Raw genomic sequence first — 57,671 nt, 5'->3', positions numbered from 1 at the left:
TGCGGAAATCGTCCCAGTGGCGGGGCGCTATCACATGGATGATGAAGATGGGTTAGTCTTGACGACGGAATATGAAACCATGAGTTCTATTGAGAGATTCTGGTTTGTTAGTCCTAGCATTCGGATGCGAACCAGTACTGTAAAACGATTTGGTGGTTTTAGCACCGCCACCTTCTGTACCGAATTCCGGGTTGCAGACGCTGCAGAAGTTACCTCTAACCCAGATGGGGCTGACCTCTCAAATGTTACCCCTGAACAGATTAAAAATGCGGTTGAACCCACAAAATATTTGTCCTTCTTTGGTTGGTAAATTAATCATCACCACCAGCACCGATCCATTTACGCGAGGTTTAGACTACCTGTATGGACTTCGCGGTCTAGCTCTCGACTCAGAAATGATCGATGTGGTTTATGATATGGATAACCGTATTCCTCTGTGTACTTGGATCGGTGAGCATATTGATGGGGTGAACAGACAACTGGAAAACTATCTTCAGGCTTGTCATGATTGTTTTCACCCCTGGGAGCAACCTGATATTCAAATTTTTGCTGCTCCTTTGGCTCAGTGCTTTGAAATTTATGCCCTGTGCAATCTTGATACCAATCCAATCACCATCCTGATTGACGTGGGACGAGTGGTGCCAGAAGACTGGCTACTATTAGTTGTCCATGAATATGCCCATGCCCATGCGGGTTATCCAGGACACCACGAACAATTTGGGCGATCGCTAACTCACCTCTGCTTGGGATTGGGAATTGCAGCTCGCCCTTGGCAATCCGATATGGAATTCTACCTACGATTCTATCCTGATTGTCGTCCAACTCAGAACCCCTTAGCGTTTTGGCTAGGAAAATAGTAGCATTACGCCAAGCGCAAATAAGGACATTTTTGCAAGAAACCAGAGGCCTTATTATGGGCATCTGGGTTATTTGTATGTACAGGGGTAGGGCGGATAATCCCAGCAAATAGGTCATCCAATCCATAGGGGGTGAAAAATTGCCATTCCCCTTGTGTGTCTAAGCGCACTCCTACAGTCGTGGCAGTGTGTAGCCATTCTGTGATAGCATCCTCAGTACTAGTGTATGGTCTTAGCCCAAAGCGCCAACGACCAAAACTGGCTTGATTTTTCACATCAAACAGATCATCAGGAAACTGTGTTGTGAGGGTGGCTTTTGCTGCTAGTTCCTGGGTACGGTCTCCCTGTTCATCAAAAAATGCAATATCAAAATCCTTGATAACTAAGCCGCAGTCCTTGCCAAAAATGGAATGCCAAACTGTATTTCGCACTGCACCCCCTGCCAACCACCAATTCGGTAGATTAAGCTGTGCTATTGCAGGTAATACATTACCAACAGGTGTATCTGCGAGGAGCATGTGTAAGTGATTGTTGCTATTCATACTAAAGTCCTGGTAAATACTTCAACTAGACAGAGGACTGGATTAAAAAGCGGTGCTAAAAATAATGAATATGCAACAGGTTAAGGACATGGTAAAAAATGGATTTCTACTAGTTGAGGAAAACTATAAATAAGCAATTTATCTAGATTAATAGAATATTGATAATTTTCTATAATAATTATCAGCCTAATTGGCAACAAACATAGAACTAAATCGGTGAATATTTAAATGTAGCAAAATAGTACAGACTTGTCCTGATTTATATGAGACCATAATGAATAAAAAATTTGGCATAGCAGCTTGTAGGCGAAATTCAGGATAAATAAAGGTTTCAGCAACACACCAATCTATGTATTGATGAGCTTAACTTAATATTGATAATTATAGGTACAAGACTCTACACTAAATTTATGATTTTATTAAAGGTATATATTAGATCATGTTAAATTGTGATTAGTCCAGTATACTAGAAAACATCTAATTAGTGACAATAAGGTTATTTAGTAAATGTCTAAAGAAAGCTATAATGCAAATGTTGACCATATTTTCACGGATATTACGGTGAAAAAGTTACCGATGTTGGCAAATATACTTAAGTTCGGGCGTCTTAGCCTGATGGAATCCGTACCCTTTTTGATTGCTTGTGCAGTATTTTTAAGTGTTATCAGCCTCAAAAGTCCTATTCTGCTTTTTTGTTTGCTAATTGGTAGTTTAATTGCAATAGTCATACAGCAAATCGGGTTACAGGTAGATTTACCCAAGCGATCGCGCATCATCTTGCAAATTTTAGCAGCAGCTGTCATTTTGAGTTTATTTTGGTTAGACTATTTTGCAGCCCCCGCACAAGCACAATTTTTTAGCAAAGCCGAAAATTTCTTTAAAAATACTTTTACTCAGGGTTCAAGCACCAACAACAACAACACCCAGTCAACAGTGAGTTTAATTTTTAACGTGTTGCGGGCATTTTATTTAATGTACATTTTGTTATCCTTGGTTAACGTAATTAATGCCGTGCGTAAAGATGAAGATTGGCAAAGTCTCGCCAGAACTCCCTTATTAGTAGTTGTGGCTGTGACTATCGCCGATGTGCTTACAGGCTTTGTCATTGGTGACACGAGTAAATAATTTTTGTGGCTCCTCTGGGTGAGATTTTTATACTTTTATTCAGCAACGCCAAACATTAGCCATGTCGGGAGATCAAGACAAAGAATTTCGTCCAGTAAATCAAATCCTCGGAAGCCAACCTTCATTAGGTCCAATTCCTGCGGATCAAGTATTTCCTTGGGTAGTAATTGCCCTAGCATCCTACTTTATCATCAATGGAATTTTTGGGGGAATTTTCGCCAGTGATTTCCAAAAATGGCTATGGACGATATTAATTACAATTTGGGGAATAGCAACTTGGTGGATATTAACTGGTGGTAGGAGTTGGCGCTTTCTAAGCAAATTTATTGGTGTCCCCACTTGGACTAGAGGCTTTGCTCGTTATCGAAGCATCCTAGAAGTTAACAATGAAAGAAAAAATCGGAAAAAAAAGCGTCGGTATCGCAGGTAATGAAACTAGATTAACGCCATTTGAAGATTCTTTACACTTGGGAACAATGCTGCGCGTCGCACTTAATGGACGTGATTTGGGTGCTTATGTATTGACGAAAGGAACCCAAAGAGATGCATTTTGCTTTGTGTTTGGTTTTGAGTGTCGAGGGATTCACAGTACTTTACGGACAGAACAAATTGAGCCGATTCTGAATAATATTGAAGCGGGGTTAAAAGATATCCCTAGCGATGAAAGAATGACATTGCATTTGGGGTCTTTTAGTTCAGATAAACAGCGACAGAAGGAACTAGAAAAACTAATAAAACGGACACCATCACGTAATATCAAATATTTGTTGATGGCGGAAAGAGCCAGGATTAAAGAACTCAGTAATGCGGGAATTCGCAAACCAAAATTTCTGCGGATTTATGTAACTTATACTCTGGAACCAAATTCCAGCAATGCGGATGATTGGATCGAAAAACTGTTAAACCAAGCGGAATCATGGTGGTTGAAATTCAAAGGTGATCTTGCAGAAGTAGAAAACCAGCGCTTAGAAGCCATTATCACCAATGCTTACAAACAAGGTTTTTCCCGTTGGGAACAAATTTTATCTAACAAAATGGGTTTGGATATCAAGCCTTTAACTGCTGAGGAACTTTGGGGAGAAGCCTGGAGAAGATTTAATGATACACCACCAATAGATATTCCCCAATTAATGACTTTAGACGAAGAGGGACTGCACGAACAAGTTTATTCAGATTTATCTAGTAGCAAACTACTGATAGAAAATCTCCACAGTACAACTTTGCTAATGGAATCTGGTGTACCTGCTGCAGATCGTCGCTGGGTTAATGTTAATAATCGCTATATTGGCGCTTTGACATTTATGGAAAAACCTGGAGGCTGGAAGAATAAATCTGCTCAACTCCGGTATTTATGGGAACTTTTGGCAAGAGAAAATGTGGTAGATACGGAGATTTTTTGTCAATTGACTGCAGCCAATCCCGCATTGGTGAAAACTACTTTGCAAAGAGTGTTAAAACAGTCAAATATGACAGCACTTATGGCGCAAGAAAAGAGTAAAACTATTGATGTTAACGCTCAATTAAAGTTAAAGAAATCAGTAGCAGCACAAGAGCAATTATATGAAGGTGCAGTACCTATATATACAGGAATAGCTATTTTTGTCCATCGTCGCACTGTTGAGCAATTAGATGAAGCCACAAGATATATTGAAAACTGTTTTCAACGTCCAGCAAAGGTAATTAGAGAAACAGAATATACTTGGAAGATTTGGCTGCAATCTTTACCGATAGTTTGGGAGGGTTTGTTAGTCAGACCTTTTAATCGTCGCCAACTATATTTAACTAGTGAAGTTCCCGGATTAATGCCTTTAGTAATCACTAAAAAAGGGGACAATCAAGGCTTTGAGTTGATTGCTGAAGAAGGAGGAACACCAGTACATTTAGATTTGTTTACCCAACACAAAAATTTAGCACTATTTGCCACAACTCGTGCAGGAAAATCGGTGTTGGTGTCTGGGATTTTAACACAGGCTTTGGCTTATGGTATTCCTGTTGTAGCGTTAGATTTCCCCAAACCAGATGGTACTTCTACCTTCACAGATTACACAGAATTTATGGAGGCTAATGGCGCATATTTTGATATTTCTAAACAATCTAATAACTTATTTGAACAACCAGATTTGCGTTCACTCGACCCAGAACAACAGCGCGATCGCCTGCTCGATTATACTGTATTTTTAGAATCAGCCCTAATGACAATGGTTTTAGGGTCATCCACCGAAAATCAGCTACTATCGCAAACTGTCAGGTCAATTCTTAATTTAGCTTTAGGAGCCTTCTTTGCTGATAATGGGATACAGCAGAGATATCGAGAGGCGATGTTAGGCGGATTTGGTTCTCAGGCTTGGCAAAAAACTCCTACATTAAGAGATTTTCTTTATTTTTGCTCACCAGAACATCTGGAGATAGAATCTATCAGTGGTAGGGTTGAAGATGCTCTGAGTCAAATTCAGTTACGCCTAAAATTTTGGCTTTCTAGTCGTGTGGGACAAGCTATTTCTGCACCATCTAGCTTTCCCACCGATGCTCAACTTTTGGTATTTGCGCTGAGAAATCTTTCAGATAGTGAAGATGCAGCAGTGCTATCTTTGAGTGCTTATTCAGCAGCATTGCGACGTGCATTAAGCAGTCCAGCCTCCATATTCTTTATCGACGAAGCCCCAATTCTCTTTGAATTTGAGCAGATTTCTGACTTAGTTGGCAGAATTTGTGCTAACGGTGCCAAAGCAGGTATTAGAGTTATTTTATCAGCACAAGATCCAGACACCATTGCTAAATCTAAAGCTGCATCGAAAATTTTACAAAACCTCACAACCAGATTAATCGGTCGAATTCAGCCAGTTGCAGTTGATAGTTTCGTCAACATTTTAAAATATCCCCGCGAAATTATTGCTCGCAACGCCACAGAAAGTTTTTTCCCTCGCAAAGAAGATATTTATAGCCAATGGCTGTTAGATGATAATGGTCTTTATACCTTCTGTCGTTACTATCCAGGTTACGAGCAATTAGCCGTAGTCGCAAACAATCCCCATGAACAGACCGCACGCCAAAAAGCAATGCAAAATTACAGCGATAAATATGAAGCAATTTCTGTTTTTGCTCGTCAGTTAGTCAATTTATTGCGTGGAAGTTAATTTGTCATTTGTCATTGGTCATTGGTCATTGGTCATTTGTCATTTGTTTTTCTTCTCAATCACCAATCACCAATCCCCAATCACCAATCCCCAGTCCCCAGTCACCATGAATAATATGTATAAAACTACCCTTTTGACTTTTTCACTAGCATTTCTGGCAATGCTACCCGCAATGGCTCAATTAGGAAGAGTATGGACTGATTTTCAGTCATACTCTGTAGATTTACAAAACTACCTCAAGACTAATATTCAAGAAAACTTAAAGTCTGTAGAACCGCAGGCTCAAACTGCAATATATAATGCCACAGGACAAGTAAATATACCAAATCCTATTACTGCCGGCAAGAGATTTCGCGAACAAAATGAAAATATGCTCACTTCTACCTCAGATAAATTTGAAAATAATTCGGCTGTGCGTTCCGCTTTAGTTAGTAATGAAATCAATCGTTCAATTACCCGTGGAGCAGTTGAAGGCGTTCTGGGTTCAGGTGGACAAAATCGTTCAAAAAATAAGTTATTAAATACTGAGCAAATTATAAAAAATCTGGAAAAATTAACTGATCAATCCAATAAAGATTCCAACAATATTCTCAACCAAATTAACTCTCTTGCTAATGCAACAGGAGCAGGAGGTGGAATTAATCTTACTGGATCTGGCTTGTCTTATTTATCACAGCTGATAAATAGCAACCAACAACAAACCCTAAAAATTCAACAAGAGCAAACAAAAATTGTCGCGGAAACCTTTGCTCAGACAATACAAACAAATCAGTCTTTGCAATACTCTAATTTAAATTTAGCAAATATTTCTCAGCAGATGGACGAAGCAAATCGCGCTCGCCGAGTTGATACATCTGCTGAAGGTGCAAGACTTTTGCGAACTACTTCTCAACTAGATTTATTTGGCAGAAAACCAGAAAATTAAGATCAAGACTTACACGAATGATACATTAATAGGGTGCGTCAGATTTCAGAAACATCTTGAGAGTCACCATATTTATTAAACCTGAAGCACTCTATCAAATACTAGTAAAATATTCACTAAAATGCAGCTTGATACTTTACATATTTTGGCTCAAATTGGTATTGATGAAGTTCTAGGTAATGGTGCAACAACTGCTAAAAGCATTGCCGAAAGTTGGGATAAGCAATGGTTAGATTTATTACAAAATAACAGCAGTAATAACTTGTATAGATCATTGACTAATCTAGGTGTATTTTTTGCTGTCGGCACCCTACTATTTTTTATGCTACAATGGCTTAAAGATGTTATCAACTATGAATACTCACGTCCCATATCTTCTTTGATTTGGCCTTTTTTAGTGGTGATTCTATTAAACATTTCCGACAATGGAAGTATACTTTCTAACTTAACCTTAGAAGTACGCAATTATATCAATGTTGTGAATCAGCAAGTAGTAGCAACAGCGGACGCCAATAAAATTTACCAGCAAGCAATAAATATGAGTATTTCTGAAGAAATTGCCGGTTCTTTACTGCGTCCTTGTCAGTCGCTTACTGGCGAACAACAAAGTCAATGTTTTGCAAGAGCTGCGGAAAAAATAGAACCTCTATGGCAAGAATATAGAAATTTATATGGGAGGAGAGAGTGGATATATAGATTAGAAAGAAAGGTAAATGACATTAAATTTGGTACATCTACTATATCAGAAAACGCCTTTAATTCTTTATTGGGTTCTACAGTCCAAACTAGTATCAAAAACTTTTTAATTTCCCTACAATATGCTTTCCAAAATCTGATAGAAGCTACCATGCTACTCATAGCAGCCTTGGGACCAATAGCTGTAGGTAGTTCTTTGCTACCTGTGGCTGGTAAACCGATTTTTGCCTGGCTAATTGGATTTTTATCGTTGGGAATTGCTAAAATGTCATTTAATATTATTGCCATTTTAACTGCCACAGTTATTGTTAATGGTCCGGGAGAAAATGCGAACGCAGACCCAGACTTAATGTGGTTCATAATTTTTATGGGGATATTAGCACCAATTTTATCTTTATTGGTAGCTGCGGCTGGGGGATTTGCAGTCTTTAATGCTATCAACAATACCACTTCGTGGGTAAAGGAAAGAATCTAAATTTTCAGCAAATATGGCTTGTGTTGAGGGGAATAAGTAAATGGTACGGTTAGCGAAAAAGAAACAACGCACATTTAGTATTTTGACTATCTTTGCGATCGCAGCTTTTGGTTTGCATATATTTGTTTTATTTTTATTCATCTTACAAGGGTTAAATATTCGCCAACTCAGTCAGCGAAAACCACCCAACTTTGTACAACTTATAGATGGTAAACCCATACCTCTTACCGATGATTTGGAAAGAGAACCAGAAGCAATTCGCCAATTCATCAATAAAACGATGACATCAATATTTAACTGGTCGGGAACACTACCACCACAAAGTATGGAAGAAGTCGCAAAACCCAAACCAGATCCAGGAATGCTCATTAAAACACCACAAGGTGGTAGTCAAAAAATTAGCACCAGAAGTTGGATAGCTGGTTTTGCTTTATCAGAAGATTTTCGTAAAGGCTTCTTAAGCAAAATTGCCGAATTAACACCGCCAGAAATATTTTCTAATAATCCCAGCCAAGCTATGTCAGTAGAGTTAGTTATCAAGCGGGTTTATCCACCGCAAAAAATTGCACCAGGGAAATGGCGAGTGGGTATGGTAGCTGACTTAATTCAAAAAAAGCAAGCCGATAATCGCAAAATTATCACTCCTTTTAATAAAGATTTATTAGTGCGAGCAGTAGATTATTTTGCTACTCCATTGACTGAGGATACCAGCGACTTACAAAAGGCTATTTCTAGTATCCGCGCCGACAAATTAGAAATTTATGAAATCCGGAGTTTCTGTTTATTAGACGAACAAAATAATCGAAGTATAACCCAGGAATGTATAAATAAACCAACGTCTGATTTTTTGAAGAGATAAATTATTTATAATTTTATAAAATTTATAATAAATGCAGAAATTTAAGCCAGAAACCAAAAATAGCCTCTTACCACTTTTTGCAGTAGGAACATTTGGATTGAATATTTTCGGCTTGCTATTACTTTTGTTCCACGGGTCTATGTTGCAAGATTTAGAAAAGCAATTAACACCTCAAAGTTTAGTGCAACTTGTTGATGGTCGTACCATAACAGTAGACCCGAAACCTAATTTAGAACGCCATCCAGAAACGATTCGCCGTTTTGTTGGTGAAACCATGAGCTTTTTGCTTACTTGGTCTCCAAAAAAACCACCCAAAACAATTTGGAATAGTAGTTCTGGATTAATAGCTGATGATTTAAAACAAAAATTTCAGTCAGAAGTCATAAATTTAGATCCAGCTAACCAATTTGACAATGTAAATAGAGTAGCTGAAACTGTATTGGTTATAGTCAAAATTTCTCAACCCAAAAAAATAGCTGATGGTGAATGGAAATTGCAGATAAATGCCAATCAATTAATCTTTAATAATTCTGATAATCTGGGTAAGTCTATTGCCTTTAATAAACAAATTTTAGTCCGAGCAATAGATGAACAAGCAACGGTCATACCAAATGCACCATTGCCATTACACCGAGAAGCTTATCGCCTTGGCCAAGCTAGACTAGAAATTTATAATGTCTGTGAGATCAACGGTAAAGATTGTTCTTCAAATCACAAATAAACTATATTATGACACAAGTATCAATTTCTGCGGCGACTCATCCAGAAAATGTAATTGATTTAAGCACCGACAATTACCCACTAGAACTAGAAGCTTCAGATTGGGAAGCGCGGATGGCTAGATTAGTGGGATTTATCGAAGAATCGGACAATCTTGAAGAGGAATTTTCCGCTGTTGATGGCGAAGCACTAGAAGATTTAGCCAGCATACAATCGGCCCTGTCCCCATCACCTGAAATTCCCACTGAGCAACCCTTGTCATCTAACCCTTTTGCGAAATTAGGTTTGGTGGGTACTGGGACATTAGCTATAGTTTTGTTAGCTGGCACCTTTTTGTCACAGATGATGAGTGGGAGCAATCAAAAGCCCAGCAATAATGATATTGTTTCACCAGATCCGCGATCGCAATCAGAAGATGAATCTCCATCCCCAGCCTTAGAAGCACAAATAGAAACCCTCAAAACAAAATTAGCCCTGACTGAACAAGCAGAAGATGTCAAAGCCGCACAACAACAGCTTAGAACTGCAAAACTCATACCGTCAGCTCAATTGGTCACCCAAACACAAATAACACCGTCTGTTACTACCAAAGATCCAAAGGAAGTGCTACCAGATAGAATACCAACACCCCCACAACCACTTGTCCAGCCTCGTCCTCTGACAGTTGCGCGGACTGTGACACCACCCTCTAAGCCAGCTTCACCACGTCCACTACCAAGTCCAAAGCCAGAAACCGACGAACCATCGGTGATGTTGACACCACGACCCACACCAAATCCCACACCAAATCCCCTTGATGAATGGACAAGGTTAGCAAAATTAGGAAGCTACGGTCAGGTGTTAGCAACAGAAAGACCTAATAACAATCAAAATTCTGCTCCACCTGTACGAAATACTGACATCCAGCAAGCAGACTCCAACCCCGCAAGTAACCTAACACCACCAGCACCTCTAATTAGCCAAGCAAAACAGCAGAGTCCAAAATCTCTAGCCGTTGGGACTAGCGCTAAAGCTGTGTTAGCGACAGCGGTATTTGGCGAAACGACTAGATCAAGAAATAATAATGATGATGATAAATCCGAAAATAAAAACTTATTTGTGGTGCGATTGAAAGAACCATTAAAAGCTGTGGATGGTACGATCGCCATACCCGCAAACACCGAGTTATTAACTGAAATTAATTCTCTTTCTGAACAAGGGTTAGTACAGTTGAATGTCGTCAAACTGATAACGCAAAATAACGGCAAGCTAACAGAACGAAACTTACCACCAAATGCCCTCGTAATTCGTGGTTCCCAAGGTAAACCTCTCATCGCCAATCAATTCCCTAATCAAGGGTCCTCCATAGCCGGAATGGATCTAGGACTATTCGCCTTGGGAGGTCTTGGTAAAGCAGCCGAATTACTTAATCGTACTGACTCCCAAATTATCATAAGTGGCGGTAGCACTACAACTACCTCCGGCAACTCCCAACGCAATATCTTGGCAGGTGTTTTTGAAGGTGGTATAAATACTGTAGTTCCCCTGATATCACAACGCAATCAACAGGCAATATCGCAAATGATGCAACGAACCAATATTTGGTTTATGCCTGCAGGAACACAAGTTGAAATATATGTCAATCAATTAATGCAGCTTTAGTCAGCTTTTATATCTATCCATCTCCTCATTTGCAGCCATGAAAAACAATCTCAAATTCCCAGGAAATACCCCAAACAATTCTGATTTTTTACCTTTAATTTTACCCTTTTTCTCGGCTGCAATGTTATTGATGGCAGGACAGGCTGTGGCTAATAATGCCGTTCTCCGTTCCATCTTTTCCTGTCAAGCACAGGGTTTAGGTGGAGTAATACCTACTATCGACATCTCCTATCAGCAAGGTACAAATTTAAGCTTCATCCCCTCTGGAGAAACAATTAAGAAAGTTTGGTTAAATGACCCATCACAAGTAACTATCGATTTTGATGGTCAAATGTGTACACAGTTAGGACTAGACCGCAATAGTACTTTAGGAGATTGTAAGAACTCAGCCGCAAGTGTCATCCAACTCAGGCGCATTGAAAAATTGAAAATTCCCGGACTACCTAACACTGATAAGACACTTTTAACCGTGGTAACAGAACGGCAAGGCAGAAATAAATTGTATACCTTTCAAGTAATCTATGGAAAAGGAAATCCTGAATATCACACCTTAGCAATTTACGCCGATCCCCCTTCTAATAGAGAAGCGCCCTGTGTACAAGTTAAACAGTAAGAGGATGTTTGAAAAGTCTGAGAGCGTGTGTTTCACAACCCTGGCTACTGAGAACCCACTACGAGAGAATCGGAGTTTTGGGATTTGATCTCGTGCCCCTGAGTCGCACTTGAGCCTCAAGACACTTTGATATTTACAGCAGATTGCAGGTAAATGAGGTACAGATATTACAATTATTTTCAGGTAAATAGGGCTTGCTGAATAAGTCTCTAAACAGTTATTTTTTTGCTAGCGAAACATACTACTTACTGAGCTATCTTCATGAATTCGCCAGATTGTTTCCCCTAGTACGTTAGCTACTGACAGCAGTACTAATTGTGGAAAGCGACTGCTATCTGGGATAGGAATCGTATTGGTGACAATAACTTCTTCAAATACGCCACTGGACAACCGCTCAATTGCAGGTGGGGAAAAGACTGCATGAGTGGCGCAGGCGTATACCTGACGTGCCCCTTCTTCACGCAGTAGCTTGGCGCCTGCAGTAATTGTGCCGCCAGTGTCAATCATATCGTCCACCAACACTGCTGTTTTGCCCTTAACATCGCCGATGACATTCATCACTTCCGCTATATTGTGAGCCTGACGACGTTTGTCAATAATTGCTAAGGGAGCATCATTAAGCTTTTTGGCAAATGCTCTAGCCCTTGCTACACCGCCGACATCGGGAGAAACAACCACCAGATCAGCTAGTTGTTTGCTCGCCAAATAATCCAGCAATATCGGCGAACCGTAAACATGGTCTAAGGGGATATCGAAATAGCCCTGAATTTGCGCCGAATGCAAATCCATTGCTAGAACACGGTTAGCACCTGCTTGAGTAATTAAGTTAGCAACCAATTTGGCAGTTATGGACTCACGTCCTGCAGTTTTGCGGTCAGCGCGAGCATAACCATAATAAGGAATTACTGCTGTCACCTGTCGAGCTGAAGCTCGACGACAGGCGTCAATCATAATCAGTAATTCCATTAAGTGATCATTGACAGGTTGACAAGATGGCTGGATTAGATAAACATCGCCACCCCGAATTGATTCTTGGATTTGAACGTAAAGTTCGCCGTCCGCAAATTTTTTGCAAATCATTGGACCCAAGTCCATCCCCAGATAGCGAGCGACTTCTTGAGACAGTTGTAAATTAGCAGAACCAGAAAACAGCTGCAGACGACGATTTTCAGTCAGTCTTGTTGCATCTGGCTTTACTTTTAAAGTTCCAGAACTGAACACTGTAGATTCTCGATGTGCATTCATAGTATAATTTGTAATATTTAGGTAAACCGCTTAAACCCGTTTTCATCCCTTGTCTAAAGCACAGATATAGCTTTCCGCCACGCTACAGGCTACATCTTCAAGGGCTTTCAACGCGGCTTGTTGTAATTAGTTAAAAATTAAAAATTTCTTATCCCCCCATATCTCCATTGTTAACAGATGGAAACTTTCGGTAATAGGGGTAATTAGACACAGCCAGCAGTTCTTTGTCTCCTCGACTGTCTCCATAAGCATAAATACTGTACTTATTCAACTCCCCCAAAACTGCTCCCAGCCGCGCAACCTTTTCAGGTCCATAACAATTTTTCCCCAAAATCCGACCTGTTAAACGGTTATCCTCAACTTCTAATTGAGTTCCTATAACTTGGTCAAACCCCATTTTCTGTGCCCAGGGTAGTAAATAGGCTTCCAAAGAAGCACTGACTAAAACAATTTGATGTCCTTGTGCTTGATGCCATTGTAGACGCTGCAAAGCCTCAGGGCGAAGTAAGTTTGGTATCTTTTCCAGTGCAAATTCCTGTGCAATTTTATAGATTTTTGTTTGTTCTTTACCGGATAAGAAATAACTCAGCACAGCTTCCTTAGCCCGCCAGTTGGGAATCAATTTCAGGGCTAAGGCTGCGAGTATAGGACTCATTACCACTAATCCCCACCAAAAAGACCATCGTCCTACAGCCATCAACAGAAACGGTAGCAATGTATCTCGTTTAGTTAAGGTGCCATCGAAATCAAAAGCTGCTACGACGGATGATTTAGATGAGTTTACAACAGGATTCATAGTTTTAACTTCTGTCCCATTCTTGTGAGCCTTTAATAAATAGGGGTTGCTTAATAAAGGTGTAATGCAGTCCAGGTAAGGAATTCCAGCCGGTTTTCACCAAACAAATGCAAGGTTATAACATCTAGAGTCTCAAAACCCTTGCACTTTCGTTAGCGAGCGCTGAGTAAATTTGGAAACTGAGCAATCAAACAACCATTTTGCAACCTGTGTGGCTTCTAGGTTCGCTTTAGAGACTTATTCAGCAAGCCCTAAATAAGAAATTAACTTCCAACTTTTCTGGTAAAACGATATATCTTGAAATATGCAAAATTATGTCGAGAATCCAGGTTATACAAATCATTCATCTCTCTTTCAATTAATCCTTTGGAAAAATAATGCTCACGATTAATAACAAGGAAAACTTCATTTACATTATTTGTTATTTTTTCAACTGTTTGGGCAAATTTTCCATCAAGACTTCCCTCCCTTAACTGCGTTCCTAATTTATTTCCATCCAGTGTTGCAGTATCACCGTAGTATTTTAGTAATCTTGGATTGCCCCATAATAATATAGATTGTGTAGAAGAGGAACGATGTTTTATCAGGTACTGTACAGCAGAGCGGTAGTCATCTTTGTGATAGTCATAATTGAAGTAGTAGTTAAAAAGAGAATAAATATTCAGAACCATCAGAAATATGACAGCGATTTGAGCAACCTGAGAGACTCCATAGCGTTTTGAGCTAAGATTGGATCTCTGACTCAAAGCTGATGGGATAAGTATGGCAAATGGTAAGTACAGATAAAAAGAATGACGCGATACCCAATTCATTTTTGTGACTATAGCTAAGAGCAATCCGAGCAAAAATCCCATAACCAGAACAGAAGCAAAAAAGTAATCAGGATGTTGCTCTATACCCTTTTTATGGTGTCTTAATAAAACTCGCACTAAAACCAGAAAAATTACAAGACTGACAATCAATAAGGAGAGTATGTGAGGCCAGTAACTAAGCACAACCAGCACTTTATCATCGCCGCGCAACTGCTCCATTGAAGGTCCATAGGTTGTGCCCACTAAAAGTCCATATAAGACGAAAAGAATATTTTGAATTATGGGGAATCCGGTACGACTAATTGCAATGCTATCCGGAGCAGTTGCTCCAGGTAAAGTAAGGATATACAGAATTGACGGTAAACATAAAAACGCAGCAGTAAGCCACCATTGCAACCATTGTTTTACATTTCTATATATCGCAATATGAGATAGACATAGAGATATAGTGAAAAATAACATATTAATATTAGCGAAAATTCCTAAGGCAGTCAAAATTCCGAACAGCAATTTTGAAATACCTTGATTATCTTGAGTTTTCACTAATATATTGCTAAAAAAATATAGTTGAAGTGATGCAATAAACATTACTAACGAATAATGTCTGGTCTCTTGGCTGTAGTAAACACAGAAAGAACTCAATGTCATGATTAGTAGAGACCAGAAGGCGTGCTTTTTACCGTATATCCGCAAAGCAGTAAAAAATACAACGACAGTTGAGCCAATGCCTAAAATAGCAGAGAGTGCATGAAGGGCAAATTCAGTGTCACCAAATACATGACGCCACAAAAACAGAACTATAAAGTACAGTGGTTGAAATCTATCACTATTTGCTATTTGTCTAACTGTCGAAATGCTCTCTTGAAGTGTCGAGACATCAGAGTTAATTAAACTCAAACCCTCATCAAACCAAAGACTCTGGTTCGTCAGCATAAAGAAGCGGAGGAAGGCGCCGAAAATCACCACTAGTAAAATAAGTAAATAATAACTCGACCATTTTTGACTCATGGTTTTAATCATGATTATCTCCCGTTTGTATAACAGAATGTCAAGAACTTGCTTGATTTCAAGGTTTAGCTAAAGTTATCGCCCAAATGCCACTTAATAGTAACCCCACTCCTAACCATTGGGAAATTAAAACTTTTTCCCTTAAAATAATAGCGCCAGATATCATTGTGACTACAATCGTTAATCCTATTACTACTGGATAGGCAACAGATAAATTCAATTTCCCTAAAACTAATACGTAAAAAATCGTACTCAAGCCGTAGCTACAGATTCCTCCCAATAAATAGATATTTAAAGGATTTTGACCTGCACCTAGTTTTAGGAGAGTTTGAGCCACTGTATTTAACCCCACTGTAATTAAAATCAGTAAGCTAAAAACCAACTGGTTGCTCATGATGAATATTCACTCACTTGATAGCTGGATGTTTTTTTATAAAAAATACCAATCTATAAGACACTTTCATAGGCAATATCAATAATTGAGTAGCAGAGTGTGTAAGCAGTGTTTTGGAAGCTCAAACCCATCATCTTTTGCAGTTTAACTGGCAATAGTTTCTCAAGAGAGATTAAATAACTAATTATTGCCTAATTTTATTCAATAAATGTAACTTTATTTATTGAATATTTTTTCCAAATTATTGAATAACTGCATTATGTTTCAGCAACAATATCATAAATACCGTCAAAATCCAACTAATAACAGTTAATAAAATTGGTCTATCTGTCAACAAAACTTCTTCTGGACGTTCAGTATATTGTCCATGTCCATTATTTTCTGTTTCATCAATAATATCCTTTGGATCACTCAGCATCTGATAACGGAAAATGCCATACAACACAAAAGGAATTGTCAGCATCATCCAAGGAGTTGTCGCCCCGCGTACTATAGGACCAGCACTCCAAAGGGTATAGCTCATAAATGCACCAGTGGTGACTGTACTCTCCATTCGGATTAAAAGTGGTAACGAGTAACGTTTAAGAACGGCGCGAGTTTTTCCACCTTTGATTTCAGATAACCTTAGTTCAGCTTTACGCTTCTCAATTGCTAAAAACAGAGCCAACATCGCAGTGCATATTAAAAACCATGCAGATAGGTAAATCCCAGTTGCTGCAAAACCAGCATAGGCTCGGAGTACAAAACCTGCAGCGATCGCCACGACGTCAAAAATAGGAGTGCGCTTCAGCTTTAAGTTATAGGCAATTTGTAAGCACATATAACTGGTGAGAGCGATTCCTAAAGCAGGCGATCGCAGCCAACTGACACTCAGCGCTGTCCCCAACAGCACCACTGACATGGCGATCGCCACCGGAATACTCACCAATCCTGCAGCGATTGGGCGTTTGCATTTGGTCGGATGTTGCCGATCCGATTCTACATCCGCAATGTCATTGATCAAATAGAAGCCACTGGAAGCACAGCAGAATAAAACAAACGCTAATAAACATCCAAGAATTGATTGTAAAGTCAGATTAAAAGCAAACAAGGGAGCGGCAAAAACCACCAAGTTCTTAGTCCACTGGCGAGGCCTGAGCGCAGTTAAGTAAAAGAATCGTGTACTGCTAATTTCTTCTCTTTTAACTTCAGCTTGTTCCGGTGCGGATTTTGAACGAACCATAATTTCTAATCTGCTCCTAGGAATAGTGTAAACAATGGAACACAATTGTAGTACGTATATTTACGCCGCATGGTACTAGTGCGTAAGTACTCATTTGATTTCTCTTACAAGCTCAGTCCCTTTAGGGCTGGGTTGCTGACACTATTAATATGTCTTTAAAAAATAAAGTAGCTGATTTATGGTTAAATCAAACACCGAACTTAAGTAACTTTATCAAATACTTAATTATCTGATGAGAGAATTTTGTGCGCATAAAAGCGTATGCTTTTGCTTAAAGATATCGTGAAATTTTTGAGCAGGATTTATGAATAAATGTAAAGCAAACAGGGAATAGGAGATGGGGAGGAATACGGCGTAGGTTTTGAGCCGTGAAATAAATTTCCGGCTCAATGACCAGATTCACGAACAAAATATGACAGCAGGGTAAGTCCTAACAATAAAGGTGTTAACCAATCACCCCAACGCACGAATAAAGTTTGTGTTTGTCGGCGATATATAGTTTCTGCGTGAGTTTCGTAGGTGTTATATCCAGATATCCACAAAGTTCTACCGTGAGGATCTACAAAACCTGAATATCCCGTATTAGTCGCCCGCACTGTCCATCTATCAGTTTCAATTGCCCGCATAATATCCTGTGCATGGTGCTGGGTTGCCATAGCCGCTGTATAATGGGCATCGTTAGAAGAACTGAGGATAAATTGCCCACCAGCAGCAGCTTGACGGCGAAATTGTTCCCCAAAAGCCGATTCGTAACAAATACCAACAATTACACGTCCAAAAGGTGTGTCAACTAACTGATTAGCTGTACCTGGAACTTGGTGTGCATCCAGAGGCGATAAGCGCTGAATCAATCCACCTATAATTTCTTCAAAGGGAATATATTCTCCCAAAGGTACTAGTTTGGCTTTGTCGTAGCGGCTGACAATTTCACCTTGACTATTGATAGTAAACAAACTAATTGCATAGCTGTTTCCCCGTTCTCCAAAAGCACCAATCCAAGCAACTACGCCTTTTTTTTTCACTGCTGAGATCAAAGGAGTTCCCATTAAATCACGTTGGAAAATCGGTAAAGCACCTTCTGGCGTCAGAACTGCATCTACACCTTGATCAGCTAAAGTTATATATCCATTTGTGTAGCTGTCTACGACACGACGAAATCCCCCAGGATTCAGTAAAACTTTGTTAGGAATATTTCCCTGAATAATTCCCACTTTCACTGCTGCTGCTGCTGGTTTAGTAATGGGTTGAATATATAACAAAAAACCTATAAGATGAGAGCTAATTAATAGTCCTGTGGCGATCGCCAAATTTTGATTAACCAACCGCAGTGGCGCCCAGGTCGCTGAGGAATTCTTGGTATTTATCCACCCTTCAGCAATCAACCCATTGACCGCTACGATTAGCGCTGTAATCGTGGTCGTTCCAGAAAGTTGACCGAGGTGTAAAATTATCAGATTTTGTGGTGATTGGGTATAAGCCAGCGAACTCCACCACAAAGGACCTGCACTCCACAGTGCTTCTAAGCCACACCACAGCGCTGTACCAATTAGAATACGTAGCCCAGATTTTTGTCTGTCCAGACGCACCATACAAATCGCCCAAACCGACACGAATAGTCCGCCCCAAAGGCTAATAAATGCCCAACAAAATAGGGCGATCGCCAAACTCGGCCACCAAGGAACACCTAACCAAGTCATCGGATGTATACCAGTAATCCAAGATATGGCAACACCGTGATAACCTATACCCCAAGCTAGACCCAGCCGCAGAGGCGAAGATTGTTTTTTTTGTATAGAAGTAACAATTAAGACCCAAAGTGGAACAAGGGCAATCCAGGCTAGGAACCATGCGCCCACCGGTGCGACCGTACACCCCATCAAAATCCCACTAATAAAAGCACTAATGAGTTTTGAGTGATGAACTTTCAACTTCAAATTTTTCTGCCAATTCATCACTCCTAATTCCTAACTCCTAACTCCTAAATCTGATACCATTTCACCAAAACTCGGATACATATAGAAGCCAGTAGGGGCAAGGCATTGCCGTGCCCCTACCAACGTATTTGTATCATACTTAAAGTGAAACGGTATGACGGTGCGTTACGGCGCATCAGGTAATTTTTGGCTGAAAATTCAGCATCACTGACGCCGTAACACACCCTACAACTCCTAACTCCTAACTATTCCCCCTCTTCGACCCCTTCCCCAGTATCGGGGGGAACTATTGCTACTCCGGTAATTGCGTCATCTTCGTCTAAACGCTGTACTCTCACCCCAGTAGCCGATCGCGATTGTATGGAAATCGCATTCACCGCCTGACGAATAATAATACCGCGACTCGTGACCATCATGATTTCTTCTTCGTCGTTGTTGACAATGCGGAGGGTGGCTAATTGGTCTTTGGTTTTGCGGTTTTTGAATTTGGTAGCCATTAAACCCTGACCGGCACGATTTTGCAATCTGAATTGGCCTACTGGTACGCGCTTACCATATCCGCCCATAGTAATCACCAACACCCAAGGGCCAACGCTAACAGTGCTTGCTGCTTCGGTAGACTCTTCATTCTCGATCTCTTCTGTTTCTATTTCTTCGATTTCGGCTTCTGAGTCTGTATTTAAAGTGTCAAGAATGGCTGCGGGGAGAATATCCAGACCTACTAGTTCATCACCCTTCTTGAGTTTCATGGCTTTCACGCCCCTGGTCGCCCTTCCTAGGGGACGCAGTTGTTCCTGATTACATCGAAAGTGAATCGCCATCCCTTGACGTGAACCAATTATCACGCTATCTTCCACTCTAGCCCGTCGTACCCACCGCAGTTGGTCGCCTTCTTCTAAAGAAATGGCAATCAAGCCGTTGGCACGAATGTTACTAAAGGCTGCCAACTCAGTTTTTTTGATGTTGCCGCCTTTGGTGAGCATCACCAAATATTCTTCACTACTAAACTCGTCAACCGGGACAATGGAAGTAATTTTTTCTTCCTTGGGAATCGGCAACATTTGTACAATTGGTGTACCGCGACTGGTCCGCGAACCAATGGGAATTTGATAAGCTTTGAGACAGTAAACAACACCGCGATCGCTAAAAAATAATACACTGTCGTGATCGCAGCAAGTCAAGAAATGTTCAATGGTGTCATCATCTTTGACTTTAGCTCCGGCTTTGCCTCTGGTAGCACGGCTTTGAGCTTCAAAGGTGTTAACTGGCATCCGTTTGATGTAACCTTGTTCTGTGATCAAAATGATCGCTTTTTCATTCGCTATCAGGTCACGCTCATCGATTTCTCCTTCAGCGTGGGTAATTACTGTGCGTCGGGGTGTGGCGAAGCTAGTTTTGATTTGACTAATTTCGGTTTCAATTATTTCTAAAACTCTTTCCCGTCTTGCCAAAATATCCTGCAAATCGGCTATTTGGGTTTGCAAGTCTTCGTGTTCGGTGCGAATTTTGTCGGCTTCTAGGGCTGTTAATCGCCGCAGTTGCATCTGCAAAATTGCATCGGCTTGGACTTCCGAAAGCCCGTAGTTTGTAATTAACTCACCTTTGGCTGTGGGTGCATCAGGTGCTTGGCGAATCAAGTTAATAATTGCATCTAAATGTGCCAGGGCAATCAATAAGCCTTGTAGCAGATGGTCGCGTTCTTCAGCTTTTCGCAGTTGGTAGCGAGTGCGTCTAGCAATAGATTCAATGCGGAAATCTAGGAAGACTTCTAAAAACTGTTTGATGGCGAGAATCTGGGGTTCGCCATTCACCAACGCCAGCATATTCGCCCCAAAGTTGGCTTGCAGTGGGGTTTGCTTGTAAAGGTTGTTGAGTACGACGCGGGGATAAGCATCACGCTTGAGTTCGATAACGATTCGCATCCCATCGCGATCGCTTTCATCTCGAATATCTGCTATTCCTTCAATCCGTTTATCATTCACCAACTCGGCAATTTTTTCAATTAGGGCTGCTTTGTTGGTTTGATAAGGCAATTCGGTGATGATAATTGCTTCTCGTTCCGGGCGTCCTCGCTGTTCAATGGTTTCTATGTTAGCGACGCCACGCATGGTGATCGAACCGCGCCCGGTGGTGTATGCTTCTTTAATCGCTGCGGTTCCCAGAATTTGCGCTCCAGTGGGGAAGTCTGGCCCGTGGATATATTGCATTAACTGCAAATCGGTGATTTCGGGATTGTGAATTAGTGCTACCAACGCATCAATCAATTCACCTAAATTATGCGGTGGGATGTTAGTTGCCATCCCTACTGCAATTCCAGAGGAACCATTCAACAGCAGTTGGGGGATACGTGATGGTAAAACTGTCGGTTCTTGCTGGGAACCATCGAAGTTATCAATAAAGTCTACTGTTTCCGATTCGATGTCTTGCAGCAGCGCCGCACCAGTTAAAGCTTGCAAGCGACATTCTGTATATCGCATTGCCGCTGGTGGATCGTTGTCTACCGAACCAAAGTTCCCATGCCCGTTAATTAAGGGCGATCGCATCGAAAAATCCTGCGCCATCCGCACCAAGGCATCATACACTGCTGTATCGCCGTGGGGGTGATATTTACCCAGCACTTCCCCTACTACACGGGCGCATTTCCGAAAGGGTCTGTCATGAGTTAGCCCCAGCTCGTGCATCGCATAGAGAATGCGACGATGCACAGGTTTCAGACCATCCCTGGCATCTGGCAGCGCCCGACCCACAATTACGCTCATCGCGTATTCCAGATAAGATCGGGACATTTCATTCCGCAGATCTGTCGGGATAATCCTCTCCTGTGAGGTTGTCATAACTTAAAAAACTCCAAAAATCCTTAGTTGTAGCCTTTATAGTTGACAAAATGCAAAATTATTCCAAATTAATCTTGAATAATTGCCATATTTCTGATAAAATTCTAACATGTATTGCCTTTTTTTGCTGCGAGATTAACTAAGCCTAAAATCAGAACTTCAAAACCAAAAAATTAGAATATTGTATAAACAGATATATTGCGTAGATTTATTGTATGTTTTGGTCTATGATATGTATCATGAAAAGTTAAGTTACTTGTTAATCTAGATATTTAAGCATAAAAAGTAACAGCCAAATAATAAATAAAATTTATAAATTTTTTTTCGCAAAAATTATCATAATTTATGATGATCAGAATAATTTTTATGAAAGTGCAAAATTAAAGTTAAAATTGCATTCAGTATATTGATGCCGATATTTTTCATGCTATGCTGCCAGTCATCTATTCCGATGAGTTTCTGGATCACAGGACTGGAAACTACCATCCAGAAAAACCAGAACGCTTGACAGCCATCGTCAAAGCCCTCAAAACATCTGAATTTGCAGATAAAATTGAATGGCGATCGCCCACACCAGCATCAGCACAGCCATCACTGATGTCTTTGATTTCCCAAGCCCATACAACAGCCTACATCAACAAAGTTAAAGAAATTGCCTCTACTGGCGGCGGTTATTTGGATGGAGATACCCCAGTCTCTCCACGCAGTTATGATGTAGCATTATTGGCAGTAAGTGCCTGGTTAGATGGAGTGGATGCAGTTCTAGCACGAGAAAATCCCTCTTTTGTGCTAGCCCGTCCACCCGGACATCACGCTGAAAGTCATACCGGAATGGGCTTTTGCTTATTTTCTAATGCGGCGATCGCTGCTTTGTATGCCTTAAAACAACCCGGAATTAACCGCGTCGCCATCTTCGATTGGGATGTACATCATGGTAATGGTACTCAAGAGATCATCCAAAATCAGCCCCAAATCGCCTACTGTTCGCTACATCAGTACCCCTGCTATCCTGGAACTGGCAAGGCTTCCGAACGTGGTTTTCACGATAATGTATTAAATTTGCCTGTTCCTCCTGGTAGCGATATCACCGTATATCAGCCACTCTTAGAAAAAAAAGTATTGCCATTTTTATCTGACTTTCAGCCAGATTTACTCATCGTTAGTGCTGGTTATGACGCCAACACCGCCGATCCTTTAGCAAGTATTAATTTACTACCAGGGGATTATGGTTTGTTTACTGCTTATTGCTTACAGCTAACCCGGAAAATTATCTTTGGCTTAGAAGGCGGTTATGATTTGTTAACTCTTTCCCAATCAGTTGTCTCCACCATTACAACCTGTTTACCTTAGAAATTTTTTCAGATAAAGAGTATATTTTTATCCTGGCTCAGGTAACTGAGTTCACCTCGTCTATAGACATCCTCATGGCGAGGTATTTTGGGAGTAATCTCAGGCGCAATGCGATAACCGAGCAGTATTGGAAGTGTTCCGGCACAATTATCCCATCAGGCTATCCACGATTTTTGAGCAACATCACTTGCACAACTTGTATTCGTGTTTCAATGGAAACAGCCAAAGCTTGAGATAAATCCGCTAAAAAGTTGATTTCCTCTTCATTTACTGGATTACTAGTCAATATTAGATCTGCCGCGACCGCAAAGGCTGCTTCACGCAACTCTTGAGATAATGATTCTTTAGCTGTATTAAATAAAGTATTCACACCATCCCGTCGTAGAATGCCCAGGAATTTCTCAAAAAGCCTGTTCATTATATCTTGGGGATAATTTCTAAAAAGTTTCATCCGAGATAATATTGAGGATATATAGTATGCATCCTCCTCAGAAAGATAACCATCTGTGGCTGTGGCAACTAGGATAATAGCAGCAACAGCTTCCGCAGGACTGAGTAGTTCTTGAGATTGACTTTCTGTGCCCAATACCATATTGTGAAAACCCATTGTAGTTTGCTCCTTGATATGGGTCTCAGTAGCGGTACAGTCACCTGTGCGTTTTATTACCTTTAGGTGAGGCTGCAACGCTGTGAGACTTTCATACTTTAGTGTTCCCAGGATTTCTTCACAGCGAACACTCAACTAAATGGTATTTGGCAAGACGTAAACCGCCAGACTGTAACTTAGCGTTCTCCTGTCTTTTCAATCGTTTCTATAACTGCCAAACCTATACCAGAAGCTGCCATTAGCAGTACTGCTGATATTAAAAAGGCGTTGGCAAGCATCCGGAGGGCATCATCAAAGAAAATGTAGGTGGTCATTGCTTCACCTTCTGAACTCTATGCTGCTAGTATGTTTTATTTCTCCACACCCTGATTGGTGTATTCCGCCAATAAATTGCTAGCACTTGCATCTTAACAAAACTTTAGCTCTTTAGTACCAACACTCTATGTTTTTCTTTCTAAAGATTGAATGAATTTTTTCGGTTTTTTGTTAAAGACAATACAAAGAACAATAATACCTGAGTTTGTGGCAAAGATTCACCAATGCCCGTTCGCGGAGCGTCCCGTAGGGAAGGCTAACGCAACATTTCCCAGGCTTTGTTGGGTTTGCGGTGAGCCTGAACCCAACCTACCATTTGCCCAAACCTAAGCAGTATTGGGACTGGAGGGATATGGGGAGGGGGGTTGGTTGAGGGTTAAGAACTGTTCGGTAATTTCTACCCATAACTAGACATAACTTTCGGAACGTCCATATTTTACGCATAAACTCTGAATATACAAAAATATTGTATTTTTTTTACCAAAAAAACTGGGTCTAGAGCCGCCGTCCTTCTAGGACGGCTTTTTGGTAAAATAGTGGCAACAGGCAGGGCATTGTCTGTCGGGCTAGGTGATGTAAGACGGGCTATGCCTGCTATTGCTGTTTGAATCCAGAATCCCTGAACTTTCAGATCAGGGAGTATGTCAAATACTATTGATATAGTTTTAAGTCCTCTTATAGAGGACTTAAGCTATGAGACAGGGACTTGCAGTCCCTGGCGGCTCTGCTCACATAGCGAAAATCTAGAAATACTTAGTGATTAAACTCGTGTATGAGCAGAGTGCTGCAAGATATGAGGTAACTAATTAGACGAACCTGATATCATTAGTTATGGTTCCCAGGACACCTTGCGAAAATGCGATCGCCACCCCATTTCCAAGTTAACCCTAAATTGTTCAGCTAGTATATTGAGAAGAAGACCCTAGCCTTAACGCTGGAGTCGAATCACTGCCGTAATCAGGACAAAAAACAGTGAAAAATCAAGCTTCAAAATTAATAACGGGATTAGCACTCATATCTACAAGTGTAATCATAAATACTGGCATAGCTAATGAAATTGTCTTAGCCAAATCAAAAAATCCACAAAAGTGTGATATCTCTGCCTATGTTATAGACCAAAATTCCCAAGGTTTAAATGTGCAAAGTGGTGCAAGTAGCAAGAGTAGAATTTTAGGGAATGTCCCAGTCAATGAAACTGTTAAGATAGTTGCTGCTTTAGGAAATTGGGTACAGATTACCAATGCTAGTAACGGTTTTAAAGGAACTGGATGGGTATCTTTGCCAAAGTTAGGCATATCGACAAGGGGCTATGATACTAATGGCGTAGATATTCATATAAGTCCTAATCAACAAAGTCGAAAAGTCAGACGAATTCCCCCAGGTGAGAACGTCAAATTATTAGGCTGTCAAGGAAACTGGTCTCTGGTAGAATATCAAGGTATTAAAGGTTGGTTGGCAAGAGAGGATCAATGTGGTGCAGCTCTGACTAGTTGTTCTTAAAACCCCATCCCTCCATTTTTCTCGATTTCAGACTACGCTTTTTTTAGCTAGATCAGCAGAAGCCTCACACCCACTCGAATGGGTGTGAGATGAATGCGCCGGTACCGCTTGCGGAAGTGTAGGAGATGTCACTTAGTTAATTAAGAAACACAATATGCTTGGTCAAACTCAAGAATTAGAAGCCCAGCACTGGGTGAAAACCCGTTCTTCCCTCGATCCTAGCGAATCTACATTCCTTGTCTGGAAAGGTAAAATTTACACATTTATTCCCGGCGAAAAGAAACAACTCCTATTTAAGATCGTGGGTATGAGTGTGAGTAGATGTCTTCCCACCGCAGAGGGTAGCTGGGAATTTACCTCCAGGGAACTGACTTATTACCTCGACCCGCAGACAGAAGAAATTGTGCGAAAATGGAAGAATCCTTGGACTGGGGAGACGTTAACCGTGATGCACGTCGCAAATAATCCCGTACAGGGTCATTTTCAGGGTAAATTTCCCGCCCAAGTCGAGGGTGACAGCACAACCTTTGTATTTGATATCTTTCCCACTTATCCTAATCCTCTGGTAGATGATCCGAAATTTGTCGAATACAGCCCACAACCAATTTATCAGGCTGCGGAATTATTTAAGCTCACTGTCCCCACCGCAGATTTATTTAACTCAGAACTGCTTTCAGTTTCCCAACTCAAACTCTGTTGGGATAGAATTGGTCAATGGCTACCTTGGATGAAAATGGGCGATCGCCCCGGTTCTCTCATCTATAGTGCGATCGGCAGCAAAGTCAGTGGTTTTTCGGATTTACCACCACTCCTGCAAGATGAAATTAATACCCGCCTTCCTTTATATAAACAAGCGCCAACATCATTCCTGGAAGGAGAAGATATGACATCGTGGCTTTCCTTCCAACAGCACTTTGATGCTTATTTAGCAGGCGTTATCTTCCCTATTCCTGCGCCAGAAGAACTATAAACAGAAAAGGTCTACTGATAACAGCTAAAACTTCCGCATATTCCTACTAACGCGGTCCAAACCTTGAGAAAATACGGTGCTTTCATCATCCTCGGGGTGCAAGGTGTTAATATCATGTCTGAGCAGAAAATTGTCGTAGGGGCACGGCACGAATAAAATTGTCATTAGAAGAAAAAATTTTGGATGCCGTGCCCCTACAGTGTATATCATTCGAGCCTAACTGAAGTGTATTGAGCCATAATACGCGGAACCCCTAAGCGCATTTGAAGCCCGCAAGCGCTTAGGGGTTGGGGGTTGGGTGTTTTATTATGGGTAATTGACCGGACATAATATAATTTATCCTCGCGGGCGCAAGGTGTTGATTTATCCTCGCGGGCGCAAAGCCTTGCGCCCCTACTGGATTGTTGTTAATTGGAAGTTGCTTAATTTCGCTTAACTGCGACGATTTCAAACTCCATAGAAGCAATCATACGGTCATCAATATACACCGCTATCTTATGCTTACCAACCGGATCGCCAGGAGTGATAGTCCAAAAATTCTGAATCAGACCATGTGTAGTCTTAACTGTGCGTTTGGTGACTGCTTCTTGGCCATTTGCAGATATTGATAACTCTTGTCCGCTATCTATACCCCAGGTATCAGGACGATTTGGTAATTGTAGAACTTCTCGCCATGTCACTTCACCTTTGTAATTTTGAAGTTTAATCCGCCATCCGTATTTGCTTCCCTCCTCAAATGGTACTTTATCAGTAGGGATAAAAACAACTTTACCCTGGGCGTCAACATTCTGTATTCCAAACTCAGCTTTAGTAACAATAATCGGTTTAGTATTGCTGGGTTTTGAAGATGCTATAGCATTTTTTTTGAAAGCAGAAGTAGCATTGCTTGGGTTTAAAGTTATCACTCCAGATATCAAGCAAGAAGCAGTTAACACAACTGTAGCAGCCCAAATTCTCAATAACATAATTTTGTGGCGAGATATTTCGTATTTATTCAACTATTCGGAGCTATTCTCCGGGTTAAGGCGAAATATTCTGGCTAGAAACTGTTTTCAAAATCCCCAATCCCCAATCCCCAATCACGCTTCTAATAAAGTCCAGAAATAGTTATCGGGGGAAATGAAGGAAAAACTGTTCTCACCAAACTCATTGAGAATGGTGTTGGTAATTTTTTGCACCGAACTGGCGCGAATGCGATCGCAATAGGTCTCGATTCCGCGCACACGATAGGTGTATAATGATATCCCTAAGCTACCAGGTTGGGCTGCCTCAAATCGCGATTCTAATTTGATAGAATCTGGGAATCTGACAAGATAAAGTCTGCCACTACGAGCAGCAGTGAAGTCAGTCTGGGAGGAACGCGGATCATCAAAGGCGGTAACAATAAACTTTTCACCAGGATTGAGGTCAAAAATATCTCTACCAGCTGGTGAAGATTCATAGCTAGTTTCGACATCATCACGCACACGCAGTAAACCCAAAACATCCTCATAAAATTTCAGGGTTTCTTTGCTATCATCTTGAACAATTAAGCCCATGTGGGTAAATTGGCTAGTTTTAAAAGCAGCGCGATCGCTAATTTGTCCATAATAAGGTAATGTATAACCAAAGCGTTGAAATAACACCTGTCGCGCTAAGGGTTGCAATAATAACATTTCTCGCACCCCAATGGACTCATCAATAAAAGGACGGCTTTTTCTCTCTTTGTTGTAGATGACTTCCCAATAAGGCTGGGTATATCTGATATCCCAACCTGCAGCTTTTGCATCTTCTATATGATTGAGGATAGTTAATAAATCAGCAGTTAAGGATGTAGCCCAGCGATTTCCCTTAACTTTCATTGACGCCGTTCCTAACCCTGGATTTGTTGGGTTTTCCCAAATCATCAACCGAATCAAGCCATGATCTGCATTTTGATGATCAAGGCGAATCGAACGTAAAGATGAATTTACCCCATATAATTCATTAGCTGCGACTGCAGATAATTCACCCACTTGACCAATCCGATAACCAAATTGCTCCCAATATTGAATGGCGGAAATTGGTTCGGAGATACCAATACAGACCTCATAGATACCTTCAATAGCAGGTTGATGAGTCATATGTAGTGCTGAGTTATGAAGTGTTTGGCAAAATCCTATACTTTTTTGATACGTTAGAGTATTTTTTGTTGGGAAAATTCAAATTCACACAAATTACGAAAGTTGTCCTCTGATACCAATTCCAAAAATCTTTGCAACACATCGATAATCTGTGGGAGCGCAACGCCTTGCGCCCCTACACAATCTATCTGTCGCATTCTTCTTGCAAAAGCGCAACTACAAGCTAAATGACCAATGACGACCAAAGCCAGTACGGTTTATTCACACTGGTCTACTTAAACTCTATTTCTGAAGGTAGAGGATTTTCTCCAGAATTGGGAATTGTGAAAGCAACAGCCTCAGTAGATTGGGTGGGTAACTCCAACTGAGTTTGTGTAGTTGACCCTTCCAGAGTTGCATTAGTAAAGTAAGAACCAATAATTTTATCGTAATTGGAAGCAATCGCTAAAAATGCTCCAGCCAAAATATAAATGGGTAATGGAAAAGTAAACTTTTGCAACCACTCAAAAAATTCTGCTAAGGCGAATAATACCACAATACAAGCCAGCCAGACCCTCATTTTTATATCCCCCGTATTTGAATAACTCTACTATAGAAGGAAACCTGACTTTTTACTCTTATCTGGAAAACCTCGTTTCCATTCCTCTCCCCTAGAAGGTTTAACCCCTCATCGCCTGGAAAAATCAGGGTTTTTGGCGTCGAATGATTATCTTTTGGGGCGCAAGATTATCTTTTGGGGTGCAAGATTATCTTTTGAGGCGCAAAATTATCTTTTGGGGCGCAAGATAATCTTTTGGGGCGCAAGATAATCTTTTGGAGCGCAAGATTATCTTTTGGGGCGCAAGATAATCTTTCGGGGCGCAAGGCCTTGCGCCCCTACAAAGCTTACTGGAGGGTCTTTAAATCTATAGGAATCATATTTGATTTTTGAACATATTTGCGTAGATAGGCAATACTTAACATTTGTTTGCGCCTAGCTAATTATTGATATCCATGTTACTAAATACCTGAATTATGATTTGCATCTAGCTAATTATTGATATCCATATTACTAAATACCTGAATTATGATTTGCGCCTACCTAATTATTGATATCCATGTTACTAAATACCTGAATTTACCTGAATTTGAAAAGTCCTGAACTTACCTGAACTTTTAATTGAAAAAATGAAATATATTCTAAATGTACCAACGTAAATGTTCGGTGAAATTTATGACTCAAGGTTTCGCAAGAATTACTCATTCTTTTGTTAAGTCCGCTTTCTGTTTATTGTTAGCGTTTGGTTGTCTGCTTGGCTTTAGTGGTAACGCTTTTGCCGCATCAGATATTGATGGTTCATGGGTTCTTAATGGACGTCCAACACCAGTAAGTCTACAGGTTGTAGCTATATTTGACAACGGTAAACTTTTCGGTCGTGGATACTGCAATCAGTACTCCGCTAGCTACAAAACATTTGTCCCCAATAAGATCAGGATTGTAAACTTCAGTTCTACCAAATTGCCTTGCGATGTCAGTGAATCCCAGTATTTTGATGCACTACAAACAGCACAATTCTATGAGGTAAGTGGTGTTTCATTATCGATATTCAATAGAACGCCGAATAGTCCTTTAAGCTTCCGCAGATAAGCTTCCGCAGACCGTAAACCAACTAATTAGCGAACTAGTGTTTTACTCATTGGGTAAATAGGTAAAAATCGCTAATATTCACCAAATAAGTGCGCTCGCCAGCCTGAGTCATATCGGCTCCGGCGAGCGCTTTTACAGCAGCGCGAATCTAGTTGTGGGTGGAGTTTTTTATTTGAGTCTTAAGAGGTTGTTTTAAAAGTTATTGGCGGTATCTTCGCACTCATTGATCCCCCCTAACCCCCGTTCAATCAGTGAACAGTCAATAGTTATCAGTTATCAAAACTTTTAACTGATCAGCACTTACTTACGTGTCACATTTAAAGAATGGTGCGTGACGCCACAAGTCTTGTGACTGCGTACAATATTTATCACTGCGTCACGCACCCTACGATTATTAATGTGCCCGGGGAGTAGGTCTTACTGATAACTGTTAAAAAGGGGCGAACGGGAATCAAAGTCCCCCTTTTTAAGGGGAGCCAGCGCGATCTTGGGGTCTCCCCAAGTGGAGCGACTGGCGTGGATTTAGGGGGAGCTAAAAGTATTTGATACATCATTAAGTATTTTTCAAACATCCTCTAATCAGCTCGCTAAAATAACTACGATACAATTGACAATGCGGCTCAACTTCATTAAGCGTAAGCTTCACCAACCCCATACTCTGCAACTTATAAGCTGATATTATTTCCAATCGCACTGGTTTAATAGAAGTAATAACTGTTTGAAATGCTGCTATTAGTTCTGGTTGTTGTTGCAAACTCAACCAGTATCTTCTTAAATGATGGCGATAAATTCCCGCATCTGTTTGAGCTTCTGCTAAAAATTGGTTAAGGCTAACATCGGGATAATTTTTCAGATAAAAAAATGCCTGCTGCAATAGATAAGGATGACCACCGACCAATTGCATTAATGGGTCTACCAAACATGCATCTCCAGTTAATCCATATTGTTCTGCAAGTAGCTGAACTTCATATCTAGTTAATTCTGGCAAATCTATGGCTAATCCCATATTAAAAGGCGAGTAATTAATATTCAGGCGAATATAAACGTCCGTGGTGTGGGCGATAGCTAATCGCAGCTTTTTCCAGTTTTGCAGGCTTCTAGCTTTTTCATACCAAGAGCGCAATAATCCAAAAAAGTCTTCGCAAACTTCAGGATAAGGAAAAAGCGCCTCTATATCATCTATGTATATAATTAGGGGGCTATCAGCTTGCGTCAATAGATATTCTTCTAAGTAAGTTGTGCAACTTACTTTAGCACCCATACCTTCTTCATCCCAATAGTCATCTAACAGATTAGGTAAGCCAAGTTCTCGGCTAAGATTAAAGCAGAACCAACGCAACAATTTATTTGGATTGCTGAGATGAGTTTTACGATCTGCCATCTCCAAACTTAAATTAACTATACGATAGCCGTGGTTTGCCATTTTAACCAATACTCGCTCCATCAGAGAGGTTTTACCCATTAATTGCGGTGCTTTAATCCGCATCAGGGAACCAGGTTGCAATAGGGTTTCATAGCAAAGCAATTCTAGACCATAGCGATCCACATAAAATTCTGGAGCCGCAAAATTTTGTGGAGATAGAACTAAATACGGAAAAGGTGTAGCCTTTCTCAGGTTACTGTTATGCTGTAGGCTGTTAACAGTTATTAATTCTAGGCTTGGTAAGTAATATTCATTTGTAAATTGCTTTTCTAAATTTTGCTTTTCCCCATATCGTTGCAAGGCTTGCTTGAAATTATTTTTTTTTACTTTTTCTCCTAAAGCATCTGTCAGCATTTTCCAAAGCTTGGGCGCAACATCTTTACTGATATAATTGGTTGTATACTTGTATTTTACAGCAATTTCGTCATATTCTTCTCGTTCCCATGCTCCTTGTATTATAATAATTTCAACATTAGTTAAGCCTCTATGGAACCTTCTAAAAACTGCTTGATTAGCAAGTTTAATTGCCTGCTCTGAGTTTAAAACCATAATGCGCTAGAGTGAAAATTGATCTAAATTGATATTATTTATTTGACTTGTTTGCACCCCGCCGTTACTTGTGGCTGGGCTTTCACTTATCCACAGGTAATAAGCTAATCGCCAAGCCAAAAAGCTCGTTGTTCGTAACAGCCACCTGACAACTCAGTAAGTTAAGATGAATTAACAGAACATGGTTTCATGGTTATACTACGGCTTAAGCGTTTTACTACTAGTGCAAACACTTTAAGTTTTATTAAGGTTGAAGTACTTATAAACCAATAGAATCACAGTATAACAATCTATCTCTGTAATTAAATGCTGTTTTATACTTCTGTCTAAAGAAAAATATGTGCAACTTCTTAACCCAACAAAGTCCAAGTCTGATACAAAACAAAACTACGCAATGACTAACTATTTCCGCGCTAACGTTGATGCAATGGCTAGCTATGTCCCCGGTGAACAGCCTCAACGTGGTACACAAATCATCAAACTTAACAGCAACGAAAACCCTTATCCCCCGTCCCCCTCAGCGTTGGCTGTGCTACACAATATTGATGGCGAATGGTTGCGCCGATATCCAGAACCCTTCGGGGGGGAGTTCCGACAAGCTGCTAGCAAAGTCTTAGGAGTTCCTAGTGATTGGATTATTGTTGGTAATGGTAGCGATGAAGTGTTAAATTTGGTAATTCGAGCTTGTGCAGAACCGGGACGACAGGTGGTTTATCCCATGCCAACATATGTTTTGTATCGCACGTTATGTGATGCGCAAGCTGCGGAATTCACGGAGATTCCCTACGGAGAAGATTACAGATTACCCATTAAAGAACTGGTTGCAACTAATGGTTATGTCACATTTATTGCATCGCCCAATAGTCCATCAGGGCATATCGTACCAATTGATGACCTGCGGAAATTAGCGGGACAGTTGTCTGGGGTTTTAGTGATTGATGAAGCCTACACAGACTTTGCTGAAGAAAATGCATTGGCTTTAGTCACCGAATTTGAGAATATAATTATAATTCGGACGCTTTCTAAGGGTTACTCCTTAGCAGGATTGCGCTTGGGGTTTGGGGTAGCAAATCCCAAATTACTGCAAGGATTGTTTAAAGTCAAAGATAGCTATAATATAGATGCGATCGCCTCTGCTGTGGCAACAGCTGCTATTACAGACCAAGCTTATAAAAATGCCACTGCTGCAAAAATTAAAGCATCGCGGACTCAGCTAGCAAAAGACTTGAAGCAATTAGGTTTTAGGATTTGGGATTCCCAAACCAACTTTTTGTTAGTACAGCCTCCACAAGAAAACGCCGAATATCTCTATCAAAAACTCAAAGAACAGAAAATTTTAATCCGCTATTTCCAGCAGCCCGGATTGTATAATAAACTACGTATCACTGTTGGTACAGATGAGCAAAATCAAGCCTTAGTCGCAGCGCTGATTGATATCATGTTCGGATAAATACTTGTCATTGCCAGCGTTGGATTCTCTACGAGCGCTGAAGGCTACGCAACATTATTGAAAATCTTCTCTTCTTAGGCAACGCCTACGCAACAAGACCGCGCTTTTTCGACGGTTCACGTTTAAAGTAGGTTTCATTCCACGGCTAATTCTTTTTTCTGTTAAGAGTTCCCTGTTCCCTAATTGTAAATTGTTATTTTAGCATAACAAGTACTGAAGAACCATTATTTCATTGAAGTAAAGTAGCGATCGCAAAACTCAACCGCATCCTCTCAAATGTGATATTGCAGACAATATTTAGGATAGATTGAATTGCAGTTTACTTGCGGAATGTAGGTTGTAAATGTTAAATTTGTTAAATCCAATACCAGTTCTAAGTAATTCTGTATACATAAACCGAACTATATTATATTAAGAAAGGTATACTCCAAACCTTTACCTTACCAATAATGAGCGATATAATTTATTAGTTATATAAATGACCATTTTATATTCTTAAATAAGTAATTTTTTTATGCAAAGTGCTTATATCAACAGCATTGGTAAATTTTTGCCTGGTGAACCGATTAGTAATGAGCAGATGGAAGATTACCTAGGCAAAATTGGTGGACGCCCCTCCAAAGTTAGACATCGTATCCTCCAAAGCAATGGCATTAAACAACGCTACTATGCCCTAGATCAACAGCAAAACACTACCTATCTCAATAGCCAGATGGCAGCAGCAGCTGTCCGTGATACCCTATCACGGGTGAATTTAGAATCCACGGCTGTTGATTTACTAGCTTGTAGTACCAGTTGGTCTGATTTATTGATACCTGGATTTGCCAGTATGGTACATGGCGAATTACCAGAGTTACCCCCTCTAGAAATTATTTCTACCCAGGGTGTCTGTTGTGCGGGCGTGGCGGCGTTAAACTATGCAGCATCTCAAGTACAACTAGGGAAGAAACAGGTTGCAGTTGCGGTTGCTTCCGAATTAGCATCTCGTCTATTTAAACACACTCAATTTGAAGCTGAATCGAGATGGAAAAATGGAGAAAAAATACCTTTTGATACAGAATTTTTGCGCTGGATGCTTTCGGATGGTGCTGGTTCGTTATTAATTCAAAATCAACCGAGAACGGATGGTATTAGCTTAAAAATTGAATGGATTGAATTGGTTTCCCATGCTAACGCCTATCCCCTGTGTATGTATGCTGGCACATCAGATGAAACTGGTCAAAAAAGTTGGATGGATTATCCATCATATGCTGATGCAAGTGCCGCTGGAGCCATCAATTTGCGGCAAAATATTCGGCGACTAGATGATGTAATTAAATTGGGAGTATCAGGTTGGTTAAAGTTGATTGCAGCGGGGAGAGTTAACCCAAAAGAAATTGACTGGCTTTTGTGTCACTACTCCTCTCACTTTTTCCGAGGTAAAATCGTTGATTTGTTGGAAAAAGCTGATTGCATGATTCCGGAAGAAAAGTGGTTTACTAATCTCTATAGCCGAGGCAATACAGGCTGTGCTTCAATTTACTTGATGCTGGAAGAGTTATTTCATTCTGGTAAGTTGATTGCAGGTCAAAAAATTTTCTGTTTTGTACCAGAAAGTGGACGGTTCACTACAGCTTACATCATGCTCAGTGTGGTAGAAGCATCAACTGTCAAAGCAACTAACTCAGAAAATATTCCTACAGCATCTATTGGTTTTCCGCTTAACAGCATCCAAGCCGAACAACCAAACTCTGTAGCAGCTGATTTACTGCGAGAATTGGCGCTAGTCTGGCTGGAATTTGAGCGCCATCTGCGTTCTGTACCGATTATCCGCAAACTGCATCGGGGGGAATTTACCCTTGAAGATTACAAGGCTTTGTTGAGAAATCTCCGGCCTCAAGTTGTGGAGGGAGCGCGTTGGATTGCTCGTGCTGCATCGAATATGATAGATTTTCGGTTGCGTTCCACCTTCATTGGTCATGCACAGGATGAGCATCGCGACTATCAGATGCTAGAACGCAACTATGTCTCAGTTGGGGGCGCGTTAGCAGAAATTGTTGAGGCGCAAAAGAATATTGGCTCGGAAGCGCTGTCAGCATTTATTTTCCATCAGGCGTCACGGGAAAACCCAATAGACCTAATCGGTAGTATATTTATTATTGAAGGTTTGGGAAATCAACTGGCTTTACAGTGGGCGTCCTTAATTAAACAAACTTTGCATTTGCTCCCGGAGCAAGTTTCCTTTTTGGCTTATCACGGTGCTAATGATGAGTCCCATATTGCCAAACTAGAGTCGATTATTAACGCTGACTGGATGAATGCGGAAATTGCCCAGAAAATTGTGAAAACAGCGAAAGTAACTGCTCGTTTGTACCAATTACAGTTAGAGGAAATTCAGTAATGCAACGTGAAGAAGCAACAACCCAGGAATCTCAACCCACAAAACCTTGGAAACCACAACCGCACAATCGACGCGATCCTAATGCTTGGGATGCCATTTACTTGGATTGGTCTATTCCTGTTGATCCAATAGCAAAAGCATACATGATTCGGGATTTACAGAGTTGGACTCGCAACTATTTGTTAATTCCCATTAAGCTGTTGGCAAATGTATTGTTGGCATTGATTATGACTGCCAAACGGCTGCTACCATTTCAGTTTCATGCTTACACTTTAATGCACAAATCAGCAGCATTTTTTCTCAAGCATTTTGTCTCGCCCGAAGCTTGTTATTTGATTGTGCGTCATATATGTCTTGGCTCTAATATTATCAATTTTTTGATTGATAATGGTGCTGATACAACAATAGAAAAATCCCAACTATATCCCCGAACAATTGATGATTTAGGTGAAAAAAATGCATTTTTAGAGCATGACCTGATTCTTTATAACTTTGTCATAGACTATCATCAGGCATTGGCAGCAAATCCCCAATACGTGGAACAAGTGAAAGAAAGGGGACTAAATTATGACAGTATTGTACCTGTAAAGGTGGATATAGATTTTGAAAAACGCCCACCTTGGAAGATTCTCGATTTGGAATCAGCGATTGAGCTATTTAAAGTATTTTATTCCCTATGTTTGACCAGTGATGAATTTTTTCGAGCAGTGTTATCCTTACAATTTGATGAAAATTTTGCCATCTATATCAGTACAATTATTAATGATTATAACTGGAATCATGTGGTGACAAATCGCCATCCTTTAGCCCCAAATAGCCCTTTTCACGCTGCTCGCGATTTGATGTTGCATGGCATTATCACAGAATATCTTCACCGCTATCTGGAAATTCGCCGTTCCTTATAGCGGTTATCAGTTGGATGCAATACAAAATTATACAGCACTTTCCTGAATCATGAAGTACAGTAGCAGCAGTTAGCAAACCAATTTCGCAGATGCATAGGATTGATTAGATTTAAAGCAATTGCAATCAATACATCTACCATTTGAGTAGTTTTTGGAGAAAATGTTTTGATAAAAGCTTTAAGCTGTGACCACCAATGTTCAATGGGATTAAAATCTGGTGAATAAGAAGATAGATTGATGACACTGGCACCAACAGATTCAATTATGGGCGTAATTTCATCGATCTTATGGGCAAATAGGTTATCCATTATGACAACTGCACCTTTCCATAATTGAGGCACTAACAACTTTTCTATAAACACGCGAAAAGCATTACTATCCATTGAACCATCTAGTGTCATCACAGCCAATACTTTATCCATACTGATTGCGCCGATAATAGTGACTTTTTTACCTCGATAAAATGGTTTTACATCATATACTCTACTTCCTTTTTCACTACGAGCTTTTGGACGCATTAACCCAAGCAGTAAGCCTGCTTCATCCAAAAAAACCAGATTTTTCGGCTCTATATCTCTGACTTTCTCTCTGTATTCACACCTGAGCAATTGAACTCTATCGGTAGCTGCCTGACTGCTGCGAACCGTTTTTTTTTACGAGTTAGATTTAATTTTTGCAATTCTCTACACATCATGCTGGAACTCACTAGTTGCCCCTCAGTTAAGAGCCAATATTCACAATATTCAGAGAGAGTTGCATCTGGATACTTTTTTACCAATGCAACAAGTTGAGCCGCAGAATCTGCTAATACCGCTTTTTTTCTTGTCCCTTGCTTACCAGGATTAACATGTCCTTTCTCTTTATACTGTCTCAACATTTTTTGTACAAAAGCTTTACCAACACCAAAGTTTACAGCTAACTTTCTAACTGAAATATTTCCTAACTGATAAGCATTGACTATTTTTTCTCTCAGATCGACGGAATATGGTTTCATAATAATAATTTATCTATCTTACATATTGTACTTCACATTGCTGGAAAGTGCTGTATCGTCGCGTTTAGGGGCACGGCACTGTTCCCTAATTTATTTTAAAATAGCTGTAAATAAGATTGAGCAATAATCTGGGTATGATGAGACCAAGAATATTTCTCGGCTTCAGCTAGGCGTAAATTGATAGCAGGAGCAATATTTGGATTTACTAATACTTGCTCTAGTGTCTTTACCCAAGCTGATACATCTTCAGTCGGACAATACAATACTCCTTGTCCACCCACCTCATGCAGAACAGGAATATCGCTGACAACTAGAATTGCTCCACAGGCTAAAGCCTCAATCACAGGTAATCCAAATCCCTCAGCTTCACTTGTTAATAATACTGCTGATGCTTGTCGGTAAAGTGCTGCTATGGTTGAACGTTGTAAACCTTGTAAATAAATTATTGATTCACCGATATTCAACTGAGCAATTTGTTGCTGCTGGCTTGGTGTCCATTCGCCACTGACTTTGACGAGTCGTAAATCTGGGTAAATAGCTCGTATTCGTGCAAATACTTTGATTTGCTGCTTCCAGAAAAATGTCCTGTCCTTTCCAACGTGCAAATGTAGCTACTAGTCCAATTCGCAGGGGAAGACTAGAAGATGAGGAAGTAGAAACAGATGGGGAGAAGTAATTTATGTCTACGGCATTGTAAATTACTTCTATTGGTAAATCAGGTAGAGTGGCTTTAGCATCTTGCGCTACAGCTTGAGAAATAGCAATTCCCTGTGTGGCGCGGAAGCTCATTAATTTTAAAATTTTAGCCATTAATGGTCGTGAGCCGTAAAAATCATGGATGTGCCAAATAACAGGTTTATCCTTGACTCCTGCAAATGCAGTTATTAAATGAGTTTTAATGCCATTAGAGTGAATTAAATCTGGGTTAATTTTGTGCAGTAATTGGTGAAAATCATAAAAATATTTACTTAGACTGGGCAATATTTGTATTAATTGTAATAGTAATATTAATCCGCTTATGCGTTTACTGCTACCTTTAAAGGAACTATCACCTAATTGGTTAAATTTTTCTGGCAATTTTAATAATGTTACCTGTACTCCCAATTTTTGAGACTGCTGTATCAATAGACCATCTGTGCCTACAATTAGGTGTATTTGAATTTTTGGTTGTGTAGTTAAGAGTGTAGCGAAGATAGTCAGCAATACTTTTTCAGCGCCGCCAATTGATCCGATAGGATTCACAAATACAATTTTCATTATTAGGGGCTAGGGTGTGTTTTCAAATCTCAAAAGCCTTCTGTTACAGTCTTAAGAATGGTATTTTTAAGCGATCGCTCCAATTTTGACGCTCAGACTCATTCAATATTAACAACCAGACTATGACAACGTAGATGATTGCAGCCAAACCCATTTCGACCGCTAATCCCAACCATCCCCAAGGAGTGTGCCTTTTAGCAATCCACCAAAAGACTAAACCGTAAGGAATGCCAACTGTTAGAGGTTGAGCAACGGCTAAAAAAAGTGGTTCTTGGGTACTTAGCGTGCTAAAATGTTAAGATATTTTTTAATAATGTTTAATAAAATAAATTATGAAACGAATAATGACTCAACTCCTAAATTTGCCTGAAGTATTAGTAGAATCAAGCCTACAAGAGGGTCAAGTCCTAATTCTATCAGTAGGTAAAAAAGCGAAAAGTGCATCGTGCCCACACTGTGGTCAAAACTCAAGACATTTACATCAAAATCAAAAATGTTTAGTGAAAGATTTACCGATGGGGGATTTTGAAGTAATACTGAATGTCAATAGACGAAGATTCAAGTGTAAAAAATGCCGAAAAACATTTAATGAAAAGCTAGATTTTCTAGGAGCAAGAAAGAGGTATACATACCGATATGCGGAATATATTATCAAACAAGTGATTAATAGTAATGTAAGTAATGTGGCAAGAAATAATGGACTAACTAATGAATAAGTCATATCAATGCTTGAAGATGTAGCTAAAAATGTGATGCCAATAGATGTCAAAGATTTAAGAAGATTAGGAATAGATGAAATTAGTTTGGTCAAAGGACAAGGAAAATTTATTGTCGTGCTAGTAGATATAGATTCAGGTAAATTGGGTTCTTGCGTACTTAGCGTGCTAAATATGTTGAAAAATAAGCTTGAACTCCTTGCTGGGATAAGATGACAGCCATTATTTACTGCCTTTTAGGTCTGATGATTAAAATTTTGGCTATAAGCGCCTGTAAGCCTTGATTTTAAAACAAAGTTATCGACTGTAATTAAAAATTTAGCACGTTAAGTACGCAAGAACCTCTTTTGCTGATACTGTGTTTTCTGTATTGGGGGCTTGTGGTGTATATATAACCAGGGCGATCGCTAACATTATGCCTAAAAACACAAACCGCCATCTAGAGTAAAATTTCCGCAGCTTAGACATAATTAAAATCCTCGACCTAATAGACTAGTTACAGCAGTTTTCAGGTAAATAGACCAGCGGTAAGGGCACGGCATTGCCGTGCCCCTACAATATATGTGGTTGAATGAACTGAAAATTGCTGTAAGTAAAACTTTGAGCTATGGCAAGTCCAAGATGAGTGAAATTCACCCCAAATAAAGCAATTAGTCGTCAGAATTTAGAATTTATCTAAATTCTGACTTTCCCAGGCAGAGGGTATAGCAGGCAATTAAGAACCGCTATATATTATTAGCTGCAAAAAACAATTTCAATTCACTAATTAATGGCAGTTAAATTGTGACTTTTGTGCCATTAAATTTGGTGAATGTGAAACCCTCAAATTTTTCGCGGAAGGTTAGCTTCTCATCTCTGAGAATGCTGATGGCGATCGCTTCACCAAGAGCCAAGGACGCTGCTGCATCTGTGCGCCAGTGAATCCCTGCACTGTTACGACCTAAACCAATATTGGCAGCCAGTTTGTTCAACTCACCCTCTACAGTTAGGGGTGTCCCCTGGTAAGGAATCAACTTGGTAGGATCGTTGGGATCGGGGATCACCGGATTGGGAATCACATAACTACCGTCAAATAACGCCTTCAAAATCGTCACACTGGCTCCTGCACTTACCGAAGCACCACCGGGATAAGAAGAGTGTGTAGGCGAACCTTCTGGGAAGAATTGCGGTAGCAAATAGGATTGGTATTTGCTGTAGATGCGATCTAATGCTTCTGACTTGAAGAGATCGGCGTGAATTGGATAGTTGGTTTTATTCACCTTGTTGTTGTGAACCAATCCACCAAAAGCCTCTGAGCGCAGACGGCGGTGAACATAATACTTGTGCCAATAAGCTGCTCTGATTGCATGGGGAGTAACCCAGCCAATCAGCGCAGTCGCATACCCAGATCCAAATGTCCCAGTACCACCCGATTGGGTCTTCGACTTGTTGTAGGGATTACTGGGATTGAAAGGTGCGCCAACGCCACCAGCTAGGGGGTTGTCACGTACTGGACTGGCCGACAGAATCGCCGCAGCATTTGTATAGACTGGTGGTGGGGTATGGGCAATCTCACCCTGATCACGTCCGTTGATAAAATAGCGCCGGGTTGAGTCAAACTTAATCGTCCGACCAGAAGAGCCGCCATTTTGGACTAACAACCACTCATCATAGGTGGTTTGGAAAGCATTTTCTGGTATAGCCAGAGGAACGCGGTGCAGTTGAGGATAGCTCAGTGTTCCTGCGGGTATTGGGCGCAGTAAAAACTGAGATACGTAAGGACCTATATCTGCCCCTGGTAGTGTGTAGTAAGCCGTTCTACCGGCAGCATCGACATAAATCGCTGTGCCGCGAAATAGCAGTTCGGGAGTAATCTTTCCGTTTTGTTTGGGACCCTTAAAGCCCGATAAACGATTGAGATCCTTAACTGCTGCTAAAACCAGTGGGTTGGTGGTGTCGTTACGGTAGTCGCTAAATGGAACGTCCTGTAACAACCCTTGCCAAGCAATTTCGATGAATTCAGCTGCTTGCTCCGCACTGTCGAGGGTGGGCGGTACTGGAATCGCCAATTGGGTTGTATTCACCCCATTCAAACTAATCGCTAATGGAGTCAGTGGTTGTACTAGCTTCCGTCCGCCACCCAAAATGATCTTTTCGTACTCGTCGGGATCACCGGAGTTCAGCGCATTAATAAAAGATTGATAAGCCTTGAGATCGACTTCGCCCAATTGGTTATGGGGTAATCCTCGTGTATCCGTGGCAATTTTGTTGGCGTATTTCGCCTCATCACCGTTGGTGGGATGGGGTGGAATGGGAATATCGCGATTAGCCTTTGCTGCTGCTACGCGCACTTGATAGGCTTTTTCGCGGAACTTAGCATAGTCAAACTTAAACTTACCAACTACATCCTGAGCTTGGACAAATTCTCCTTCTTGTTTGAAAGAGATAGTTGAACCGAAAACTCCTGTGACAACGCTAGCGGCTGTAAACAGACCGGCGCTCCCCAGAAATGAGCGTCTACTACCGCGACCGAGAAAGAAGCGTTTGCTACCCCCATTAGCTTCACGGGGTTGCTTTTCTGGTGTGATCTCATGAGAATTGGGGTCTGATGGCATTGAATATTCTCCAGTAGTAAAAAACACTAATTGTAGGCATTAAAAAGTAGAAACACTCACGTTCAAAAGCAGGGTAATCTAGGCAGATTGGCTGTGAAATCCAGGGTGTGTTACTGGAAGGTAAGTTGTACTAGAGGCGACTACTTTTAACAGTTATGTAGCTTTTTATGGTCTCCGTTAAATGCTATACATCTTGGTAAGACAAAAAGACTTCTGTCTGAAAACCAATAATTTGGTATTGCATTCCTGGGACAAATGCTTAAGAGATGCATTTAAAAGCCTGATAACATGGCGGTTACGCTTCTGTAGTTTTCATCAGTTCGATAGCATGTTTGTGGGGTTTTAGCATTGCATCGCACGGCTAAAACCACCGTTTTTACCAGTCAGATTGTCAATCTACTGTAAATCTATCGAATTACTGTTGTTTAGTTTAAATCAGACTTTCTCATAAACAAATGCCAAAATCAAGTGTTCCTTATCACAATTATTTGGTTGTTGGGTACTTAACGTGCTAAATTTTTAATTACAGTCGATAACTTTACTTTAAAATCAAGGCTTACAGGCGCTTATAGCCAAAAATTTAATCATCTCACCTAAAAAGCAGGAAGTAATGGCTGTGATCTGAGCAAATCAAGGGTTTCAAGCTTATTTTTTCAGTACTATATTTAATTTCAGTAATTATATGGAAACAGTAGCAACTACCCAATGGGTAAGCAGTTGGGGGAGATTTTAGATCGCGAAAAAGCAGCCGGGCATCCAGTTAAACTGGTGAGGATGAAAGTGGCGGCGCACGCGGCGCGGTTGTTATTTCGGGAGTTGGTAAAATCCAGCAAATAATTTACCTTGTAAAGAGCAAAGGTGGGACTTGCACCCAGATTAGAGGTATCCGATATTTTTGAGCGTACTTTCCAGCCGTCGGATCGCGCATTACGCCCTCTGGTCGCATACCACGTTTCTATTTCCGTCACTTTGCAAGGTTTATTATAATCCATTCTCGCAGGCTAGAGTGAATACGATATCAAAACAATAGGTAATATGGCTAAAATTATCGTCACTGGCGCCGCAGGATTTATTGGTTCGCATCTTACAGAGGCTTTGCTGCAAGCAGGAGAAGAAGTAATCGGGATTGATGAATTCAATGATTACTATGATCCTATTTGCAAGCGCAAAAATATTGCCAACTTCCAGTTGTCGCCGAAATTTACCTTAATTGAAGGAGATATTCAGGTTTTAGATTGGCAAATACTGCTCAAAGATGTTGATGTTGTTTACCATCAAGCAGCACAAGCGGGGGTAAGGACTAGTTGGGGTCAAGGGTTCCGTACGTACACGGAACGAAACATTAATGCCACTCAAATTTTATTGGAAGCAGCAAAGAATGCTCAAGGCTTGAAAAGGTTAATATTTGCCTCATCCTCTAGTATATATGGTGACGCCGAAACTTTACCAACCCAGGAGGGCATTTGTCCCCAACCTGTTTCCCCTTACGGTATCACTAAGCTAGCGGCTGAAAGATTATGTGCTATATATCACAAAAACTTTGGCGTACCTTTTGTTTCCTTGCGCTATTTCACAGTTTATGGACCTAGACAGCGGCCAGATATGGCGTTTCATAAGTTTTTCAAAGCTATTTTGCAGGATGAAGCGATTCCCGTTTATGGCGACGGTCAGCAAACACGGGACTTTACCTTTGTAAGTGATGTGGTAGCAGCGAATTTAGCCGCTGCTAATGTACCCGCAGTTGTTGGTGAAATCTTCAACATTGGCGGTGGTAGTAGAGTGGTTTTAAAAGATATTTTGGACATAATGGAAGAAATTGTGGGTCAACCCATTAAAAGAAATCATATTGAAAAAGCGATGGGAGATGCGCGTCACACCGCTGCTGATGTATCTAAGGCGCGGAAAATTTTGGGTTATCAGCCGCAAGTGTCTTTGAGAGAGGGGTTAACCCAGGAATGGGACTGGGTCAAGGGGTTGTATTAAGACCTGCTTAGGTTTTGGAAAATCGACATATCTTCGTAGGGGCGCAAGGCTTTGCGCTCCCAAGGCTTTGCGCCCCAAAAGCGTGGTCTATTTACACCTTTTCCTTCGCAGGTGGGACAATTCCAGTGTTTTTTAACGTTTGATCGATTTGCCTAAGTAGTTTAAAATCGTCTTCTGGTAAAGGATAGCTAGTACTCTCGAACAAACCCGCACTGACAGCAGGCCGCTTTTCTAAAAAAGAAAATCCTTGGCGAAATTGATGGGGTTCGGCTTTAATTGGTGCGTCAAAATGACAGGGAATGATCCATTGAAAGTCCCAACTAGCCACTTTATCAGCCCAGTTGATGGTTTCGGTGGGTGCGCGATTGAGAATGAGAGTCTGTAAAATCGGTGCGACAAACAACCGCCCATTTCCTCTTACTGCATCAAATGACCATTGCCAATTGTCTTGCCATTTGAAAGGATATAATCCAAAATAGGCTTTAGTTGAGCGTTCTGGAGCTTTGAAGGCATTACGAAACACATCACTCCAGGCGGGGATTTCTAGCAGGCTGGGGCTGAAATACAAGGCAAATAGGGAAATGCGTTGCCATCCTTTACGGCGGTTTGCTTGATTGTCTGCAATGATATCAGAGGCTTTGTCTTTGGCGTGGAATAGTAAAGGATATGGATCTAATTGAATGATCGCCGGCGGATCTTCTGGTACAGAAACCACGGAGTCTGTTACTAATAAAGTGTGCGATCGCTTGTGCAAAAATGCCACTTCCGCAAATTTACCAGGGCCAAGGTCAATGGTATCTAAGATGGCGTAATCAAACTCCTCAGCAAAGGGTGCTTTGCTACTCTGTTCTGGAAGTATCTGAGTGCGTTTAGCAGGTAAACCCAGCCAACTTAATGGTAAATTAAGTGGGAAACTCCATTGATTCGGGGCAACAAACACCTGTGCATTAGGAAAACATCTGGCAAATGGACCGACAAACACCTTGTGTTCGAGTCCTGAGATAGTTGGTAAAATAATGTACTTAACATCGCCATGTTCTGCCACCAATTCATTGACAAGGCGGATACACTCTGGCGTAGGTGCAACGGGCGCATAAACGAATAGTCCACCGCCCTCTAGCTTAACGACTGTCATCCGAATCGGCACAACAACGTAGAAAACTCCCTGCAACTGGTCAAAAGTCCAGATTGTGTCTTTAAATACTTCTTTGCGGATTGTTCGTCGCTTGCCATAAGGGTAAAGTGGCAAAGTGAACCAGAATGACCATGAAAAGTCCCTGGGATGAAACTGTTCTGCGTTGACTGCGCCTTCATCATGACTCACTACTAACCGATCCAAAATTAGCTATCTACCGTTCTAGATATTTTAGCGTGAGTGCGTAGGCGTAGCAGCAGATTACCAGGATTCTATTTCTAACCAACGCAGGAAAGAATTAGCAACAATTGAGGCTTGGGTGCGATCGCGCAAATTCAACCTTGTCAGAATATGAGAAATATGGTTCCTCACTGTGCCATCAGAAATACTCAGTGTCTGAGCAATTTCGGCTCTTCCGTACTTAGCGTGCTGAATTTGTTAAAAAATAAGTTTGAAACCCTTGCGTGGCTCCGATAAAAGCCATTATTTTTTGTATTTGAGCTACTGTTACTAAAAATCAAATTATAAACGCCTGTAAGCCTTGTTATTAAAGCAATTTAATCGACTTTCATTAATAATTAAGCACGCTACACACGCAAGAGCCGATCACGCTAAATTTTTAATTTCTAGTGGTAAAGACGCTCTAATGCAGCAACCAGCACCTGGTTCACTGATGATTTCCAAATACCCGTCTAAACTTGTGATTCGTTCTCGCATCCCCTGGATACCAAAACCAAAGCGATTAGCATTAACTTGAAAGCCACTACCGTTGTCTTGTATAATGAGGGATAAACCCATGTCTGTGGGCTGGATTTGAATTGTGACAGCAGTGGCATTTGCATGTTTGCAAATATTTGTCAATCCCTCTTGTACAATTCGATATAGCACAATAGACATCTCCAGAAATGAAGTATCGACCGTGACGACACAAGGCTTTTATATTCTTTTTCGGAGATGTCTAATGCTGACTCGCTGGGACAGACCACTGGAGGAACAAATCTCGCAGGTGGGTTTGATGCCAGTTGTGCGATAAAAATCTTGAGCCAGGGTAGCGATCGCATCTTCTAACAATTGACCCTGCATCTGATCATCTCGCATATCATAGACTGATTGGCGCGTTGCTTCTAGAGCTTGGGAACCCAGTTGTTTGGCTTTAGTCAAACATTTATAGGCTCTTTCTGGATTGTCTTTCCACAGTGCCAAAGCTGTCTCTGTTTGCACATTCAGTCCCACAAGAAGATGACCTAGGGAATCATGAATATCACGAGCAATGCGATGGCGTTCCTCTAAAGTGGCTAATTTTTCAATGCGTCGGCTTAGTTCCCGTTCTTGTTCCAAAGCACGGCGAAGTTCCTGCTCTGCTTTTTGCAGATCGGATTCTATCGCTGTAGCGTGTTCGGTTGTAGCTTCGAGCAAGATTTCTAAGTCTACTTTTTCCTGCTTTAAAGCTGCTATGACCTGGTTACTTTGTTCTATCTGTAACCTCAGTGCTTCCAGTTCTAAATCTAGTTTTTGTAATAATTGTTGCTCAATATACATATTTTTACTCAGTCACATAGTAGCTGCAAACTGGGCATCAAACGTTGTAAATTTTTTAAGGATCTTTGGTGCCAGGGAATATTCTGGGCGGATTGGATGACAAACTCAATAGTTTCTACTTGGCGCACCTGGAGAACAAATTTTGACAGCACATTAAATCCAGAACTATTAAGAAATCTCAAATCTCGCAGATCTAGCGTTAATCGGCAAGGCTTTTGAGCAATAACATCATTAAGCAACTCCACTAAGAGGGTATATTCCTCCAGTTCGCTCAACCTTAAAGTTCCCCGACAGGTTACAGTTTGAGTCGCTGGATTATACCATATACTGTAGTCATCGCTCTTTAAGTCCATTCTCTCAAAGCCTCATCAGTGAAATTACTACTTTTTCGGTGCCTCTTATAGTGGTAGTTTAAATGATCAGCTGCACCATTGTAGTTACAGTGACGACGATTTCTGAATTTCCGTGGATTTTTGTGAACTTCCAACCGATTGTGACAAGATAATCATTCATCATACAGAGGATACCGATTCCAGGACTTTCGAGGTGATCCTCTTCGGCATTTTTGACTAACCGACGCAGCAGCATTTCACCGGGATCACGGGTGAGGACTTGCTGAATAAAGGCCTTGTATTTTTCTGCGGCATCTAGTTTGATGCTGTTAGTGACGAGAAATGTTAATTTATCTGCATACATTCGCAGTTGGATACTAATAGGGTGTGAGCAGCTGCTATCGTTAAATTTTATGGCATTCTCTAGCAACTCATTGGCGATGTAGCTAATGGCACTTTTTATTTCTGAGTGTTTAGCCCCCTGCAAATCAGCTTTATCTCCCACAAAGAACCCCGTCAAGTAGTCTGCGAAGAAATCTGCTGACAAGCCGTTATTGCGCCACTGTTTTTTCAAGGGACACAAGCTAGGTGAAAATCCCAAAAGCAGGTATTCCTCACTGAGGGGTAAGCTTTCAGGAAAATCGCCCAATGTTTCGTCTATAAGTCGGGGAGATTTTAGGCAATTTGTATTTGTCTGTTGTCTTTGTATACTGTTATTTGTCATTCATCGTCAATGATGGTTCTTGCGTACTTAGCGTGCTTAATTATTAGTTAAAGTCTATAAATTTGCTTTAAAAGTAAGACTTACAGGCGTTCATAATTTAATTTTCAGCAATATGACCAAAAATACAGGAAATAATGGCTATTACCGTATCTCAGTAAGGGTTTCAAGCTGATTATTTAATAAATTTAGCACGCTAAGTACGGAAGAGCCGATAAAACCTAGACACAATCAGACTTATAACCCAGTCCCCTGTTATATATCCGGCGCGTGGGGAAGTGGAGAAAATTATCCAGCGGCTGAAAGGTAAGATGTGTAAGGTTTCTGGGGGTTGAGTTGAGATTTTTGGGAAAAAATTGCCTCGTAACTCGAAAAATTCACAAATGGGGGTGCAAAAACGTCTAATAAATGTGGGAAGAAAAAACCACTCCAATTTCCAACAAGGAGAATCAAAATGACAGCTGTAAAAAAAGGCATCGCCTTAATCATGCTGACCCTAGTCATGTTATTAGGCAGTGTAGCACAGGGTTTAACTGCATCAGCAGATGAAATCGTCATAGGAGCAAACGAAGTAAATAGATGCGTCTACTTCAATGTCATACCATTCCAAAGATATTCCTGGTATCTAAGAAACGCATCACCAACCCAGTCTAATAGGATCTCTATTGCTAACGTTGTGCCTAATCCTACAACAGGCACAGCAAGTCCTGCTGGTACAACAGGTGGTATATTTACCGCAACTACTGTTCAGCAACCATATTTCACAGCAACCCAGCAAGGAATATTCCGGTGGGACCTTCTCCCTGGACGTAAATAGACATCTCTGTTAATTGGAGTTTAGACTAATTCTATCCATTAAACCGCCAAAGCTTTATCTAGAAAGGCTTTGATGATTTTTAGGATTGATTTAAAACCGAGGTCGAGAACCCTTGTCGCATAAGGGTTGTAGCCTGAAAAATCAAATTTAGTCTAAACTCCAGTGTTAAAGATTGTAGAGACTTACTTATCAGAGGAAAGTCTCTACAAAATTTTCAAACACACATCAAACATCTCCAAAAATTTAGACTTTAACCTAGATAGCATCTGGATTTTAGGTTCTTTTACCTATGTGTCTATTTTCTTGAAAACTAGAAATCACTACTGGAGTATTATGAAAATAACAGCTGTAAAAAAAGGCATTGTCTTAATCATGCTGACCCTAGTCATGTTATTAGGCAGCGTAACACAGGGTTTAACTGCATCAGCGGAAACATTAGTCACAAAAGGAGGAAACCAATACGATACTTTTAATATCATCCCAAATATTGATTACGCCTGGAGAATAGATAATCCCTCACCAGACAAGAATCTTGAAGGCAGTGTTAATTTTGGGATTGATGATATACCCTTTACTGTAGGTCCTAATGGTTCCGGGAGTTTTGAAAATAGGTCAGGAGACCATGACCGGGGAAGGATAGATACAAACATTCAGGCAATATTCCACTGGAACATTAATGAAAAACCAGAGATAGTAATCCAAGTGCAGCCCTATAAATGGACTCGATTTGAGATTAAGCAAAACACTGTTTACAGTTGGAAATTGAAAAACTATCATCCAACGAAAAAACTATATGCTTATGTTAGTTTTTTAAACCCTGAACCTGTAACTTTAGGTGGTAATAGTTCAATTTCTAGAACAAATTTGGCAATAAGTTCAACAGGCTATGTATACGTCAGCGATAACGCAGAATTCACTTTATTTGCACCAGCATCATCAAAATAACATTCAATGGCGAGAGTATTTCGCCGTTGTTATGTAATATATTCCCTAAGGGAAAATGTGACTAACTACTTGACTCGACTGGAAAATGAAAATGATGTTTGTAAAAGTCAAAAAAAGTATTGCGTTAATCATGCTGACCTTAATTATGCTAATAGGCAGTGTGACACAAAATTTAACCGCATTGGCAGCCGAAATCACAGTACAACCTTTTACATGGACTCCATTTGAAGTTAATCCCAAAACTGTTTACAATTGGGAATTAAAAAACAATAGCACTAAAATCGTATATGGCTATATTAGTTTTTTAACACCTAAATCTGTAACAGTATATGGTAATAGTTCAATTTCTGGAGAAAATTTAGCAGTTGGTCCAATAGGTTACTTATACCTTAGTGATAACGCCACATTTACTTGGTCTACTGAACCTCCTGAACCTCCTGAACCTCCTAAACCTCCTGAACCAGATGTGTTCCCTTGGAGTGAAAAAGATGTGCAACCCTTGACACGAGCTGAATTTGATCTCATCCCACAAGAAGTTTACTTATGGGAATTAGAAAAGACAACACAGATATCTGAACCCTTAATAGGCTCTGTTGATTTAAGCAGTCCCCAGTTTGTATTTTTACTAAAAGATTCAGTACCACCGGAAAAACAGTGTCTTGACAAGACAAAACCCAAATGTTTAAAAGATTCAGCGATCTCAGGTAGACCAAAAGGTTATGTAACAACAACAAGTGATGCAAAATTCAGATTGGTGCCAAGAAGTTTAACAGAAGGGGCCTTCAGCCTGACAACTTCAGGAAACAACAATAACGACTCTTTTGATACCATCCCAACAACTAAATATATTGTGGCCGTACAAAATTTATCATCAAAAGATGATGTAAAAGGTAAATTTTCTTTTGGTATTTCTTCTCAGGAGTTCACTGTAAGTCCGAAAAATTCAACTCATTTTATAGCTCTTGCAGGAGAAAATATAAAAGGAGAAATAAGTACAAATATTCCGGCAAAATTTATTTGGAAAATTGTGCCTTAATAATCATTGAAATTACTTGAAAGTCACAAATTTCTTGAGTTTTTGAAAAAGTTATCCCCCATTCTAAATTTAATTCATGAATAGTTGGGATTGGAATTTCACTCCTTCTAACCTTCTAAAATTAAACAAATTGGGGGATAAATCATTGATTATGCATGAGTAAATACAAGTAATACCAATTCGCAATTCGCAATTAGGAAATTCAGACGCTATCTGGGTTTCCAGGTTTGTATCTGTTGCCGAATTTTAGAGAATTGGTATAACAGCAAACTTCGCTTCAGAATTGATTAATTAAAAATCAAAATAGGAAGTAAAAAAATCATAGTTTTAAGTCTCTTATCTCAAAAACTGTCCAGACTACTAGGATTAATTAAGGAAGGTAATAATTATGCATTTGTGCCGCAATCCCCTATGCTGTTGCATCCCGCCTTATATTGCTGAACAACTAGGATTATCAGAATCTTTTTATTATGATGCAACTCCTACGTCTGATGCAACTCCAGACACTAACTCCTTAAGATTTATCAGCGCAGGAGATTCAGAAAAACGGCGAAAATATCGGGAGATATACACTTATGATCAAAAGAATAGTCCTGGTTATCCCATGAAATTAGTTCGTAAAGAAAGCGAACCACCGACTGAAGATGAAACTGTGAATGAAGCCTATAATCACTCTGGTGATGTTTATGATTTCTACGAACAAGTCTTCAATAGAAACTCGCTAAATGGTGAAGGATCACGCTTGATTTCTGTTGTTAATATTCTACCAGAGTTGTTTGACACTGCTGGATTACTACGTACTGGTAAAGATTATGCAGCTATGGGTTATGCTAAAGGTGATGGAAGTAAATATTTTAGTTTTACAAAGTCACTTGATGTTGTGGGTCACGAAATGACACATGGCTTAATCGAATTCACTAGTAAGCTGAAATATCAGTCTGAGTCTGGCGCACTTAATGAAAGTTTTTGTGATGTCATGGGTAGCTTAGTTACTCAATGGAAAAATAAGCAGACTGCTAAGGAAGCTGATTGGCTAATAGGTAAGGAGATATATTTTCCAGAAACAGGAATAAAGGCTATCCGCACCTTGAAAGAAGAAAAAGTTCACAAGGAAGATAAGCAGGCTAAACACTACCAAGATTTGTATACTGATGGTACAGACCTTAATAAACAGGTGCATATTAACTCAGGTATTCCCAACCACGCTTTCTATAAAGTGGCTATGGAGATTGGAGGCAATGCTTGGGAGAAACCTGGTCAGATTTGGTACAAAACTTTGCTTGTTTTAAACCCGAATAGCACGATGAAGGATGTAGCAAATCAAACCTACATACAAGCAGGTTGCCTATTCGGTAAAAATAGCCTTGAACAAAAAGCTGTTAAAAAAGCTTGGGATGAGGTTGGACTGTCGTTTGATTGATCTAGACTCAATTTGTTACTACTGCTAAAAAACTGCTATTTACAGTTAAGAGCAATCGCTTTTTTATATTGCTATTTTATTTGATGAGGGCGAGCGCTTTTTACAAAAGTACGATTTGTTGACGGGGGCGATCGCTTTTGTGTTGGAAGGGCGATCGGTTTGGGAATTTGGGAGGGCGATCGCTTTTGTGTTGGAAGTGCGATCGCAGTGAATTATCGAATGCTGCTTAAGTCGAGTTATCCCCAAATATTAAGAATGAAAAGGATTAATAATCGTTAATTGACGATCTATCTGCTGACTATGTTGTAAATCTTCACTGTAGAGGATCTGACAACCCACTTCTAAGGCACTCGCTACAATTAAGCTATCAAAGTAACTATACTGATAACGTTCGGCTAAATTTAAAGCCGTTTCAATGGTGGTAACGGAAACGATCGCAATTTCAAACTGTTCGGTAAATTCTTCAACAACAGCCCTAATTTGAGAGTATTCTAAGAGAAACTTCCGTTTTAAAACATTAATTGTTTCATTGAGAACTTGGGTACTAATCCAAACGTCACCTGATTGAACACATTCAACGGCACGCTGTTGTTTATCAGGTTCATCCTGAGAATACCCATAGATTAAGATATTAGTATCGAGAAAAACTCTATCGGACATTAGCTTCTTCTCGATTAAAGTTAAATCCTTGAGTGTTTAAAGAAATAGCCTTGAAAATCGTTTTTTTCAGCTTTTCCACAGGTTCTGACAAAAGTTCTGAATCATCTAAAACAATCACACGGATAGCTTTACCTTCCCACTCAGATGAATATTGTGGGGGAATGACAACTGTACCATTATGAATAATCGTCTTAAATTCAATGGCTTCCATAGGTTAGCTCAATAAAGCGTTATATCTAGTTTAGTATGCATTTTCTGGATATTTGATACGGAGTACGATTTGTTTATGGGGAATGGGCTGCAGCTACGCCTGTCGTAGACATCGGTTTGGGGATTTGGAAGGGCTGCAGCTACGCCCGTCGTAGACATCGCTTTTTGTTTATGGGAGAGAGGCGATCGCTTTTGATTTATAGGAGAGCGATCGCTTTGCAAAACTTTGATGAAATAGTAGATGAATGGCAAACATTTAGGAATCAACAAAATGGATAAGCAATGCAGTGTATCAAACATTGACTTTAATGGAGATTTGATGATTCTATCTGTAGATGGTAAAACTTATCAAATCCCGATTTTACAAGCATCTAAGCGACTTACTCAAGCAACAGATATCGAGCGGAAAATGTATCGGATTTCTCCATCTGGTTATGGTATTCATTGGTACGCCATTGATGAAGATTTGACAACTAAAGGATTAATCAAACTAGCAGAGATCGCCAAGACAGCCTAAAGTGCGATCGCCTTACAATAAAGAAGAAAATTTTTGACGCACTGGTGCTACAGGAATATCTTTACCCTTTTCTTGATAATCTTCTTTTACCAATTCCCAAGCTAATTTTAATTCCTCTAAAGCTTGTTGCGGAGTATCACCAAAGGCTGAAATATTAGGCATTTCTTGAAAATGTGCCAGCCAATCTCCTTGTTCATCAACATATAAATTAATCGTAAAACCATTAAAATCATAGTTGCTTAAAGTCATTACTCTTCTACCTCTTGATATTCAAAAAACTGCTGGATTTGATATATTTTTGCTTTCCCATCTTTGCGGGGTTGAATTGGTAAAGCTCGACCCTTTGGTGAAGACCATAAGCGATGACTTCCTTTTTGACGGCTCAATTCCCACCCATTCTGGGTGAGGAGAGTTTCAAACTCATCAAAAGTCAGATTTTCTGGACTATTTTTAGCTTTCTGCCATAGCTTTTATCTTTTAGTCATAACATAATGATAATAGATTACAGCAATATATAATAATAATAATAATAATAATAATAATAATAATTTGTTAGTTTCAACAGAAGTTATAGATGGGCTTGGACGTCGCCCAGGCCAATATGTAAAATACGGATATACTTTCACAGGCGATGGCTCTAGTACAAAATTATCTTTTCAAGATATTTCCATCGGAACAACAAGTTTTGATGCTGTCTTAGATGATGTTTCTGTCATTCAGACATCAGTTACCCCAGCCGTTCCCGAACCCACAAACATCCTCGGTCTTGGTGTCGCTATTATTGGTGGCGGTATGTTGAAGCGGAAGTTTGGAAACAAGGCTAAAGCTACAGCTTAATCAAACCTCAATTCTAGGATTTTACAGCGATTTTCATTCATATGAACCACAGATACTCGTAGGGGCGCAAGGCCTTGCGCCCCAAAAGGGTCGTCTATTTACCTGAAAATGGCTGTAAAACTGTAATAACCCAAGTTGCGGGGGCATTGTTGACTTTTCTCCATGCCCTATGCCTATATGTCAATACAGTTCAGAAAATTGTCGTATGGGCACGGCACGAATAAAATTGTCATTAGAACAAAAGATTTTGGATGCCGTGCCCCTACTACTGTATACCATTGGAGTCTAACTGAACTGTATTGGCCTATATGTGCTACAATGGTGATAGGAAAATTTCAACACAGTCAGCTATTTTTGTTACTGATAATTCGTATAATAAAATTAATACTTAAATAATCCACCTATTTCGATATATTAGTGAAACGTGACTCCATTTATTACCAAATTTTCAAGCGATTTCCGGCGTTAATATTTGAACTGGTTGATAATCGCCCTGAACAGGCGCAAAACTATCGATTTGAGTCAGTTGAGGTAAAAGAAACCGCTTTTCGTATTGATGGGGTCTTTTTACCACCAGAAGGCGCAACACCCAGAGTTATCTTTTTTGCTGAGGTTCAATTCCAGAAAGACGAAACTCTTTATCATCGCTTTTTTACTGAGTCGCTTACGTATTTGTACTGGAATCAGTCTCAATACGATGACTGGTACTGTGTGATAATTTTTCCATCACGCAGCTTATCACCAAGCGACACAAGAACTCATCGAATGTTTTTCAACAGCGACCAAGTGCAGTGTATTTATCTGGATGAGTTAGGAACTTTCAATACTCTACCAATAGGTATTAATTTAATGCAGTTGACGATCGCCTCAGAAAAAGTGATGGCAGAGCAAGCGCGTCAATTAATTCAAAGGGTACAATTAGAGTCAACTGACACACTGCCGAAAAACGAAATAATAGATATTATCACCACGATTGCTGTTTACAAGTTTTCATCTTTGAGTAGAGAGGAAGTGGAAGCTATGCTGGGACTGACTTTAGAGGAAACAAGGATTTATCAGGAAGCGAAAGCTGAGGGTCGAGAAGAAGGACGAGAAGAAGGTCGAGAACAAGGTCGAGAACAAGGACGAGAAGAACGGGAAGCTGAAATGTTGAAAGTTACAGTCCCCTTGTTACTAAAAACAGGAATGACTGTAGAACAGATTGCTCAAAAACTCAATGTTGACGTAGAATCGGTCAGGCTGTCCGCACAGGAGAAGACGGACAATTTGTAGAAAACCACAAAAATTTTGCGTATTTTAGCAGATTGACAAAAATTACTTCTGTTTCAACACGAGGCTCAGTTTCCAAATTTACCCAGCGCTCGCTAACGAAAGTGCAAGGGTTTTGAGACTCTAGATGTTATAACCTTGCATTTGTTTGGTGAAAAAAGGCGGGAATTCCTTACCTGGACTGCATTACACCTTTATTCAGCAACCCCTACCTAGTCTGAAATATATTTTGCACCATTTTCTTGTCTACACTCGCCGCTGCTTGATCCAACTGTGCAACTTCGCTAGCAGTCAATAGCCAACCCAATGCACCAATATTCTCCCTCGCCTGTTCCACAGATTTCGCTCCAGGGATGGGAATTGTACCTTTACAAATGCACCAGTTTATTGCTACCTGTGATACCGTTTTGTTTCTTGATTGGGCAATTTCTCGTAAACAGGCTAAAAGCAATCGCAGTCCTGGCAATAATTGTCTAAACAGCAATCCTCGCACACCTTTAGGAAAAGGGCCTTTCTCGGAGTATTTTCCTGTCAACAGTCCCAAGGCTAAAGGACTGTAAGCAATCATTTGTATTCCCAATTCATCGCAAACATCTTTCAGCCCTAATTCAGTCACAGGATAGGTGGATAACAAAGAATATTGAACTTGCAAACTAGTAATTGGTACTCCTCGCTCGGCAAACTTTTTATGCACCAATTTCAGCCGTTTGGGTCCATAATTAGATAGTCCGACGCCCTTGACTAAACCTTGCTCATACAAATCAGCTAAACCAGCCAATAGCCCCTTCTCTTGCCAAGGTGCATAGTTAGCGGTAGACCAATGCATCTGCACCACATCGACATTTCTTCCCAGGCGTTGGGCTGAGGACTTACAAGCCGAAACCATTGACTGACGTGTCCATCTCCAAGGGTAAGCTGCAAGTTTGGTGGCAATGCAAATATTGTCTTGGTTTATACCCTGATATTCTTTCGCAAAACGTCCCAGAAGTAGCTCACTGCGCCCGTTTAATCTGCCAGTCCCGTAAGAATCACCTGTATCAAATAATGTAACGCCGTTGCTGACGCAGAGGTTAAACACTGCTTGCAACTGGTCATCCATGCTTTCATTGTATCCCCAAAGCAATTGGTTCCCCCATGCCCAAGTCCCACAGCCCATATTTGGCAGGGAGAGTTTTTTGCTAGTCTGCATATCATGAAAATGGGCATGGGGCATGGGACATGGGGCATTGGGAATGGGACATCTGCATTCTACATCGATATTGGTTTAAGTACAATAACGCCATTTTATTTTTACATTCACCGCCCAAGATAAAAGTGGGCTGGCAAGATGCTCAACCCACAATCAAAATTGAATAATTTTACCTCTTGGGAAATCGCGAATTTGTTTACCTATTCATCCCCTTCGCTGTCATCATCATCAGCGGTGTATTCAGAATATTCATCCTCTTCGCTGTCATCATCATCAATGTTGTATTCAGAATCTTCATCTTCTTCGCTTTCATCGTCATCAATGTTGTATTCAGAATCTTCATCCTCTTCGCTTTCATCGTCATCAGCGTTGTATTCAGAATCTTCATCCTGTTCGCTGTCATCATCATCAGCGGTGTATTCAGAATCTTCATCCTCTTCGCTTTCATCGTTATCACCGCCGTAGTCATAATCTTCATCAACTGCATATT

General features: G+C 40.4%; 60 protein-coding genes and 1 pseudogene (2 of these 61 cut by a window edge). 29 read left to right on the top strand and 32 right to left on the bottom strand.

The window, feature by feature from the left end; translation table 11 throughout:
- A protein-coding gene (locus HEQ19_12980; GenBank protein ID WYM00298.1) for a phycobiliprotein lyase crosses the window boundary here: on the top strand, window positions 1-310 show its 3' portion. Its footprint begins 323 nt before the window's first position; only the last 310 of its 633 coding nucleotides appear in the window; its start codon lies beyond the left edge, outside the window; its stop codon occupies window positions 308-310.
- Window positions 273-857, top strand: a complete 585-nt coding sequence (locus tag HEQ19_12975; GenBank protein WYM03387.2) for a hypothetical protein — start codon at window positions 273-275, stop codon at window positions 855-857. Before HEQ19_12980 ends, HEQ19_12975 begins: the two co-directional genes overlap by 38 nt.
- A 5-nt stretch (window positions 858-862) precedes the next feature.
- On the opposite strand, the gene HEQ19_12970 is transcribed toward HEQ19_12975, so the two are convergent.
- Window positions 863-1,399 carry a nucleotidyltransferase family protein gene (locus HEQ19_12970; protein ID WYM00297.1) on the bottom strand — a complete coding sequence of 179 codons (537 nt, stop codon included), beginning with the start codon at window positions 1,397-1,399 and terminating at the stop codon, window positions 863-865.
- Window positions 1,400-1,975: 576 nt separating this feature from the next.
- On the opposite strand from HEQ19_12970, the gene HEQ19_12965 reads away from it, so the two are divergent.
- The 9 genes from HEQ19_12965 (at window position 1,976) to HEQ19_12925 (ending at window position 11,587) form a co-directional block, all read left to right on the top strand.
- The gene (locus tag HEQ19_12965; GenBank protein ID WYM00296.2) at window positions 1,976-2,524 is read left to right on the top strand and encodes a hypothetical protein; all 549 of its coding nucleotides are present in this window, start codon (window positions 1,976-1,978) and stop codon (window positions 2,522-2,524) included.
- Between the two features lie 61 nt (window positions 2,525-2,585).
- The gene (locus HEQ19_12960) at window positions 2,586-2,954 is read left to right on the top strand and encodes a hypothetical protein (protein ID WYM00295.1); all 369 of its coding nucleotides are present in this window, start codon (window positions 2,586-2,588) and stop codon (window positions 2,952-2,954) included.
- Entirely contained in the window at window positions 2,911-5,658 is a 2,748-nt protein-coding gene (locus HEQ19_12955) for a hypothetical protein (protein WYM00294.1), read from the top strand. The genes HEQ19_12960 and HEQ19_12955 overlap by 44 nt, the downstream gene beginning before the upstream one ends.
- Before the next feature lie 115 nt (window positions 5,659-5,773).
- Window positions 5,774-6,583 (top strand): hypothetical protein, encoded by an 810-nt coding sequence (locus tag HEQ19_12950; protein ID WYM03386.1) that lies wholly within the window; start codon window positions 5,774-5,776, stop codon window positions 6,581-6,583.
- Between the two features lie 121 nt (window positions 6,584-6,704).
- Window positions 6,705-7,754: a hypothetical protein gene (locus HEQ19_12945; GenBank protein WYM00293.1), complete on the top strand. Its 1,050-nt coding sequence runs from the start codon at window positions 6,705-6,707 to the stop codon at window positions 7,752-7,754.
- Between the two features lie 40 nt (window positions 7,755-7,794).
- Window positions 7,795-8,613 carry a hypothetical protein gene (locus tag HEQ19_12940; GenBank protein WYM00292.1) on the top strand — a complete coding sequence of 273 codons (819 nt, stop codon included), beginning with the start codon at window positions 7,795-7,797 and terminating at the stop codon, window positions 8,611-8,613.
- A gap of 31 nt (window positions 8,614-8,644) precedes the next feature.
- Complete coding sequence (locus HEQ19_12935; GenBank protein WYM00291.1) at window positions 8,645-9,334, top strand: hypothetical protein; 690 nt, start codon at window positions 8,645-8,647, stop codon at window positions 9,332-9,334.
- 8 nt (window positions 9,335-9,342) lie between these two features.
- Window positions 9,343-10,974 carry a TrbI/VirB10 family protein gene (locus HEQ19_12930; GenBank protein WYM00290.1) on the top strand — a complete coding sequence of 544 codons (1,632 nt, stop codon included), beginning with the start codon at window positions 9,343-9,345 and terminating at the stop codon, window positions 10,972-10,974.
- 121 nt (window positions 10,975-11,095) lie between these two features.
- Window positions 11,096-11,587 (top strand): hypothetical protein, encoded by a 492-nt coding sequence (locus tag HEQ19_12925; protein ID WYM00289.2) that lies wholly within the window; start codon window positions 11,096-11,098, stop codon window positions 11,585-11,587.
- A gap of 228 nt (window positions 11,588-11,815) precedes the next feature.
- Here the strand turns inward: HEQ19_12925 and HEQ19_12920 are convergent, their stop codons facing one another.
- The 7 genes from HEQ19_12920 to gyrA form a co-directional block, all read right to left on the bottom strand.
- The gene (locus tag HEQ19_12920) at window positions 11,816-12,832 is read right to left on the bottom strand and encodes a ribose-phosphate pyrophosphokinase (GenBank protein WYM00288.1); all 1,017 of its coding nucleotides are present in this window, start codon (window positions 12,830-12,832) and stop codon (window positions 11,816-11,818) included.
- 148 nt (window positions 12,833-12,980) lie between these two features.
- A complete protein-coding gene (locus tag HEQ19_12915) occupies window positions 12,981-13,628 on the bottom strand; it encodes an HAD-IB family hydrolase (protein WYM00287.1) in 648 nt (215 codons plus the stop codon).
- A gap of 263 nt (window positions 13,629-13,891) precedes the next feature.
- Window positions 13,892-15,460 (bottom strand): glycosyltransferase family 39 protein, encoded by a 1,569-nt coding sequence (locus tag HEQ19_12910; protein WYM00286.1) that lies wholly within the window; start codon window positions 15,458-15,460, stop codon window positions 13,892-13,894.
- Window positions 15,461-15,506: 46 nt separating this feature from the next.
- The gene (locus HEQ19_12905) at window positions 15,507-15,842 is read right to left on the bottom strand and encodes an SMR family transporter (protein ID WYM00285.1); all 336 of its coding nucleotides are present in this window, start codon (window positions 15,840-15,842) and stop codon (window positions 15,507-15,509) included.
- Between the two features lie 241 nt (window positions 15,843-16,083).
- Window positions 16,084-17,064 carry a decaprenyl-phosphate phosphoribosyltransferase gene (locus HEQ19_12900; protein ID WYM00284.1) on the bottom strand — a complete coding sequence of 327 codons (981 nt, stop codon included), beginning with the start codon at window positions 17,062-17,064 and terminating at the stop codon, window positions 16,084-16,086.
- Between the two features lie 386 nt (window positions 17,065-17,450).
- Window positions 17,451-19,016 carry an apolipoprotein N-acyltransferase gene (gene lnt, locus HEQ19_12895; protein WYM03385.2) on the bottom strand — a complete coding sequence of 522 codons (1,566 nt, stop codon included), beginning with the start codon at window positions 19,014-19,016 and terminating at the stop codon, window positions 17,451-17,453.
- 227 nt (window positions 19,017-19,243) lie between these two features.
- A complete protein-coding gene (gyrA, locus tag HEQ19_12890; protein ID WYM00283.1) occupies window positions 19,244-21,832 on the bottom strand; it encodes a DNA topoisomerase (ATP-hydrolyzing) subunit A in 2,589 nt (862 codons plus the stop codon).
- A gap of 429 nt (window positions 21,833-22,261) precedes the next feature.
- Here gyrA and HEQ19_12885 point away from each other — a divergent pair, with 429 nt between their 5' ends.
- On the top strand, window positions 22,262-23,182 hold the full coding sequence (locus HEQ19_12885; GenBank protein ID WYM00282.1) for a histone deacetylase: 921 nt from the start codon (window positions 22,262-22,264) through the stop codon (window positions 23,180-23,182).
- Between the two features lie 160 nt (window positions 23,183-23,342).
- On the opposite strand, the gene HEQ19_12880 is transcribed toward HEQ19_12885, so the two are convergent.
- Both HEQ19_12880 and HEQ19_12875 read right to left on the bottom strand, forming a co-directional pair.
- Window positions 23,343-23,789, bottom strand: a complete 447-nt coding sequence (locus tag HEQ19_12880) for a tellurite resistance TerB family protein (GenBank protein WYM00281.1) — start codon at window positions 23,787-23,789, stop codon at window positions 23,343-23,345.
- A 176-nt stretch (window positions 23,790-23,965) separates the two neighbouring features.
- Entirely contained in the window at window positions 23,966-24,103 is a 138-nt protein-coding gene (locus HEQ19_12875; protein ID WYM00280.1) for a hypothetical protein, read from the bottom strand.
- A gap of 973 nt (window positions 24,104-25,076) precedes the next feature.
- Here HEQ19_12875 and HEQ19_12870 point away from each other — a divergent pair.
- Window positions 25,077-25,604 carry an SH3 domain-containing protein gene (locus HEQ19_12870; protein WYM00279.1) on the top strand — a complete coding sequence of 176 codons (528 nt, stop codon included), beginning with the start codon at window positions 25,077-25,079 and terminating at the stop codon, window positions 25,602-25,604.
- Window positions 25,605-25,758: 154 nt separating this feature from the next.
- Window positions 25,759-26,574, top strand: coding sequence for a DUF1838 domain-containing protein (locus HEQ19_12865; GenBank protein ID WYM00278.1), 816 nt, complete (start codon window positions 25,759-25,761; stop codon window positions 26,572-26,574).
- Window positions 26,575-26,996: 422 nt separating this feature from the next.
- On the opposite strand, the gene HEQ19_12860 is transcribed toward HEQ19_12865, so the two are convergent.
- The 3 genes from HEQ19_12860 to HEQ19_12850 all read right to left on the bottom strand — a co-directional run bounded on the left by HEQ19_12860 (window position 26,997) and on the right by HEQ19_12850 (window position 29,235).
- The gene (locus HEQ19_12860) at window positions 26,997-27,539 is read right to left on the bottom strand and encodes a hypothetical protein (protein WYM03384.2); all 543 of its coding nucleotides are present in this window, start codon (window positions 27,537-27,539) and stop codon (window positions 26,997-26,999) included.
- A 114-nt stretch (window positions 27,540-27,653) separates the two neighbouring features.
- Window positions 27,654-28,676 (bottom strand): VOC family protein, encoded by a 1,023-nt coding sequence (locus tag HEQ19_12855; GenBank protein ID WYM00277.1) that lies wholly within the window; start codon window positions 28,674-28,676, stop codon window positions 27,654-27,656.
- 271 nt (window positions 28,677-28,947) lie between these two features.
- Window positions 28,948-29,235 (bottom strand): hypothetical protein, encoded by a 288-nt coding sequence (locus HEQ19_12850; GenBank protein ID WYM00276.1) that lies wholly within the window; start codon window positions 29,233-29,235, stop codon window positions 28,948-28,950.
- Between the two features lie 654 nt (window positions 29,236-29,889).
- Here HEQ19_12850 and HEQ19_12845 point away from each other — a divergent pair.
- Complete coding sequence (locus HEQ19_12845; protein WYM00275.1) at window positions 29,890-30,303, top strand: META domain-containing protein; 414 nt, start codon at window positions 29,890-29,892, stop codon at window positions 30,301-30,303.
- Window positions 30,304-30,856: 553 nt separating this feature from the next.
- On the opposite strand, the gene HEQ19_12840 is transcribed toward HEQ19_12845, so the two are convergent.
- Window positions 30,857-32,275, bottom strand: a complete 1,419-nt coding sequence (locus HEQ19_12840) for an AAA-like domain-containing protein (protein ID WYM00274.1) — start codon at window positions 32,273-32,275, stop codon at window positions 30,857-30,859.
- 394 nt (window positions 32,276-32,669) lie between these two features.
- Here HEQ19_12840 and hisC point away from each other — a divergent pair, with 394 nt between their 5' ends.
- The 3 genes from hisC to HEQ19_12825 all read left to right on the top strand — a co-directional run bounded on the left by hisC (window position 32,670) and on the right by HEQ19_12825 (window position 37,010).
- A complete protein-coding gene (gene hisC / locus HEQ19_12835; GenBank protein ID WYM00273.1) occupies window positions 32,670-33,725 on the top strand; it encodes a histidinol-phosphate transaminase in 1,056 nt (351 codons plus the stop codon).
- Between the two features lie 514 nt (window positions 33,726-34,239).
- Window positions 34,240-36,105 carry a beta-ketoacyl-ACP synthase III gene (locus HEQ19_12830; protein WYM00272.1) on the top strand — a complete coding sequence of 622 codons (1,866 nt, stop codon included), beginning with the start codon at window positions 34,240-34,242 and terminating at the stop codon, window positions 36,103-36,105.
- Entirely contained in the window at window positions 36,105-37,010 is a 906-nt protein-coding gene (locus HEQ19_12825) for a hypothetical protein (GenBank protein WYM00271.1), read from the top strand. Before HEQ19_12830 ends, HEQ19_12825 begins: the two co-directional genes overlap by 1 nt.
- Window positions 37,011-37,057: 47 nt before the next feature.
- On the opposite strand, the gene HEQ19_12820 is transcribed toward HEQ19_12825, so the two are convergent.
- The 4 genes from HEQ19_12820 to HEQ19_12805 all read right to left on the bottom strand — a co-directional run bounded on the left by HEQ19_12820 (window position 37,058) and on the right by HEQ19_12805 (window position 39,246).
- The gene (locus HEQ19_12820) at window positions 37,058-37,618 is read right to left on the bottom strand and encodes an IS630 family transposase (protein ID WYM00270.1); all 561 of its coding nucleotides are present in this window, start codon (window positions 37,616-37,618) and stop codon (window positions 37,058-37,060) included.
- Window positions 37,579-38,004 (bottom strand): transposase, encoded by a 426-nt coding sequence (locus tag HEQ19_12815; protein ID WYM00269.1) that lies wholly within the window; start codon window positions 38,002-38,004, stop codon window positions 37,579-37,581. Before HEQ19_12815 ends, HEQ19_12820 begins: the two co-directional genes overlap by 40 nt.
- Window positions 38,005-38,099: 95 nt before the next feature.
- Window positions 38,100-38,540: a glycosyltransferase gene (locus tag HEQ19_12810; protein ID WYM00268.2), complete on the bottom strand. Its 441-nt coding sequence runs from the start codon at window positions 38,538-38,540 to the stop codon at window positions 38,100-38,102.
- Window positions 38,455-39,246 (bottom strand): glycosyltransferase, encoded by a 792-nt coding sequence (locus tag HEQ19_12805; GenBank protein WZI67202.1) that lies wholly within the window; start codon window positions 39,244-39,246, stop codon window positions 38,455-38,457. Before HEQ19_12805 ends, HEQ19_12810 begins: the two co-directional genes overlap by 86 nt.
- 359 nt (window positions 39,247-39,605) lie before the next feature.
- Between HEQ19_12805 and HEQ19_12800 the strand changes: the two genes are divergently transcribed.
- Both HEQ19_12800 and HEQ19_30960 read left to right on the top strand, forming a co-directional pair.
- A complete protein-coding gene (locus HEQ19_12800) occupies window positions 39,606-39,977 on the top strand; it encodes a transposase family protein (GenBank protein ID WZI67201.1) in 372 nt (123 codons plus the stop codon).
- A 9-nt stretch (window positions 39,978-39,986) separates the two neighbouring features.
- A complete protein-coding gene (locus tag HEQ19_30960) occupies window positions 39,987-40,193 on the top strand; it encodes a hypothetical protein (protein WZI67200.1) in 207 nt (68 codons plus the stop codon).
- Window positions 40,194-40,753: 560 nt separating this feature from the next.
- Here HEQ19_30960 and HEQ19_12795 read toward each other — a convergent pair.
- Both HEQ19_12795 and HEQ19_12790 read right to left on the bottom strand, forming a co-directional pair.
- Complete coding sequence (locus HEQ19_12795) at window positions 40,754-42,571, bottom strand: vanadium-dependent haloperoxidase (GenBank protein WYM00267.1); 1,818 nt, start codon at window positions 42,569-42,571, stop codon at window positions 40,754-40,756.
- Window positions 42,572-43,269: 698 nt separating this feature from the next.
- Window positions 43,270-43,563: a hypothetical protein gene (locus HEQ19_12790; protein ID WYM00266.1), complete on the bottom strand. Its 294-nt coding sequence runs from the start codon at window positions 43,561-43,563 to the stop codon at window positions 43,270-43,272.
- A 43-nt stretch (window positions 43,564-43,606) separates the two neighbouring features.
- Here HEQ19_12790 and HEQ19_12785 point away from each other — a divergent pair, with 43 nt between their 5' ends.
- Complete coding sequence (locus HEQ19_12785) at window positions 43,607-44,554, top strand: NAD-dependent epimerase/dehydratase family protein (GenBank protein WYM00265.1); 948 nt, start codon at window positions 43,607-43,609, stop codon at window positions 44,552-44,554.
- A 91-nt stretch (window positions 44,555-44,645) separates the two neighbouring features.
- Here the strand turns inward: HEQ19_12785 and HEQ19_12780 are convergent, their stop codons facing one another.
- From HEQ19_12780 to HEQ19_12760, 6 genes and pseudogenes are all read right to left on the bottom strand, one after another.
- Entirely contained in the window at window positions 44,646-45,878 is a 1,233-nt protein-coding gene (locus HEQ19_12780) for a DUF4336 domain-containing protein (GenBank protein WYM03383.1), read from the bottom strand.
- Between the two features lie 72 nt (window positions 45,879-45,950).
- Window positions 45,951-46,097: pseudogene (locus tag HEQ19_12775) on the bottom strand (LuxR C-terminal-related transcriptional regulator).
- Window positions 46,098-46,295: 198 nt separating this feature from the next.
- The gene (locus HEQ19_30955; GenBank protein WZI67199.1) at window positions 46,296-46,577 is read right to left on the bottom strand and encodes an ATP-binding protein; all 282 of its coding nucleotides are present in this window, start codon (window positions 46,575-46,577) and stop codon (window positions 46,296-46,298) included.
- 48 nt (window positions 46,578-46,625) lie between these two features.
- Complete coding sequence (locus HEQ19_30950; GenBank protein WZI67198.1) at window positions 46,626-47,228, bottom strand: histidine kinase; 603 nt, start codon at window positions 47,226-47,228, stop codon at window positions 46,626-46,628.
- A gap of 8 nt (window positions 47,229-47,236) precedes the next feature.
- Window positions 47,237-47,581 carry a hypothetical protein gene (locus HEQ19_12765; protein WYM00264.1) on the bottom strand — a complete coding sequence of 115 codons (345 nt, stop codon included), beginning with the start codon at window positions 47,579-47,581 and terminating at the stop codon, window positions 47,237-47,239.
- Between the two features lie 58 nt (window positions 47,582-47,639).
- Window positions 47,640-48,284 carry an ATP-binding protein gene (locus HEQ19_12760; protein WYM03381.2) on the bottom strand — a complete coding sequence of 215 codons (645 nt, stop codon included), beginning with the start codon at window positions 48,282-48,284 and terminating at the stop codon, window positions 47,640-47,642.
- A 451-nt stretch (window positions 48,285-48,735) separates the two neighbouring features.
- Between HEQ19_12760 and HEQ19_12755 the strand changes: the two genes are divergently transcribed.
- The 4 genes from HEQ19_12755 to HEQ19_12740 all read left to right on the top strand — a co-directional run bounded on the left by HEQ19_12755 (window position 48,736) and on the right by HEQ19_12740 (window position 52,499).
- The gene (locus tag HEQ19_12755; GenBank protein ID WYM00263.1) at window positions 48,736-49,098 is read left to right on the top strand and encodes a hypothetical protein; all 363 of its coding nucleotides are present in this window, start codon (window positions 48,736-48,738) and stop codon (window positions 49,096-49,098) included.
- A 333-nt stretch (window positions 49,099-49,431) separates the two neighbouring features.
- Window positions 49,432-50,043 carry a hypothetical protein gene (locus tag HEQ19_12750; GenBank protein WYM00262.1) on the top strand — a complete coding sequence of 204 codons (612 nt, stop codon included), beginning with the start codon at window positions 49,432-49,434 and terminating at the stop codon, window positions 50,041-50,043.
- A 91-nt stretch (window positions 50,044-50,134) separates the two neighbouring features.
- A complete protein-coding gene (locus HEQ19_12745; GenBank protein ID WYM00261.1) occupies window positions 50,135-51,079 on the top strand; it encodes a hypothetical protein in 945 nt (314 codons plus the stop codon).
- Between the two features lie 388 nt (window positions 51,080-51,467).
- Window positions 51,468-52,499 (top strand): M4 family metallopeptidase, encoded by a 1,032-nt coding sequence (locus HEQ19_12740; protein ID WYM00260.1) that lies wholly within the window; start codon window positions 51,468-51,470, stop codon window positions 52,497-52,499.
- A 249-nt stretch (window positions 52,500-52,748) separates the two neighbouring features.
- On the opposite strand, the gene HEQ19_12735 is transcribed toward HEQ19_12740, so the two are convergent.
- A complete protein-coding gene (locus HEQ19_12735; protein WYM00259.1) occupies window positions 52,749-53,159 on the bottom strand; it encodes a PIN domain-containing protein in 411 nt (136 codons plus the stop codon).
- Window positions 53,149-53,370: a hypothetical protein gene (locus HEQ19_12730; protein WYM00258.1), complete on the bottom strand. Its 222-nt coding sequence runs from the start codon at window positions 53,368-53,370 to the stop codon at window positions 53,149-53,151. Before HEQ19_12730 ends, HEQ19_12735 begins: the two co-directional genes overlap by 11 nt.
- A gap of 116 nt (window positions 53,371-53,486) precedes the next feature.
- Between HEQ19_12730 and HEQ19_12725 the strand changes: the two genes are divergently transcribed.
- A complete protein-coding gene (locus HEQ19_12725; GenBank protein ID WYM00257.1) occupies window positions 53,487-53,648 on the top strand; it encodes a hypothetical protein in 162 nt (53 codons plus the stop codon).
- Window positions 53,641-53,886: a DUF2442 domain-containing protein gene (locus HEQ19_12720; GenBank protein ID WYM00256.1), complete on the top strand. Its 246-nt coding sequence runs from the start codon at window positions 53,641-53,643 to the stop codon at window positions 53,884-53,886. Before HEQ19_12725 ends, HEQ19_12720 begins: the two co-directional genes overlap by 8 nt.
- A gap of 12 nt (window positions 53,887-53,898) precedes the next feature.
- Here HEQ19_12720 and HEQ19_12715 read toward each other — a convergent pair whose 3' ends face one another.
- Together HEQ19_12715 and HEQ19_30945 are read right to left on the bottom strand one after the other, a co-directional pair.
- Window positions 53,899-54,135 carry a type II toxin-antitoxin system HicB family antitoxin gene (locus HEQ19_12715; protein ID WYM00255.1) on the bottom strand — a complete coding sequence of 79 codons (237 nt, stop codon included), beginning with the start codon at window positions 54,133-54,135 and terminating at the stop codon, window positions 53,899-53,901.
- Window positions 54,135-54,272, bottom strand: a complete 138-nt coding sequence (locus tag HEQ19_30945; protein WZI67197.1) for a hypothetical protein — start codon at window positions 54,270-54,272, stop codon at window positions 54,135-54,137. The genes HEQ19_12715 and HEQ19_30945 overlap by 1 nt, the downstream gene beginning before the upstream one ends.
- Window positions 54,273-54,435: 163 nt before the next feature.
- On the opposite strand from HEQ19_30945, the gene HEQ19_12705 reads away from it, so the two are divergent.
- Both HEQ19_12705 and HEQ19_12700 read left to right on the top strand, forming a co-directional pair.
- Entirely contained in the window at window positions 54,436-54,723 is a 288-nt protein-coding gene (locus tag HEQ19_12705) for a PEP-CTERM sorting domain-containing protein (protein ID WYM00254.1), read from the top strand.
- 417 nt (window positions 54,724-55,140) lie between these two features.
- Window positions 55,141-55,995 (top strand): Rpn family recombination-promoting nuclease/putative transposase, encoded by an 855-nt coding sequence (locus tag HEQ19_12700; protein ID WYM00253.1) that lies wholly within the window; start codon window positions 55,141-55,143, stop codon window positions 55,993-55,995.
- Window positions 55,996-56,200: 205 nt separating this feature from the next.
- Here HEQ19_12700 and HEQ19_12695 read toward each other — a convergent pair whose 3' ends face one another.
- The gene (locus HEQ19_12695) at window positions 56,201-57,181 is read right to left on the bottom strand and encodes an aldo/keto reductase (protein ID WYM00252.1); all 981 of its coding nucleotides are present in this window, start codon (window positions 57,179-57,181) and stop codon (window positions 56,201-56,203) included.
- Window positions 57,182-57,381: 200 nt separating this feature from the next.
- Window positions 57,382-57,671 carry the final stretch of a C1 family peptidase gene (locus HEQ19_12690; GenBank protein ID WYM00251.1) on the bottom strand. The gene runs 1,063 nt beyond the window's last position, so only the last 290 of its 1,353 coding nucleotides appear in the window; its start codon lies beyond the right edge, outside the window; it ends in the stop codon at window positions 57,382-57,384.

Origin of the sequence: Gloeotrichia echinulata CP02, from assembly GCA_038087035.1 — a bacterium.
Lineage (GTDB): Bacteria > Cyanobacteriota > Cyanobacteriia > Cyanobacteriales > Nostocaceae > Gloeotrichia > Gloeotrichia echinulata.
This window is presented reverse-complemented; position numbering and strand designations above follow the sequence as displayed.

Bases quoted from the DNA above. Each gene is read 5' to 3' on its own strand.
- HEQ19_12795 (WYM00267.1), bottom strand. From the start codon at position 42,571: ATGCCATCAGACCCCAATTCTCATGAGATCACACCAGAAAAGCAACCC.
- HEQ19_30950 (WZI67198.1), bottom strand. From the start codon at position 47,228: ATGTATATTGAGCAACAATTATTACAAAAACTAGATTTAGAACTGGAA.
- HEQ19_12945 (WYM00293.1), top strand. From the start codon at position 6,705: ATGCAGCTTGATACTTTACATATTTTGGCTCAAATTGGTATTGATGAA.
- HEQ19_12920 (WYM00288.1), bottom strand. From the start codon at position 12,832: ATGAATGCACATCGAGAATCTACAGTGTTCAGTTCTGGAACTTTAAAA.
- HEQ19_12720 (WYM00256.1), top strand. From the start codon at position 53,641: ATGGATAAGCAATGCAGTGTATCAAACATTGACTTTAATGGAGATTTG.
- HEQ19_12875 (WYM00280.1), bottom strand. From the start codon at position 24,103: ATGACCACCTACATTTTCTTTGATGATGCCCTCCGGATGCTTGCCAAC.
- HEQ19_12930 (WYM00290.1), top strand. From the start codon at position 9,343: ATGACACAAGTATCAATTTCTGCGGCGACTCATCCAGAAAATGTAATT.
- hisC (WYM00273.1), top strand. From the start codon at position 32,670: ATGACTAACTATTTCCGCGCTAACGTTGATGCAATGGCTAGCTATGTC.
- HEQ19_12860 (WYM03384.2), bottom strand. From the start codon at position 27,539: ATGTTATTGAGAATTTGGGCTGCTACAGTTGTGTTAACTGCTTCTTGC.
- HEQ19_12790 (WYM00266.1), bottom strand. From the start codon at position 43,563: ATGGATTATAATAAACCTTGCAAAGTGACGGAAATAGAAACGTGGTAT.
- HEQ19_12735 (WYM00259.1), bottom strand. From the start codon at position 53,159: ATGTCCGATAGAGTTTTTCTCGATACTAATATCTTAATCTATGGGTAT.
- HEQ19_12785 (WYM00265.1), top strand. From the start codon at position 43,607: ATGGCTAAAATTATCGTCACTGGCGCCGCAGGATTTATTGGTTCGCAT.
- HEQ19_12865 (WYM00278.1), top strand. From the start codon at position 25,759: ATGCTTGGTCAAACTCAAGAATTAGAAGCCCAGCACTGGGTGAAAACC.
- HEQ19_12815 (WYM00269.1), bottom strand. From the start codon at position 38,004: ATGAAACCATATTCCGTCGATCTGAGAGAAAAAATAGTCAATGCTTAT.
- HEQ19_12950 (WYM03386.1), top strand. From the start codon at position 5,774: ATGTATAAAACTACCCTTTTGACTTTTTCACTAGCATTTCTGGCAATG.
- gyrA (WYM00283.1), bottom strand. From the start codon at position 21,832: ATGACAACCTCACAGGAGAGGATTATCCCGACAGATCTGCGGAATGAA.
- HEQ19_12840 (WYM00274.1), bottom strand. From the start codon at position 32,275: ATGGTTTTAAACTCAGAGCAGGCAATTAAACTTGCTAATCAAGCAGTT.
- HEQ19_12940 (WYM00292.1), top strand. From the start codon at position 7,795: ATGGTACGGTTAGCGAAAAAGAAACAACGCACATTTAGTATTTTGACT.
- HEQ19_12850 (WYM00276.1), bottom strand. From the start codon at position 29,235: ATGAGGGTCTGGCTGGCTTGTATTGTGGTATTATTCGCCTTAGCAGAA.
- lnt (WYM03385.2), bottom strand. From the start codon at position 19,016: ATGAATTGGCAGAAAAATTTGAAGTTGAAAGTTCATCACTCAAAACTC.
- HEQ19_12730 (WYM00258.1), bottom strand. From the start codon at position 53,370: ATGGAAGCCATTGAATTTAAGACGATTATTCATAATGGTACAGTTGTC.
- HEQ19_12695 (WYM00252.1), bottom strand. From the start codon at position 57,181: ATGCAGACTAGCAAAAAACTCTCCCTGCCAAATATGGGCTGTGGGACT.
- HEQ19_12905 (WYM00285.1), bottom strand. From the start codon at position 15,842: ATGAGCAACCAGTTGGTTTTTAGCTTACTGATTTTAATTACAGTGGGG.
- HEQ19_12965 (WYM00296.2), top strand. From the start codon at position 1,976: ATGTTGGCAAATATACTTAAGTTCGGGCGTCTTAGCCTGATGGAATCC.
- HEQ19_12755 (WYM00263.1), top strand. From the start codon at position 48,736: ATGACAGCTGTAAAAAAAGGCATCGCCTTAATCATGCTGACCCTAGTC.
- HEQ19_12765 (WYM00264.1), bottom strand. From the start codon at position 47,581: ATGGACTTAAAGAGCGATGACTACAGTATATGGTATAATCCAGCGACT.
- HEQ19_12855 (WYM00277.1), bottom strand. From the start codon at position 28,676: ATGACTCATCAACCTGCTATTGAAGGTATCTATGAGGTCTGTATTGGT.
- HEQ19_12915 (WYM00287.1), bottom strand. From the start codon at position 13,628: ATGAATCCTGTTGTAAACTCATCTAAATCATCCGTCGTAGCAGCTTTT.
- HEQ19_12885 (WYM00282.1), top strand. From the start codon at position 22,262: ATGCTGCCAGTCATCTATTCCGATGAGTTTCTGGATCACAGGACTGGA.
- HEQ19_12745 (WYM00261.1), top strand. From the start codon at position 50,135: ATGATGTTTGTAAAAGTCAAAAAAAGTATTGCGTTAATCATGCTGACC.
- HEQ19_12845 (WYM00275.1), top strand. From the start codon at position 29,890: ATGACTCAAGGTTTCGCAAGAATTACTCATTCTTTTGTTAAGTCCGCT.
- HEQ19_12740 (WYM00260.1), top strand. From the start codon at position 51,468: ATGCATTTGTGCCGCAATCCCCTATGCTGTTGCATCCCGCCTTATATT.
- HEQ19_30960 (WZI67200.1), top strand. From the start codon at position 39,987: ATGCTTGAAGATGTAGCTAAAAATGTGATGCCAATAGATGTCAAAGAT.
- HEQ19_12830 (WYM00272.1), top strand. From the start codon at position 34,240: ATGCAAAGTGCTTATATCAACAGCATTGGTAAATTTTTGCCTGGTGAA.
- HEQ19_12900 (WYM00284.1), bottom strand. From the start codon at position 17,064: ATGGTTCGTTCAAAATCCGCACCGGAACAAGCTGAAGTTAAAAGAGAA.
- HEQ19_12925 (WYM00289.2), top strand. From the start codon at position 11,096: ATGTTATTGATGGCAGGACAGGCTGTGGCTAATAATGCCGTTCTCCGT.
- HEQ19_12955 (WYM00294.1), top strand. From the start codon at position 2,911: ATGAAAGAAAAAATCGGAAAAAAAAGCGTCGGTATCGCAGGTAATGAA.
- HEQ19_12880 (WYM00281.1), bottom strand. From the start codon at position 23,789: ATGGGTTTTCACAATATGGTATTGGGCACAGAAAGTCAATCTCAAGAA.
- HEQ19_12715 (WYM00255.1), bottom strand. From the start codon at position 54,135: ATGACTTTAAGCAACTATGATTTTAATGGTTTTACGATTAATTTATAT.
- HEQ19_12960 (WYM00295.1), top strand. From the start codon at position 2,586: ATGTCGGGAGATCAAGACAAAGAATTTCGTCCAGTAAATCAAATCCTC.
- HEQ19_12825 (WYM00271.1), top strand. From the start codon at position 36,105: ATGCAACGTGAAGAAGCAACAACCCAGGAATCTCAACCCACAAAACCT.
- HEQ19_12910 (WYM00286.1), bottom strand. From the start codon at position 15,460: ATGATTAAAACCATGAGTCAAAAATGGTCGAGTTATTATTTACTTATT.
- HEQ19_12750 (WYM00262.1), top strand. From the start codon at position 49,432: ATGAAAATAACAGCTGTAAAAAAAGGCATTGTCTTAATCATGCTGACC.
- HEQ19_12760 (WYM03381.2), bottom strand. From the start codon at position 48,284: ATGACAAATAACAGTATACAAAGACAACAGACAAATACAAATTGCCTA.
- HEQ19_12800 (WZI67201.1), top strand. From the start codon at position 39,606: ATGACTCAACTCCTAAATTTGCCTGAAGTATTAGTAGAATCAAGCCTA.
- HEQ19_12935 (WYM00291.1), top strand. From the start codon at position 8,645: ATGCAGAAATTTAAGCCAGAAACCAAAAATAGCCTCTTACCACTTTTT.
- HEQ19_12970 (WYM00297.1), bottom strand. From the start codon at position 1,399: ATGAATAGCAACAATCACTTACACATGCTCCTCGCAGATACACCTGTT.